This is a genomic window from Alphaproteobacteria bacterium, from assembly GCA_019746225.1.
In the GTDB taxonomy this organism is placed as follows: Bacteria; Pseudomonadota; Alphaproteobacteria; order Paracaedibacterales; family VGCI01; genus VGCI01.
In genome coordinates, this window is the sequence record JAIESE010000026.1 from 57,672 (window position 1) to 108,312 (window position 50,641).

Sequence of the window (50,641 nt, forward strand, 5' to 3'; positions counted from 1 at the left end):
ATACCAAAATGGTTTAATATAACCCGCCAACTGGCGATCTTTGAACTCAATTATTGGAATCACAGAGCGCCCCTCATGGAACAACTTATCAACGACCTCAATCTTGCAAAAGCAGCTCTAGAGAACGAAAATAATGGGAGATTTTACTCAGGCTTAAGCACAAGTTCTTTTTCAGTCTCTCTCACACGAACAACTGAGCAAAATGCTGTGGATCGAGCCACACTTCTCAGTTTTGTAGAGGAAGAAATCAAGGATCGCGACAAAGATATTCAAGAATATGCCCGAGCAAAACCAATTCTATCTGTCCTGAAAAAGACAGGTGCTTGGTTGGATTATATCTTTGACTGTATCGATAAAAAGGGCAATTTTTCTTAAAACGACCGCCTAATGCAACCAAGAAACAGAAGGGACTAAACCCCCTTCTGTTTTTTTATGGACCAGCGTAGAGTAGAATTGTTCAATGCCGTATCAGTCCCAAAGGGTGCCATGACTATTTTTAAGTCCCTCTTTTCCTTTGAATCTATCTTCGTCTTGTGGCTTTTCTCCTATCAATATAAAAACATCCCTGCTCTTTCCTCTTTTCCTCATGTGACTATTTTTCTGACCCTCATCCTCATTCCTTGGGGGCTTGTCCTCTATTTCAAAAACAAACCCGCGGAAAAGACAAGCATCCGAGACACCCTTCTTCTCGTCTTTCTCGGCATGAGTTTATGGTTCATCACCACAAGTTTTTGGTCCCCCTCCCATGACTACAAACTTCAGAAAACGCTATGTTATTTGATTTATACGATCCCTGGGTTTTTGGCAGGATACATGGTTATTTCGCAAGATAAGATGCGCTTGAGAAGGCTGCTGGGGGCATTCGTTGTTTTTTCGATGATCATTTTGGGCGAATGTTTTAGGGTATTTTGGATGAATGGCCTCACTACCATGTCAGACATCATGAACACCAATTACTTGGTCACCGGTCAAACGTTAGGGGTCGGCCTCCTCATTCTGATGGCCTATTCTTATTTTGACTATTCAACAAGAGTACCGAATGTTTCAGTCTTTCGAGGCTTATGGTTCTGGTCCCTTCTTTTGGGGAGCCTATTCTTTTATGCTTTGATCAATTTGGGCGGCAGAGGACCCGTTATTGCAACAGTCTTAGCCTTAACTGTGTTTTATGCCTTAAGGGGTTGGCAGGATAGCCCCTCCAAAACGGCCCTTCATCTGGGCATATTGTCGGTTTTTTGTATTGGGACAACCATCATCTTCAACGGGATTTTTGAGCATACAACCTCCCATTTCATGCAAAGAGCGGCCCCTCTTCTGACAGGTCAAATCGACGAAGCGGTCACTGAACGCTTCACCTTTTATCAATCTGCCTATCACACGTTCCTTCAGCACCCTATTGCAGGCGTTGGGTTGGGAGGATGGCCGATCTCCCATGGCTTGGGTGAAATCAATCTTCATCCCCACAATATTTTCTTGGAAATTTTAAGCGAAACAGGATTGATTGGATTATTCCTTTTCTTAGGTTTTTTATCGCTTATTTTGAAAAGCCATCCCCTTAAATCTATTTTCTCTTCACCCGACGCCACGTGTGTGACCCTCCTCACCCTATTTAGTTTTCTCAATGCCTTAAAAACAGGCGATTTGCATGATAATCTTCTATTCTTTATTGGGCTTTCCTTATATGCAGGCTTAACCCATTGGAAAAAGACAATTTCCTCCCCATTTAATCCGCAAAATGAATAGATTCTTTAAAATTGCCAACAGAGATGGAATCGTTGCGTCTAAGCTCTTCACAAGTAAATAAAACATGAATATTAATTTGACACATGAAGCTATTTTGCCTATTAATTTGAAAAGTTTATTTCCTGCTTTCGCCAGAATTTTATCTAGGGATTTATTATGAAGGCCTTTCTCCACACCCTCTTGTTCCTCTTCTTGGCCTGCTCTACTTTTTCAATGGAAAACAAGGAACCCGCCTTTTTTGCCAGATCCAACACGTCACATATTATAGTTGAAGAGGGCAATTGTCGCCAGCAACATTCCCCTTGTTCAAGTTTTAAACCTGTCATCGCCCTCATGGGGTTTGATCATGGTTTTTTGAAAGATGCTGATCACCCTGAAATTAAATTTGAACCAAGATTTCTTAAGCTGTATGATCCCGGCACAGATGCCCTTCGAGCATTTATCCAAGAAAAGGATAGCAAAGATTTAACGCCCAGAGAGTGGATGAAGATTAGCGCCGTTTGGTATTCTCAAGTCGTCACCCAAGTGATCGGATATGAACAATTTGCAAAGTATCTCTTTGATTTTAAATATGGTAATCAAGATTGTCGTGGAGACCCAGGGAAAGACAATGGACTAACAAATTGTTGGTTAATGAGTTCTTTAAGAGTTTCCGTTGTTGATCAAGTTGAATTCATGGAGATTTTATATAACCATAATCATTCTCAAATCGAGACCATTGTTTCACGACAAGCCATAGAAAAAACAAGAGAAATCTTGGCGTTAGAAGATTTACCCAATGGGTGGAAACTTTTTGGCAAAACAGGGGGCGGCACAGACCAAGGCTGGTTCTCTGGCTGGGTTGAAAGAGATAAACAATTTATTGCGTTTTCGCAGTATATTGTAAGAGGAGAAGAATTGGACTTGTCCTTAGGAAAAAGAGCAAAGGACATTGCCCTTGAAAAGGTAGCAAAGCTCATAAAAGAAATCTGAAGGGTATGGTACTCAACGAATGACCCTGACATCTCAAAATTTTGCGGCCCTCATGGCGGCATTTGCCCCATTTGAGCCAACCCCCGCCATCGCCATCGCCACCTCTGGGGGACCGGACAGCATGGCTTTGGCACTCCTAGCCCATGCGTGGGCGAAAGCGCAAGGCGGCAAAGCCATCGCTTTGACCGTTGATCATAAATTGCGAGAAGAATCTACAAGAGAAGCCGTCCAAGTTAAGTCATGGCTTGAAGCCCACGGAATGGAACATCATATTCTGACTTGGGATCGAGGTGAGAAAGATATGCCTGAAACAGCTCTCCAAGCTTCTGCGCGTGAGGCGCGGTATCACCTATTGGGACAATGGTGTCAAGCCCATGGGGTGAAGCACCTCTTGACCGCCCACCATGCACAAGATCAGTTGGAAACGTTCCTGATTCGCCTGGCCAAAGGGTCCGGTCTTAAAGGCTTAACGGGCATTCAAGGGGCAGTTGCGACAGCGTTTGGGCGAACTCTACGCCCCCTCCTCACCATTGATTCTGCGCACCTCAAAGTATATCTCGAGAAAATGAATCAGCCCTATATTATGGATCCCAGCAATGAGAATAAGGACTTTGCACGCATCCGATGGCGTCAATTGACTCCCAGCCTAGTCGCAGAAGGCCTCACACCTCAGTCCTTGCAAGAAACCCTCGAGCGGCTCACCCATTCTCAACGCCTTATTGATCAAAGTATCTCGAGGTACATTCAAGAGCATGTCACGCTCTCCCCTTATGGGTATGCATCGTTGGACAAAGAAGCGTTGGGTGAGTCTGCGGAAGTTCTTGAAGAAATTGTAAAGCGGGTTTTGGCGACCATTGGCACGCGCGATTATCCGGTGCGCCGCCAAGCTCTCCATCGCGCAATGGAGGCTATGCAATCTTCTCAATCCTTTACCCTTGGCGGGTGCCAGCTCATCCAGAAGGCAAAACAGTATTGGATTGTAAGAGAGCTTGCTGCCGTTGGAGACGATATCCCGATCAATCAGCAAGGCACCTACCTTTGGGACAATCGATTTACCGTTGAAGTGCCTCTTGATGGTCGGGGGCGCATTGCCGCATTGGGCGAGGAAGGCATCTCCCAACTCAGTGAGGAGCAAAAGTTGCCCCTAAAAGATGTCCCACATGTTGTGTTGCAAACCTTGCCGGCAATGTGGGAAGGAGATGAGGTCGTCGATCCCCTTCCCCCTCTTAAATTCACTCCTCATTTCCCTCTATAGTCTTGATCTTTTCAAAGTGAACAGCAACAAATCAATACATTAGTCGTCATTGCGAGGAGCGCATACGACGAAGCAATTCAGGGGCAACAAAATAGATCTAGAATTGCTATTTGTTTCAAGGTGCCCCTTTAAGTAGTTTATCCTTGGCCCCTGGATTGCTTCGCATTCCCTCGCAATGGCGATTATGATTATGAAGCTACAACAAAAAGAATGAAGATAGCTCCTGTTGAATAAAACTCAAAATAGCCTTCTACCAACCCCATAAATTGTAGGTTGAAGTCACCCATTTTCTTATTTATAAATAAATTATGAACTTAAAACGACCTGGCCCTTTAACTCTAAAGGTATCTCATGTTCGACAAACCTCTTTTCACAAAACTTTCCGAAAAAACCACTGACATCGCCCTTCTTCTCCTGGTCACGTTGATGTATATCGCCACATGTGCAGAAGCGGATATGTACGTCCCTGCTTTTCCCCAAATGATTCAATATTTTGGTGTGGAGGAAAATCAGATCCAACTGATTTTGAGCCTCAACTTTGCGGGTCTCTGTCTTGCCGGCATTGTCACGGGCCCCCTATCCGATAGTTATGGGCGTCGGAAAGTCCTGCTTGGCGGATTGTTTCTCTTTCTGGTAAGCAGTGTGGGATGTGTGTATACCAGCGATTTTAATATGATGCTCGGGATGCGGCTCATCCAAGGAGTCGCCGCCTCTGTCCCTACGGTGATTGGTGCCGCCACATTTCTTGATAAGTATTCTGCCCAAAAAGCGGGTCAAATACTCGGTTTAATGAATGGAGTCATTTCCGCTTCCATGGCAGGCGCTCCCATCGTGGGTGCTTGGTTAAGCCAGGTCTATAGCTGGCGCGCCAATTTCGTTGCCATCCTCGCTCTTGCCACCCTTTCGTTCATCGGAACATGGCTCTTTATTGAGGAAACGCTCCCTGTCGAGAAGCGCAAGCCCTTGAACATGATATCCGTCTTTAAGGATTATGCAAAACTCTCAAAGAGCCTTGAATTTATGGGATATTCTTTAATTGTTTGGTTCCCGTTTTCTGCCATCGTTGTCTATATCGCCAACATCTCCATCATCTTCGTTAATCATATGGACATGAGTCTCGAGTTGTTCAGCCTCTATCAAGCCTCCACCATGGGGACATTTATTGTGTTTTCGTTATTGTCGATGAAACTGATTGGGAAAATGGGGCTCGATTATACGAAAAACTTAGGCAGCTTTTTCACCCTCATCGGGGCTGCCGGTCTCTTTTGGACCTGCCAAGTGGATATGGACAATGCCAATATGATCTGCTTTTTCATGGCCTTCATTGCAGCGGGTGGCGCCATGATGGCGGGCACCTTCGGCATGAAAGTTGTCTCAATCTTCCCAGATATTTATGGCACCTCCATGGCCATGACGACGGCCATAAGGCAGTTCTTGGCGGGTGGACTCGTCATTCTATCTGAAGTCATGTTTGATGGAACAATCGTCCCCGTTGCCACAATCATCTTTGGGTATGCCATCGTTGCAGCTTTATGTTTCCTGATCTTGTGCTCGAAATCCTCAAACGCTTGGATCGCACAAGCTCCTCCGGCTTCATAAACCGCTCCCTCCTAACACTCAATTCCCCTCGAGTCCTTATGGTGTCATCCCCGCGAAGGCGGCGATCCAGTCACTCTAAGATTTCTAAGATACTATAACGTTAAATATTGGTAAAAACTGGATTCCCGCCTTCGCGGGGATGACACGGCGAGGGTATTGGGATGACACAGGCAAGAGCAAAGGATCTCAAGCCTGGCAAACCGACCGAGCCTTTGAAGGAAAAAGTATTCAAAAGTCAATAAAGGCCTTGTATTGGACCCCTTAATTCCGATATATAATATACAATCCTATTATTGAAAATTTCATTTACCACAACTTTAGAGATTACATGATGAGAAAAATTGGGACCCTATTCAGCATTTTTTTTATGGGTATAAGCGTCGCGGGACTTTGTGTGGATGGGCTGCCGAGGGCAAATGAAGGCGATGGAAAAAAACAGACCGCCTCTTCACCGAAAGACTATTTAACATTCTCAGCGCAACAAGTATGCACCGTTGCGGCGGTTTTTCCTCCTCAAACGGACGAACATGAGAAGAAAATAGTAGAGGATTTTAAAGGCGCTCAGGCCTGTTTGAGAGAAGCATCAGATGATCGTCAGAAATTAAGCGCCTATCAATTATTGCGCGACCTTGCCGTATCTGGACATATCCCGAGTGTGTTGGTGTTAGGCGATATTTGTAGCCGAAGGAAAGAGGACATAGATGCCTTAAAATGGTATGTTCATGCTTTCCATCTTCAGTGGTTTAGGACAGGAGAGTGGGAGGAAACAGCCCAAGATAAATTGACGAAGGTATGGTTGAGTAAATTTAAAAAGAAAGCATCTGTTCAAATAAGCAATTTTAAAGCTGTATTTCAAAAAAAACCACTTAGCCAGTTGAAAATGGACAGCTTAAGCCAGTTTTTTTCAATAATCTACAGTTCTTATGTCCAAAATGGTATTGTTATTGAACCCTTTTGCCAACCAGAGGAAACTCTCCATAAACAAAAGTGGATTTTAGATGTGCGTGATAAACATCGTCGAAATCTGGTTTGTGTTCAGTTAGGCAGCGATCTCATGGAAAAGGCAGATTACCCAGGGGCCATTAAAGCATTTATGCAAGCCAGTAGCCCGGTCGCTTTTTGTTGTCTTGGTATCTTGTATAACAAGAATTTGGGCGAGCACGAAAAAGCAGCTTATTATTTTGAAAAGTCAGGCATTCCTGCTGCGGTCCACGGGTTAGCGAGGCTCTATTTCGATGGACATATAGGTGCAACAGAGGGCGTCCCTGATTATAAGCGGGTAGCTGAATTATGTGAAAGCTCAATATCACGACACGCAGAATTTACATATCCCTCTACATACGATATTCTCGCCTTCCTCTACCTAAAGGGATTTTATGGCGCTGTTAAGCGCAAACCGAACTTCAAACGTGCCATCGAACTTTATTCTCACTCACGAACTGCTGAATCATTTGATAATCTTGGTTTACTTTATTCCCAGGGGCGTCATGACGTTAAACAGGGAAAGCCTGATTATGTCAGCGCGGCTAAGTATTTTGAAATAGCAGGGGTGAGGGGTGCTAATAATCTCGGTTGTCTTTATTACCGAGGACGAATAGGCCGTCTTGAAAATAGGCAGCCAGATTTTGTAAAGGCAGCTCAGTGCTTTGAACTATCAAATTGTTCAAAATCTTTTCTGAGTCTTGGAAATCTTTATTATTATGGCTTGTATGGTGCCATCCACGGAACCCCCGCCTACGATAAGGCCCTTGAATACTATAGGAAATCTGATGTCCCAGAGGCTCGGCTTTATGCGGGTATTATCCACCTGAACGACACTCATCTTTGTCAGGCATTGTATAATCAGCCCCATAATTTCGAGATAGCTTGGAAAGAGTTTGATTCTTGCACTCTTTTGATTGCAAAAGCCTATCAGCTTTATATGATGAAGGAGCATCAGGAGTCGTTAAGAGAATTTTTATCTCAAGATGTGCTTGATACAACTCAGAAAACGATCGTTGCATTGATTGAGGCAGAGATAAAGAAGTTCAAAGCAAAGTCAAGAGAGCAAGAATTCTATCGTGGTATGCTCGCCTATGGGAATGAAAATTATGATGATGCCTATATGTATCTCTCAAATGCAACGTTCCGTGATGTTTGGGGAGCTCATTTCTTCATGCAAATAGCGATGTACCATAAAAAGCGCATCGAACTTGAACTCGCACCCCTTGCAGGCTCTGATGTTGAGGAAGAAGAGGATGATGATTCACTCGAATTCCTTGAAAGTGTAATCGAGGCCTCTCTTAATAAGAGTTCACCCCCTTCAGCTGCTGTTGAAAAAATGAAGCTTGTGGAAGTAGTTCCAGTTTCACCTGTTAATATTAAGTCATCACTTGGCGATAAGCATAATGTGGAAAGGGCGCCCCTGGAACTCCTCCCAGAGCGCCTTCTGCAATACAAGCCCGAAATCAAGAAAAGAACACCTCTGGAAAAACTCCGGGCACAACTTCTCCGGATCAATAAAATGAGCCTTCGATCTTTTGAGACAGATATTGATCCTGATCGCGCAGAAACAGAAGAAGAACCCGCTCGCTTAGAAATCAAGTTTCTTTCCCCTGCAGTCGAAAAAGCTTTTGAAAGATTAAAAGAAAGCAAAAAAATGAGAGAGCTTCTGGACGACATTCAAATGAGGCCCTATGCTCTTGAAGGAGCCGGACAGCCGGAGATTTTAAAGGGTAAATTTTTGAAAAAATATAGAGGCTGTTATTCCCGACGGATTAATGATGAAGATCGCCTGGTCTACAGAGTCACAGGACGCGCTGAGATCTTCATTTTTTCTTGTGAAGGCCACTATGATGATTAATGGCCCCCTGTGGGAGAGGTAAAATACAACAATGACTTCATTTATTTAAGTTATTACCAATTTTTTAAACCCCTCGGCTGACACAACCGGGGATTTTTGATCATGATGACATTCTTAAAAAATATTTTTTCTATTGACACCTCACAAATTAATTAGTAAAAATGTTTACAATATATGTCTTTACTAATTGGAGGCGCTCATGTTTCAACACACTTACAGCAAAACTTTTAAGAAGATTACCCCTGAAATGGTCTGGAAAGTCTGGTCAGACATCAACACCTGGACCACCTGGAATCCGGGCACAGACCTTTGCAAGATGGACCAGCCCTTTGAGGTTGGCAATTATTTTACGCTCAAACCCTCAGGCGCACCCCCTGTTAAAATACAGTTGGTGGAGGTAGAGGAAAATTATCTCTTCACCGATTGCACACGCTTTCCTGGCGCCAAGATGTATGGTAAACATGAAGTAATTGAAACGCCTGAAGGTGTTCAACTCACCACAACATTAACCATTACGGGCCCTCTCGGATATTTGTGGCGTAAGATCGTTGGCGAGAAAATTGTCGCCAAGACGCCAGAACAAACGGAGGCGTTGGTTGCCAGAGCCAGAAAGCTTGGAAAATGAATACCTAAGGAATGATGAAGCAAGACTCCCCTTTTGGATTTGAGCATGCTGAAGACAGCCCCGGTTTTTTGCTGTGGCAAACGACAGTGACTTGGCAACGGTGCATCAAACACGCTCTAGAACCTTATAACATTTCTCATACCCACCATGTGATTATGGCGATTCTCCTCTGGTTTGAAGAACACGATTATGAGTCAACCCAAGTCCTTATATCCAAATGGTCAAAACTCGACAAAATGACCGTCTCAAGTTCATTAAAAAAGCTGAGCACTTTAGGATTGATAAAAAGAGTTGAACACGAAACCGATACGCGCGCCAAGACTGTATCCCTCACGTCAAAGGGAAAGAAACTCATCCAAAAACTTGTCCCTCTTGTAGAAGCCGTCGATGCCCAGTTTTTTAAGGTGCTTGAGGATAAGGATGAGAAAGCCCTCACCCGAATTTTGAACAAACTGACCCATGAATAGACCCGAAAAAACAAATATCCTTTGGTTGAGGTTTCTGATATAAATCGGGGAACCAATTTTGGAGGAAAAAATGAAGAAGACTTTATTTAAATTGATTCTCGTCCTTTCGTGGTTTTTCTATTGCCCCCATGGCCAAGCTATGCAAGAGGCTGTTCCAGATCAGCAAGAGTCAGCTCCCATTACAACGCGCCTCCTATCACCTAAAGAAGATCAAGAAACAGTTAAACTTGTCGTCGATAAAATGGTAGATTCCTTTCTCGAGGCCTATAGAGATATACCAATAGAAGACCTTAGGATTAGCTTACAATACCCCAACAAAAGAACATGGTTAGAAGATACCTTTATTGGAGAGTTGAAAAGCTTTTTACTGCAAAAGACCCCTATACACTGGATGATTGCAACAAGAGAGGGTCAGATCGTCGGGGCTGTAATTTTCGAACCCTATACACAACAAAGAATCCACTGCCGACAGATGGCCCAATTCACGCAAGAGGGGCGCCAGAAAATTGGGACCCATCTCGCAGCGGATTTGCGGAAATTTGTGGCGAAGCAGTACCCGCAATCAACATCGGCCATTGCCAACGTTCGACTCTTAAATAAGGTGGGCATTGCTTTCATCCAGAGCCTTGGTTTTAAAAGGGCGGAGGATCCTTTCGATGGATATCCGAAAGTGTCCTATGATGGTTGGATACTGGACTGACCTTAAAAAATAACTTCCTGGACCCTAACGCTTTTGCCTTGGGGAAAAGGGATCATCTGTAACGGAAATAAGCTCTGGATTCTCTTCAATCGTAATTTTGCGACGATCCTGACCAAAGGCGTGGATCTTTTTCATCACCGTATGATCAATGTACGTTACCCCCTTCAGACTCACCACAATATTTTTGCTTTCAAGCTTTTCAATGATGTTCTTTAGTTTTAAATATCCAACAAAAGTCAAAGCTCCATCAATATGGACCACTGTTCGATCTTTTTTTTCATCAAAGGTAATCATCGGTGAAAAGAGGCTCCGAAAGGGATGACCGCGCAGGCGGTGGATTAGAAGTTCCAAGAGAACTCCAACTGTCACACCAATGAGGAGATCTGTTGTAATGGTCAAAACAAAGGTTGTAACAAAGACGAAAAGCTGATCATGACCCACTTGATAAGCGTTCACAAATCCCTGAGGTGACGCCAACCTCAAACCCACAAAAATGAGAAGCGCTGCCAGGGCTGATAGGGGAATCAAATTGATAATTTTTGGAAAGAAAATCACCGCGAGAAGCATAAACAAGCCATGGAAGAAATTTGCTTTCACGGATGTTGCCCCATAGTCAATGTTGGCTTTGCTGCGCACAATCTCCGATATCATGGGCAAACCCCCAATCAATGCGCTGGCCAAATTTGCGATTCCCACCGACCGTAGATCCTTGTTCAGATCCGACGGCTCTCGGTCCTTCACCAGGGAATCAACACCACAAACCGTCAGCAATGACTCGATAGATCCAACAAGGGCAAACATCAGAATATATTTCAAACTAATCGGGCTAAAGACTTTTGAAAAATCCGGAAATTGAATAGCATCAAAGAAATTCAAGGGCAAATTGATGTGAAACTTCGTCCCCATCTCATAGCTGTTCCCCAAAAATGTGTAAGTGTGATCATCACTTAAATTAAAGTAAACAGACAAGGAAATGACACAGAGTAGAATAATGATGGAAGCAGGAATAAACGAAAGTGCCTTAATCTTCGGCCAAAGAGTGACAATCGCAAACGCAAGGGCGCCTATCCCAAAAACAATGGGATTGAGATTGATCATTTGCCCCGGTAATTGGAGAAGAAGATGAACAGGTTCGGACACGTTAGGACTTATCCCCGCCAAAACATAGGACTGCTTTGAGATGATAATAACGCCAATGGCCGCTAACATCCCGTGAATGACCGCAGGCGGCATAATTTCCGCAACAACGGCTTTCCTCGTTAAAGCAATAATAATTTGAATAATGGCAGCAACAACGCCAACCGCAAGGGTCAATTTATAGCCAACAACCATATCCCCTTGACCAAGTTCTTGAACGGCGCCCAGCACAATCACAATTAATCCCGCAGCAGGGCCTTTAATCGTCAAGCTTGCACTGCCTGTAAGGGAGGCAAGAAGTCCGCCGATAATGGCGGTGAAAATGCCTGCAATCGGGGGGAAATTGCTGGCCAGTGCAATGCCCAAACATAAGGGTAGCGCAAGAAGAAATACACTAAACCCTGCAATAATATCTGCTTTCAGCCCTTTCAACATATGACTTTCCTTTTCTTCAGTTCCATTCTTTGCCCCAAGAGTAGCGAAAATTCAAATTGATGGGTATCGCAAAATTACACTCCTCACAAAATATTAGCACATCCATCTCTTTAAAGTTGACTTGCCTTTAAAGTTGAGTTTATTTAAGAAAGAGCCTAAATTTAGCTAAAATAAAATGAGAGGAATGCCTTTCATGACACACTTTTTTCAAAGCCATTTTTCTTTTAGACAACTTTGTATTTTGGCTTGCTCCTTCTTTTTTCTCTCATCACTCGGATCCTTTGGTTCAGAAAAAGAAATGTGCAACGATGATGAAGTGGGCCCTTCGAAAAAAGCACTTAATACTAAGGAATTGGATGAAGAGATGCCCGTCAGCAAAGAGGTACCTTCTACAAGAGTTCGTGGTTTTTCTTTCCCTGGTGATTCCCAACTTAGAAAATCACCCAATCGCAAAACCTCTCTTCCAACACCCTCTGTTAGAAAAGTCATTCTGATTATCGAAGACGACCTTGTCATCCAAAGAGTATTTCAAAGTCTTTTTTTACGCATTCGACAGGACTCCAGTGAGTATGAACTTATGTTTACGGATACCGGTGAGTATGGACTCTTTCTCTATGCAGTGCACACGCCAGTTCTCACTTTTATTGATGGCGAGCTCCTTGGCTTAATATCTGGAGATGAAGTTGTCACGGAAATCTATAAATTAGAAAAGATAATTGCTAATATGAGAAAAGGGAAACCCGGTGTAGATCTTGACCCGCTCCTTATTACCCCAATTAACCCTTCCGTTCTCGTTGCTTTCTCAAATAAAGAGGAACTCAATGATCGTATGATGGAATTGGGAGCCCATTATAAAATAACGAAACCATTAAAATATAACGTACTTCAAGATACACTGACAAAAGTTCTGCCCCCCATTGAATCACCTACAGAGTAGGTGACTCTTGCTTGAGGCGGCCTAAAATGTACACTCGAATCGCACTGGAAAGGTTCCGATGGTCGGAAGGCCCAAGGCTCTGGTCAATTTGACGGATAAGGGCAGCGATGGACAACTGATCTCTGACCGCAATTTCTCGCAACGCTTCCCAAAATTCTGGCTCCAGAGAAACGCTTGTTGCGTGCCCTGCGATGACAACGGATCGTTTGATAATGTGAGCTTGGGACAAAATAAATTAATTCCTGTATTCAACATGAAAGAGTTTATAAGACTATAAAGAACGTCAGTGCGAGCGAAGTCTGTTGTTGCTCAGGAAAGAAACGCTCAACCTTAACCCCAGCCCTCTTAAGAAAACACCTCAACTTGATTTAAAACGGCTTTTACCTTAAAAGTGCCATAATCCAGAGTCATATCTCGAATGACCCCATGGTCAAGAACATGTTGGCAGATTTCATAATCCGCCTCAGGTCCATTACTATCAACGGCATAAATGGCCATCCGCATAGGCCATACTTTTCTGGATTGAAGTAAATCCTTATTCGTAAGAGCGAGCTTAGGCTCCGTGCCGGCCCCTAGAAATGTATCAACAAGGACGGGTTCATGCGTTTCGCTGGAACCATCAAACACGATATTGGAGACAACTTTCTGCCCTCTAAAGGCCGCTTCAAGCATATAGATTAAGTGTTGGGTGGGAAAGATCGTCCCAATAGGCAATTGGATGGAAGACTCGTCTGGCTCTTGGTAGGTCACAATCCCTGCGCCCCCCTTGCTGGCCAGAATGGCTTCTCCACTGATCGTATCTTCCTGGTCCCCTCTCACTGTTCGCGCATTAAAATTATATTTCAAACCATCAAGAGACTCGTAAGTCGCCAAAGTTGTGATAACCTGCTCGGCCGTTTCGTCTTTATAATAAATATGCAAAGTTGATTTTTGCTCAATCGACCATCCGTCCCCGACTTTGGCTAATTGAATCGTCATTTGACCCTTTGCCTCAGCTATATCTTGATCATAGTAATTTTTATCAAGGGTAATGCTATAGGTTGCTCGATGTGGCAGCAATTCAACAGTTGGCACGCATGGTTTTTGTAGGGGAGCAGACGCTGTTGCCAGAGGAGGATTAGGAACTTGTGGAGGCAATCCAGGCGCAGAAACTGGGGTAAGAACTGAAGGAGGAGCAGTGGGTGCCGTCTCAAGAGCAAGAGCTGCAGCTGGCGTTATCCCGGAAGTTAAGCTTGCAAGGGGGGACACTTTATTCTCTGGGGTATCCCCTGGGTTCTCCTTTGGGTTATCCAAAGATTTGACATCCCTCTCTTTTGGTCTTCCTGGCGCTAGAACATCGTTCTTCACGACAACAAAGTTATCAACTTCTGGTGTTTTTGAAAACTCAGATTCCTGTGATTGAGAGACATTAGGCCGACTTGAGGGAGGCAGCTGTTCTGCATTCCCAACACCATAGAGAAAAATAAAAAAAAGAACTGAGAGAGCTCTTTGAAACATAGACAATCAAGTCCTAAACAATTTAGTGTGACATCCTTGCTCTTTATAATGCCTAAAATAATAGAAATTGAAAGGTTTTTTTACACTCATCCGATTTAATATATCTCACCTGTTATCACAATATCACAATTATTTCTTGTTCCCTCCATCTTGCGAATCAGGATAGAATCAGATAGGTGTTGTATGATGGCTATTTTATCGATGAGGGAATAACATGAAATTTGATTTTCTAGACCGTGGCATTCCAGCTGAAGGAACCCTGATTCTTGGACTCTTTGAAGAAAAGAAATTGGAAGGCATTGCAGCGGAAGTTGACAAAAAGTCGGGTGGATCCATATCTCGTGCCATCGCCACCAAAGACTTTAAGGGGAAAAAGGATGACGCCTTTCGTCTGATCGCCCCTGCTGGAGTGAAGATCAGCGAAATTATCGTGTTCGGCCTTGGAAAAGAGAAAGACCTAACGCAACTCGGTCTTGAAGAATTGGGGGGCAGAATCATTCCTGTTCTTGAAAAATGTAAAGATAAAACGGCAACAATTCAATTACCCCCCCTCAAAATAAAAGGAATAGATGAGGACACAGCAACCGCTCATGTAGCCTATGGCGCTCTCCTTCGCACTTGGAAATTTGACAAATACCAAACGAAGAAGAAGGATGCCAATAAGGTTCATTTGAAGACGCTTGCCTTTATGACGAAGTCACCGAAGGCAGCAAAAAAGGCATTTGAGCCTCTGAACCAAGTTGCCGAAGGTGTTTTCTTGACACGACATGTGGTCTCTGAGCCACCGAATGTCATTTACCCAGAAAGCCTTGCAAAAATTGCCAAAGAACTCAAAACCCATGGCGTCGGCGTCGAGCTTTTAAACGAAGCTCAAATGAAGAAGCTTGGCATGGGTGCCATTCTTGGCGTCGGTCAGGGAAGTATCCGCGATTCCTATATGGTGCTATTGACTTGGAAAGGGGGGCCCAAAAGTCAGGCTCCGTTGGCCATCGTTGGTAAGGGCGTCACCTTTGACACAGGCGGGATCTCCATCAAACCAGCCCAAAATATGGATGAAATGAAATATGACATGGCAGGGTCCGGCGTTGTTCTCGGATTGATGCGCGCCCTTGCGGGACGTAAAGCCAAAGTCAACGTTGTCGGCGTTATGGGGTTGGTCGAAAATATGCCATCCGGTTCTGCTCAACGTCCGGGAGATGTTGTCACAACCATGTCAGGACAGACCATTGAGGTTTTAAACACCGATGCAGAAGGTCGCTTAGTTTTAGCGGATGCCTTATGGTACACCCAAAATCGTTTTAAACCCCAAGCAATGGTAGACCTTGCAACGTTAACGGGGGCCATAGTTATTTGCCTTGGGAACGAACACGCAGGCCTCTTTTCCAACAACGATAAATTGGCCAAAGGCCTTGAAGAAGCCGGAATCACGACCGGTGAAAAGCTCTGGCGCCTCCCGTTAACAGAGGCCTATGACAAGGACATTGATTCAACAGTAGCGGACGTCCAAAACATTGGCTCCGGCCGTGGGGCTGGTAGTATAACTGCAGCACAGTTTTTACAAAGGTTCGTCAACAACGTGCCCTGGGCGCATCTTGACATTGCCGGAACTGCTTGGGACAAAAAGGGCCGCCCTTTAAGCGTCAAAGGCGCAACAGCATTTGGTGTGAGGCTTCTCAACAACTGGATCCAAACGAATTATGAAAAATGAGAAAGCAGAGGTAACCCTCTATCAGTTGACCACGCATCCTTTAGAAAAGGTTCTCCCCCGGATATTGGAGAAAGTTTATGATGGGGGCTTGCACGCCCTCGTCCTCACAGACACGCAAGAGCGCATGCAGGCTTTAAATGCCTCTCTTTGGACGTATTCTTCCTTAGCGTTTCTTCCCCATGGCATGGATGGAAACAAGCTTCATGATCCGGCGGACAATCCAATATGGCTCAGCCTTGATGCCGACAATAAAAACAACGCTACCATTCTGGTTTTGACTGCTGGAAAATCTGTTGAAGACTTATCCCCTTTCACCCGCTGCGTCGATATCTTTGATGGTAACGATCCAACTTCCCTCGCCGCAGGCCTTGAACGGTGTGACCACTACCGCAAACAAGGGCACCCCGTTGTTTATTGGAAACAATCTTTGAGTGGAAATTGGGACCAGGTTTCTTAAGAAATAATTTACAACTTCCCCCTTCCATCCCCCCTTGCAATCTTCTCAAAAGCTTCCCAGAATATCTGTATGGTTAATAAATTTGGGCGCTCACAATGAATCTTGTTTTTGCATTTTCTCTTCTATTATCACTCTTATGCCCCCCCACTTTTGCAGAACCGGCCGACCCCAAGGCTTATTTACAAATGATTTATGAGAATAAGGGGGGGTACCTCATCACCCGAGAAGAAGCTGAATCTATCCAAAGCGCCGGTGGTCATGCTCAATATGGCGAAATTACCTATGATAGTGCCGCCCATATTTTGGAAGATTTAAATCTTTCTCGCCAAGATGTTTTTTATGATCTTGGGTCTGGCGTCGGCAAACTGGTCCTGCAAGCCTACATGACAACACCTGTGAAGCGCAGTGTTGGCATTGAACTCTCCCCAACCCGGCACAAAATTGCAGAAACCACCCGCGCCCAAGCCGCAACAGATGATCATATCTCGAATACGCGTGAGCTTACATTCTTGAATCAAAATATCAACATCGCCAACCTGTCAGATGCCACCGTTTGTTTTGTATCCGGACTCACATTTCCTCCCCAGCTCATTCAAGGGGTGATGGATCGTTTGAGTGCTCTCGACCATCCCGTGAAAGTGATCAGCGTTCTCCCCTTACCTGAACATAAGCAATTCACCCTCATCAAAACCTATAACCTCCCCATGTCTTGGGCGCCGGAAGGTGTCGATATCTGTTTGTATTCAGTCACGCCTGCCTCCCAACTCGAAACGCCCGAAAAGACAAGGAAGGGGAAAAAATGGAGAAAAAGAAAGGCACAAGAAGAGGAGGAGTAATTAGATTTTCCTCTTTATTCCCGCCCCCAAAACCCGCTATGATCCTTGGTAACAGAAGGATTATCGGTCATGTCAGAAAAAAATAGCCAACCCGTCCGCGGCACCCATGATTTGCTGGGCGATGAGTATCGTAAACATCAATGGATTCAAGATGTTTCTTACGCTGTTGCCCAAAAATATGGCTATGAGCCCATCGCGACCCCTATATTTGAATATACGTCTGTCTTCAAACGCACCATAGGGGAAACCTCTGACATTGTTGGCAAGGAAATGTATACTTTTGATGACCGTGGTGGCGACAGCATTACGTTGCGCCCCGAAGGAACGGCAGGCGTTGTGCGGGCGGTTATTTCCAATAGTCTCACCCAATCCATGCCCTTGAAGCTGATCTATGATGGTCCTATGATGCGCTATGAGCGCCCTCAAAAGGGCCGTACGCGGCAGTTTCATCAAGTCGGCGTTGAATGTATCGGCATCGCGGATCCTCTTGTAGATGTGGAAACCATTGCTTTAGGGGCAGAGATTTTGGAGAAGCTCGAGGTCTTACATCGCTCCGTCTTAGAGATAAACACCTTAGGAGATATCCCCAGCAGAACCTCTTATCGGCAAGCTTTGGTTGATTATTTCACCCCGCACCACAGCCGTCTTTCTGCCGATAGCCAAGTGCGCTTGACCAAAAATCCGTTGCGTATCTTGGATTCCAAAGACCCTCAAGATCGGGAATTCATCAAAGACGCACCTGCATTTGATGCCTACCTCAATGATTTGTCTAAAGATGCTTTTAAGAAGGTCTGTGAAGGTCTTGAGAATTTGGGCATTCCCTATAAGAGGAACCCGCATTTGGTTCGAGGTCTAGATTATTACTGCCATACTGCCTTTGAGTTTGTCACCACGGACCTAGGTTCTCAAGGGGCACTCCTCGCTGGGGGGCGCTATGATGGCCTCGTCGCACAATTGGGTGGCCCCGAAACACCAGGTGTCGGATGGGCCATGGGTATTGACCGCATTGCTTTGATGCTCGAGAAAGCCCCCTCTCAACCTCGCCCCATCGCTGTTATTGCGGTCGGCGACGACGTGATGGCGCAGTCCTTCCAACTCGCTATGAATTTGCGGAAAGACGGCATCATAGTTGAATTCGCCTATTCCGGCAATGTGGGAAAGCGATTAAAGCGCGCTGACAAGGTCAATGCCTGCGCCGCTATTTTAATTGGGACAGATGAAATTGCCTCTTCCCAAGCAACCGTCCGTAATTTAGATACAGGTGAGCAGAATCTGGTAGCGTTTTCGGCCCTGAAAGACTATCTTATGAGTACTTTTAAACAACGATAATTATTAGGGTTTAGCTTTGTGTCTTTTTCTCAAAAATTAGAACGTCTTCTCCAACACCACAATGAGCTCCGTGATGCTCTGGCCACAAGCACGGTCAGCGATCCCCAAGAATTTGCAAGGCTCTCAAAGGAATATTCAGACCTTACCCCTGTGGCTGAGGCCATATCCCTTCTGAAAGACACGGAGCAAGAAATTGCGAATCTCGAGGCACTTTTGAGCGATCCCTCAACGGACAAAGAGATGAAAGACTTTGCCTCACAAGAACTTCAAGAACTAAAAACAAAACTGCCAGAGCTGGAACTCTCCATTAAGATTCGACTGCTTCCAAAAGATGAAGATGATGAACGCAACGTCATTTTAGAAGTGAGAGCCGGTACTGGCGGTGAAGAAGCAGCGCTCTTTGCCAATGCTCTTTTACGTATGTATCAGCGCTATGCGGCCGTCAAAGGGTGGAAATATGAAATCCTCGATATGAGTGAAACCGGCATTGGCGGCATTCGAGAAGCCTCCGCCTCCATTACTGGAAAGGGCGTTTACGCCCGCCTGAAGTATGAGTCTGGGGTTCACCGCGTTCAGCGCGTCCCTGAAACCGAAGCCAGCGGGCGCATTCACACCTCTGCCGCAACAGTCGCTGTTCTTCCCGAAGTTGAAGACGTGGATATTCACATAGATGATAAAGACCTCGTGATTGATGTCTATCGCGCTTCTGGTGCCGGCGGACAACACGTCAATACAACCGATAGCGCCGTTCGCATCACCCATACCCCTTCTGGCATTGTCGTTTGCCAACAAGATGAACGGTCACAGCATAAGAATAAGGCAAAAGCCATGAAGATTTTGCGCGCGCGGCTCTATGAGTCTGAGCGCATGAAAAAGGCGGCGGAACGCGCTGCCAGCCGGAAAAGCCAAGTAGGTTCAGGTGATCGGTCAGAGCGCATTCGTACCTACAACTTCCCTCAAGGGCGGGTCAGCGATCATCGTATCAACCTCACTCTTTACAAAATTCAACAATTCATGGAAGGCGAAGCTTTGGATGAAATGATTGATGCTCTCACCACAGAAGATCAAGCTGTTAAACTGGCTGAAGCGACGGAAGCTTAAAAAGGCTAACGCCCAAATTCCACGGGCATATGGGGAGTACCAACGGTTAGAAGGTGAGGCGTAATAGGTTCTTGCATAAAATGTGAATGATCTTCCTTAGGGTGATGAGCGCAAGGAGGGAGTTTCTTTTTTGCATTTTCTCCAGTTACAGCCGTCTCATCTTGAATGCCTCTGGCTACGCTTTGGGGCATCGAAACCATCGCCAAATCTTTGCGGGGACCTTTTATTTCGTTTCGTTTCAACTCAGGAGCCTTTACATCGACAATAACAGCTGTTTCTTCAAGCGTTGGAGCCACTTCCTCACCAACGCCTTGTCCCTTTTGCATCGATTCTTCTGATTCAACTTCGAGGGAGCCTTCCCAATCCCGAAGAGATGTTGCAGATGCTTCTTGGAATGAAGCAATCAATACTAACACAGCTAATCCTTGCAAAACTTTATATAAATGCATAATCCTTGTCCCCTTAACGTAAACGACTTCAAGGGTAGAATAGCCTCAATTTGTTAACAATTCGTTGAGAGGGTAAGATTTTCAGTAAAAAAAGGCCCAAATGGGCCTTTTTTCATGTATACGATTTGATATTAGTACCGATATCCAGCGCCGATGAGAAATGTATTTGTTGGGGTTCGGAAATCAGCAACCAAACCATTGTTAAATATATATCGGGAAGAGGTTCCATAGTTGTGAGTGTACTCCGCCCTTACAAATACATTGTTGGTGAGGGCGTAGTCAATTCCGCCCCCAAGGATAAACCCATTGCGGCCTAAGGTAATGTCTTTTCCACCAAATGTCGCGTTGTTACCACTGCTATTCTTGAGTTTAACATCGGAGCGGCCCTCAAAACCAAACTTTAGATAGGGCAAAATACTCTCATAGGCATACCCTAAACGCCCAGCAATGCTCGACGTTATGTTGGATTTTGAGTGGAATCTCCAGGTATAAGCCGCGCCCGAACCAGCGCTTTTGCTGTTGAAACGGGAACCATCATAGCCAAATCCGACTTCAGCACCAAGGTACAAACCACCCCACAAGAGGGCACCATAGCCCAAAAGTCCATTAACACCAGGCCCTTTGGAGGAAGCCCGGAGAGTGCCATTAGTATAGGTGACCTTGTTATTGATATTCCCCTCAGAATAAGTGATGCCAAAACCAATATATAACCCGTTAAAAGCTGGGCTTGGGCCTGATGCCGAAGCAGAACTTGGGGCTGATGTTGGATCTGAAGCCGAAGTTGGACTTGAGGCTGATGCGATGGTGCCGCCAACCATTGCGGCTGAGCAGAATGCACTTATTAGAAATTTTTTCACGGTTTATCCCTGTTTATTTGTTTTAATACCACTGGAACTTTAAGCGCATTTTAGCCCAAACTCACCGGAACATCCATACACTTTAAATAAATTATCTGTAAATAAATTATTAGTAAAAATGATACCAAAGCTAATGTTGCTCCCTTGCCACAGAAGCTTTATAATCAGGCATCCGAACGACAATGAAAGCTCATTAAGTGCCTGATTCTATTTCTTATTTCCAAACAAGCGTCCCCTCCCATCAGTTAGCCTATCGCTATAACCCCCCTCTCCCCAATTTCCCGACCGTCGTTTACCTCTATGGGTTTCGCTCTGATATGAACGGCGACAAGGTCCTCTACTTAGAGGCTTTGTGCAAAAAAGAAGGATACGGTTTCTTAACCTTTGACTATTCTGGGCACGGCCAGTCTTCCGGACTCTTTGAGGAGGGCACCATCAGTCAATGGTTGGCCGACGCGTTGGCCATTATTGATGCCCTCACGGACGGTCCCCTGATTTTAGTCGGATCCAGCATGGGGGGATGGCTCGCCCTCCATTCCGCTATCCAGCGCCCTCAACGGGTTGTCGGATTGATCGGCATTGCCTCAGCACCGGACTTTACCCAAGAGCTCATGTGGGAAGAATTTACAGAAAATCAGCAAGATGAAATGATGAATCAGGGTTGGACCATTCTTCCAACGGAGCATAACAACCAAGGGTGGACGATTACCAAGGACCTCATTGAAGACGGACGCACCCATCTTCTTCTTGATAAACCCATCCCCCTCACCATCCCCATTCGTCTTCTTCATGGCATGCTGGATGTCACCGTACCCCCCAGTTACTCTCACAAAATCATGGACTTGGTCACCAGCCCTGATGTCACGCTCACCCTCATAAAATCCGGAAACCATCGTCTTTCTCGACCAGAAGACATGCGCATTTTAGGAGACCACCTCGAGGATTTGGTAACCGGTTATCTCTTGACAAGGGAAGGTTAAGCCTTTTATCAAAAGATATACGATGTTTTTGAAAAACGTATGAGCCCAGATGGCGGAATTGGTAGACGCGCTAGCTTCAGGTGCTAGTGGGCGAAAGCTCGTGGAAGTTCGAGTCTTCTTCTGGGCACCATCCGTTTGATACGCGATGGACCTCTGTTTGAATGATCCAATATGGAAAGGACTTTAGCCGATGAAAATTCACTTGCACCAAAACGACTTGCCAGGAGACGTTGATTTAGGCAACTTGGTTGCGATTGATACAGAAGCCATGGGCTTACGTCCCCATCGGGATCGTCTATGCTTGGTTCAACTGTCTTCTGGAGATGGGGTTTGCCATTTAGTGCAGTTTCCGGACAGACACTATGAAAGCGCCCATAATTTAAAGAAGTTGCTGGCAGACCCGAAGGTCACCAAGCTTTTTCACTTCGCCCGCTTTGACGTGATGATCTTGTCTTATTATATAGGGGTTGTTTCAACGCCTATATACTGCACCAAGATTGCCTCCAAACTGATTCGAACCTTCACAGAACGACATAGCTTGAAAGATTTGTGTAAAGACCTTCTCAAAATCGAAATCTCCAAACAAGAACAAACCTCCGACTGGGGTGTCAAAGAGCTTTCTCAAGACCAGCTGCGCTATGCCGCAACGGACGTTTTGCATCTTCATGCCCTCAAAACGCAATTGGATGCTCTTTTGATGCGTGAAAACCAAATGGACCTGGCACAAGCTTGCTTTTCGTTTCTCCCCTATCGCACGCAGCTGGACCTCACGGCGGGCGAAGAGTTTGATATATTCCATCATTAAGATGGCATAGCTTATAGGGTTTTTACCTTACTATATGCTTTTAATCGCCTGTCAATCACAAGCCCCCTACTTTGGACGCCCACACAATCTAATCTTACCAAAATGAAAACTCTGCTTTACGTGTTCAAACTAGAGTATTTTTACGGGATTGCATCTGAGTGTAAGGCATGTACAATACCTTTCACCTTAAATTCTAGAACCTTAATAATAGGTTCTATCATTAAATATTGTTGCAAAGGAGTCTAATGATGAAATGGATCAATTTCTTGTTCTTATTTTTAACGCTGCACACAGTTGGGTATTCAGCTGATATGGATCCTCGAGAACTCGAGGATCGTAATAGATCCTTAATTCTAAAGCAAGGCAGGGCTCCTATTTCAATAAACCCATTAGAGACACAGGCAGTCCCGTCTCTTGCTTCATCAGGCTTTTTCAAGATATTAAATTTCGAACACATCCTTCATATCACTTCGTTTCTTTCAACCCCTGAAATAGGGGTGTTAACCCAAACTTGTAAATCCTTAGCTTCAGATTCTAAGATTGCGGTTCTATGGCGATTAGCTGCACAAGTTCATGTATCCACAGACGATTTGTACAGAATTTCTCACCCTGTATTGTTCCGAATGTCTTGTCTATTACAAAGCCCATCGGCACTTGGAGTGGCTGCCCAGAAGGTTTTCCAAGAACCAGTCCCTAACATCGCTCCCCTCTTACAGTTGTCCATAATAATGTATTTCAACAATCCTGAATCCCTCATGACATTTTATTCTACTAAATTTCCTAATTCATTAACTGCTTTTACAAAACAATTACCGCCCTTACAACCCCATGTCTATTTTTTGATATCAAAGTTTCCAGTTATCGCATATAAAATGTTAAATTTTGGTTATTTCAGAGATATCGTAGATTTAAGCGAAAGTGAGTGTGAATGGGTTGTTGATCATCTTAAGTCCCAAGACAATCTCGAAAAATCCCACATGGATCCACCGGAAACTGGATACGCCACCGAAGAAGTTTTTGACTACATCCTTTCCAAAAGAATTAAGGACCATAGGCTTAAAGCCCTAAATGACTTGATGAACCTTATTCCCGCTTCTTTATGCGATCTTAAAACAGCTATATTCTGTGAATTTTGTGATATTCTAATCTCCATAGACCTTGAGGACCAAAACTTGTATCTTCGAGTCGTAACAAAATTGCTGGCCGATCCCTCTATTAATGAGCCCCTCATTTTGAAAATATTTCCGGCCTTTCGGACTTTAGGAAAGATTACATCATGTAATTACTTGAATAGAGGTTTTTTATTAGGTGTGCAAAATATACTAGCAACCAGTCCCCTTACCAAAGATATCGTATCTGTAATAGAAGAACTAAGCTCAACAACTCACAAAGATAAAGAAGAAGCAATTAAGATCAAAAAAAAAGAAGCAATAATGGGGGGAGAATTATTGAATTTTTAATGGTGAAGCAATACCCCGTCAATCAGCAAAATAGGTTAGGGTTATTACAAACATATTCTCTCCCTCAAGGTAAGACTCTTAACCTTGTTATTCTTGATTTTTCTGTTAAATTAGTGCACTATACATTAATGACTATGTTCAAATCAGAATGGAGCCCTTTATATGGCGGAAGCTGTTGCTCTCAAGGTTAGCCAAGTATCGTCGATATTAGAAACAGGCAGAACCGCTCTCTTGACGGAAACCGCTGGGTTACAAGCCCTGGCTGACTCTTTAAATGAGAATTTTGAGACCGCCGTTGAGCTTATTAAGAACCTCTCTGGTCGCGTCATCATCAGCGGCATGGGAAAAAGCGCCCATGTTGCCCGGAAGATCGCCGCAACGCTAGCATCTACCGGACAGCCTGCCTATTTCGTCCATCCAGCTGAGGCCAGCCATGGTGACCTTGGCATGATCACAGCGGATGATTTGGTCATCGCCCTTTCCTATTCTGGGGAAACGCAAGAGCTGGGCAGCCTTATCACCTATACCCGTCGTTTTAACATTCCTCTTATTGCCATTACAGGCAAAGAAAAGGGCACCCTTGGTCAGGTGGCAACGATTGTGTTGGCCTTACCAAAAGTGGCCGAAGCTTGCCCGATGGGGCTCGCCCCTACAACCTCTACGACCATGATGATGGCTTTGGGAGATGCGCTGGCCGTTTCTCTCCTGTCTTTGCGGGGATTTTCCCCCAACGAATTTCAAATCTTTCACCCCGGGGGAAATTTGGGCAATAGCTTAGCGCGCGTGGGAGATCGTATGCACAAAGGCGAGAAACTTCCCATCGTTGATGAAAATACCCTCATGGGGGAAGTGCTACTCGAGATGTCCGCCAAGGGATTTGGGTGCATTGGCGTAACGAATCCGCAAGGGTTATTGACGGGCGTGATTACGGACGGTGACTTGCGTCGTCATATGAGTCCGCACTTACTGACCCAAAAGGCGATCGACGTCATGACCCCCAACCCCGCCGTTGTTGCCCCCGATACGCTCATGGCTCAAGCGTTGTCCTTGTTAAACCAAAAGTCAATCACCAGTCTTTTTGTGGTGGAATCCTTAAATCAACCTGCCAAACCTTGTGGCATTGTTCACATTCATGACTTCTTGCGTATGGGAATTGTTTAGAAAATGAAAGTATGGTTGACGAAATGACCACGCACCCCCCCCGCTTGCGCAATTTTAAGCCTCGAATGAAATTGAGCGACATCCCGTCTCTAAAAGGCCGGAGTCGGATGATCGAGCGGCTGAAATATAGCCTGCCCGGAATAGCTCTTGTTGCCCTAGTGGTGTTGATTGGCTGGCCTCAGTTCCAAAAATGGACCTATGGACAAAAACCAACCCTTGCCCAAACACGACTGGTTCCAAAAACAAATAATACAGCGACGCTCCCAGAATATAAGAGCATCGATAATAAGAATCAGCCCTATACAATTACAGCTGATCACGGCGTAGAGACCTCCCCTGAAGAAATTGATTTGACCCAGCCCAAGATGGACTTGAATTTACATTCAGGTGAAAGGGTGACTTTAACATCAGATTCAGGCAAGCTAAATAAAGCGACCAACCAAATACACTTAGTAGGCAACGTGACCCTAACCCATTCCCTCGGGTATCATTTACATACCGCTCAAGCCTGGATTGACTACAATCAAGGAACGGCTCATAGCAATGATGCTGTTTGGGGAAATGGTCCTGCAGGCACAATTGAAGCCCGCGGCTTCCGTATGACGGAGCGCGGTGCTAAAGTAAGCTTTATTGGAGGAGCACAACTGCTCTTGATGAAGGGAGAAAAGCCTGAATGACATACGGGATTATACGCATCATGAGCAGTCTTTGTTTTTTGAGTCCTGCGTTTGCAACGCCCCAAACTCCCTCCTCTCCCCCCGTATCCACCAATCAAGCAAACATCAAAATCATATCCGATGAAATGGACTGCAACCAAACCACAAACGTTTGTATTGCCAAGGGAAATGCCATTGCTGAAAAGCTTGGCGATTCAAAGGTAAAGATTTTAAAGGCAGACCAAATCACTGCTTATTTTGCCAAAGACGGGGAAAATGGCCCTATGAAAGTGGTTCGCTTAGAAGCAGATGGAAATGTATTTTTTATCATTGGGGACATTATTGTCCAAGGAAAGCGGGGCCATTATGCAACCGAAGAAGAAACAGCAGAAGTCTTTGAGGATGTAAAAATTACCAACGGTGAAAACCAATTAGAAGGTGGATATGGAAAAGTTCACATGAAGACCGGTCAGTACACCATTCGAAACACGGACAATCGTGTTCAAGCTCTCATTTTTACCAAAGATAAAAATAGAGAACCCATGGGAAATACAAAAATTAACGACAATCAAGGGGGCACCCCATGTCCAAAGCCATAATCCCTACGGGTCTCGTCGCTGAGAATTTAGGGAAAACCTACAGCAAGCGTCCTATTTTAATGGGAGCCAGCTTTCACCTTCAGCGGGGGGAAGCCATTGGACTTTTAGGGCCAAACGGTGCCGGAAAAACGACCTGCTTCTCCATCATCACGGGGCTTATTTCTCCCGATATGGGAAGAATATGGCTCGATGGTCATGACATTACCCATTTACCAATGTATCGTCGTGCCCGCCTTGGCATCGGGTACTTGCCTCAGGAGGCCTCTATTTTTAGAGGCATGAGCGTTGAACAAAATATTCGAGCGGTCTTGGAACTCGTTGAACCTTCCAAAGACCTTCGCGAACAAATCATAGATGCTCTGCTAGATGAATTTGCGATTAGCCATTTGCGTCAATCCCCTGCTGTTTCGTTATCCGGTGGCGAACGTCGACGGGTCGAAATTGCCCGAGCGCTTGCTACATCTCCTCATTTTCTCTTGCTCGATGAGCCTTTGGCTGGAATTGACCCTATTGCCATGAATGAAATTCGTGAATTAATTTTCCATCTCAAAGTTCGCGGAATTGGTGTCTTAATCACGGACCATAACGTTCGGGAAACCCTTGATATTGTTGATAGAGCTTATATTTTGCACAACGGACAAGTCCTGATGGAAGGAACCCCTGAAGAAATCATTTCACATAAAGATGTGCGCCGTGTTTACTTAGGAGAAAGGTTTAGTCTTTAATCTATAAAGGTAGATACGCAGTTGTCATTCATAAAGACGTTTGGTAGTCTCATATAATAACATAAGGGAATTGAAACATGAAAATATCGACATCTGGAAAGCATATTGAAGTTGGAGAAAGCTTAAGAACGCATATTGAGTCAGCCCTCAAAGCACTCGTTACACGCCAATTAGGGGATGTTCTCGAAGCCAACGTTGTCATTTCTAAAGGCAGATATGAATTTAAAACAGATATATCTGTTCACGTCAGTCGCCACTTCACTGTGCGCGCTCATGCAGATGATGATGATCCTTACCGCAGTTGTGATTTGGCTCTTGAGAAAATGGAAGCCCGAATCCACCGGTACAAAACACGCCTCCGGGATCAAAAGCGCGTTCGGGATGAAGATACTTTTCCGGCTCAACAATACGTCATTAATGCAAAAGATGAAGATACTGGCGCCGATACACCTTTGATTATTGCCGAGATGAGTCATGAGATCCCAACAATTTCTGTTGGTGAGGCTGTAATGCTCATGGACTTAAGTGACTCTACAGTCATGATGTTTAAAAATACAAAGTCCGGTCACTTCAATGTGGTTTATCGACGTGATGATGGGCACATTGGATGGATTGATCCATCGATTGTTAAAAAATAGCACGCGGGTGCTGCCGATTCTAAAGAAAAGGCAGCACTTTTTTCTCCCCACCTAACCCTCTCAAGATCCACGTTTTTCCAAGTTCCTAATATCATGAGTTGTATAGAGGCTCACAAGACGTGCAATAACAATGGCCATATAGAGTTGCCCACAAATAGCCTCTCCCGATGAAAAAGCGCTCGCAATAACCGATTTGGGGGCAATACTCCCATAGCCGGTCGTCGTCAACGTCACATAACTATAATAGAATAAATGGTTAAACACCTGGGAGATGCTTTTAGCATCCACATGGTCACTTGAATATATCCCATTAAAAGAACCCGGTTGAATGAGCTCGATGATCATATAGATAAAACTCCAGGCTAAGCCAATCAGCAAATAAATACTCACCGCCCCAGATATTATATGATGATCAACTTGTGTGTGACTTTTTATATGGCCCACAATGGCATAGATAACAAAGGCGAATAGTCCCAAATTCGAAAACAAACCCATAACCTCTCTTAATGAATATTCAAAAGAGTCTGTGGATAGTGTCATGAATATTCCTGGAAGAGAAAGGAGGAGGACAATGATCACTTGAGATCTCTTTATGGAAACCAAATAAACACATGTCATAATAAGGGCACAAAAGACCACTTTAAAGAAAAGGCCACCCACGCCAAACTCCCTTGCAATGGGGAGAAGAAAGAATAGCGCGCTCATTCCTACTAGGAAAAATGTAAGACTTTTAGAGGGCATGTTTTGGGGGGAATTTGTTGATGTACGACTCATGCTTTATGTCCAATCTTTAACCATTTTGGCTTAAAACTTTTCGGAATGATGTTCGAAAAACTAAAATTACCCTTAAAGAAAATGTAATAGAGAATGGGAATAATTCCTAAAGTCAAAGCCGTTCCAAAGCTGAGCCCACAGATCATAACAACCGCCATCCCAAACCACAAATCCCCACCGGATATGACCATCGGGATCAACCCTAATACGGTCGTAACGGTTGTCATTAAAATCGGTCGGAGTCTGACCACACACGCAGAAATCACCGCGTCTTCTAGGGATCTTCCCAGTGCCCGTTGACTATCCATGCGGTCGATCAAAACAATTCCATTGTTGACAATAATCCCAGCCAAACTGAACATGCCCAACATGGCGTTAAAGCTTAAGAAAGTACCCGTCGCAAGCAGCCCAAATACGGCTCCTATCAATACAAGAGGTATCGTCAGCATAATAATGGCTGCCCGTCGAATCGAATTAAACTGCCACACGAGAATGAGGGCGATGATCGCAAGCGCGTGGGGCAAGAATTTAAACAAGGCAAGATTCGCTTTTTGCGCTCCCTCGATCTCTCCCCCATACTCGATTCTATACCCTGGAGGGAAGGGAAATTTGGCTATGACAGGGAGCATCATTTTATGCAGTTCAGACGCTTGAAGCCTCTGGTGCTTGGCTGATACTGTAATGGTTCTCTCTTGATTGAAGCGCATGATTTTCTCAGGAACGATGGTTCCAACCGTGTTTGAAAACTGGATCAACGGGACAACTTGTTTGTTTTGGGACAAAACCGGTAGGGTCATCAAACGATCCAAGGTATTAACGTCTTCTTCCCCGCGCACGATCACAGGAATAATTTTATCTCCCTCCCGATAATCAGTTATTTGAGTGCCGTCAAAATAAGCCCGCAAGGCATTGGAGAGCATTTCCGTCGTCACCCCAACTCGCCTTGCACCGGCTTGATCTACCTTCATCAAAATTCTAATGACTGGGTTCTGCCAGTCGTCCGTCACGGTCAACATTCCTGGGATGTTACGAAGTTCCCTTTCAAAATCATCAGCCAACTTAAAGAGAGTTCCAGCATCAGGTCCGCTAATGCGATATTCCATCATGCCAATTTCTGTTGGCCCCAACCACATTTGCTTTGCCCGCCCCGTCACCTCCGGAATAGCTTCAGCAATTTTGCGATTGGTTCGATCGACGAGTGGTTTCGTGTCTTTTTCGGACCGGGTATTGACCACCACGAAGGCTGTGTTAGTGTCTGGGTTAACAGGTGACAGAGACAAGAAAAATCGTGGCCCGCCAGACCCAACATAGGCAACCGTACTCGTCACTTCTGGATTTAACTTCTTATCTTCCAACCATTCGGTAAGAATCCGCGTGGCCTTAACGGTTTCTGTGATATCGGATCCAGCTGCCAAATCCAAATACACCAGAAACTGGTTGCGATCTGATGGTGGCATGATTTGCGTGACGAGAGAGCCAAATCCCGAAATAGCGAATCCTAAAAGGGTAACCATTATCCCAAGAAAAATGATTTTTTGATTCATGATGATTTTCAATATATTCGTGTAAGAAAGATACCAACCTTTATTGTATATATCTTCATGAGATTGCTTCGGAGCGTCTCTTTCTGACAAGAACCAATAACACAACGTCGGAGTAACATAGATCGCCAAGAACCAAGATGATAAGAGCGAAACGATAATAACCGTTCCAAGAGAGCGCACAAACTCACCAGTGACGTTGTCAGCCCACATGAGGGGCATAAAGGCAAAAATGGTCGTCAATGTAGAAGACAGAAGCGGAATACCAAGGGAGGAGGCGGCGGCAAGCGCAGCTTCTCGTTTGGGTGTCCCCTGATCCATGCGTCGCCGCATATCCTCCGCAATCACAATGGCATTATCAATCAATAACCCGAGGGAAATGATAATGGCCGCAATCGACATACGTTGCAGATCAACATGAATAAAGGACATGACAACAATCGACATCAGAATCGTTAACGGTACAAGAGTCCCAACGATCAACCCGGTTCTTAATCCAAGGAATAGAATAACCACACATAATACAATGGCAATGGCTTGCTTTAAATTACTCACAGCCCCTGCAACAGCCGCTTTAACAAGAGTGGGTTGGTAGGTAGCATAATCGACATTCATGCCAAGGGGTAAAGTGGGTTTCATCCCCTTCACAAAGCGGGTGACATCCTGCTCAAAAGTGTCGATATTCATCCCATCCATCATGGATAAGGCCAAGATCACAGCGGGTTTGTTGTTAAAATAAACAGGATTTCTTGGGGGATCAATGTACGCTCGACTCACCTCGACAATGTCCCTCAAGAATAAACTCTGACTGGTCCCAGGTACATGAATTTGGACATTACGGATTTCTTCCAGGCTTTGGAAATCCCCACTGGGTTGAATTGTGATCCGTTGACCATCCGCAACAACTGTACCACTGGGAAGCACCACATTCTGAGATCGAATAGTATTCATAATTTGATTAGGGGAAATGCCGTAATGGGCCAAACGGGCCCCATTAAAATCTAAGAAAACCGTCTCATCTTGAATGCCATAAACATCCACGCGGCTTACGCTATCCAGCTGTCCCATCGCATCTTGGAGATCTTTTGCAACTTCTCTCAGCTCTGCCAAATTAAAACCGTCACCGGATAGAGCGATGGTGATCTCAGAAACACGACCATAATCATCATTGACGTAAGGGCCGATTGTTTCCTTGGGAAGCTTATCTTTCAGATCCGTCATTTTATTGCGCAGATCCTGCCAAATAGGTTCTAAATTAAAATAACGATCATAAACCTTCGGTTGTACAAGTACATACCCCGTTTTAACCGTGGTCGTAATTTCATCAACCTCAGGAACTTGTTTGACGGCCCGTTCAATGGGTATGGCAACAAGGTCTTCCATTTGCTGCGCAGATAATCCTGGATAATAAGCGGTTACTTGCGCATCGCGGATCACGATCGCTGGATCTTCTCGACTGGGAATTGTAAAAAATGAAAAGAGCCCGCCGACAATCAAAAAAAGAATCAAAAGAATCGTCAGGCGCGAATTTTTGATGGCAAATTCGGTAATACGGTCCATCTTAAAGCATCCTCATCATCGATCCGTTTCAGGACTGCGATACTTTTGTTTCCATTGGGTAACTGTTTGTCCATCTTCTAAGAAAGGAACCCCCGCGGTGACAAGGATATCCCCTTCTTTCAGTCCCTTGATGACTTCTATCAAATTGCCTTGAATATTACGGATTGTGACATCCTGGCGTTTAACCTTTGATCCGTCATTATTAAACAAGAAAACAGAAACAACCTTATCAGCAGCATCGGGTAAGTTTTCACGCTTTTGAGCTAATTGAGGACGTGTATCAACGGCAGAAATTGGTATGAGATATATATTTTCTTTTCCTTCGATGTGTGAATCAAAAATAATTTGAGCAGACATTCCTGCCCGCAAATCTGCTGTTGTTTCCATCAAGTCAAAGGTCACGGGAAACGCATTTCCCACATTGCTCTGAGCCCCAATTTCACGAACAACCGCTTTGACTTGCAAATTCTTCATCGTCGGGAACTCAACTTTTACTACTTGTTTTGGTTTGAGATCACGAATGAGAGATTCTGGTACCAGAACTTCAATCTTAAGCCCCACTTCGCTTTGAAGTTTAAAAACAACGCGCCCGGCTTGCGTTTCTTGGTGGGGTTCTATGAGACGCTGAGAGATTTTCCCATCAAACGGAGCCAACAACTTCGTGCGATCCAAGTCGCGCAGTCGCTCTTCCTCAATTGAAGTCTCTATTTTCTCCTTGCTGACAGCCATCTCATATAGAGATTTTGCTTTTTCATAAGCCGCTTTGCTGGCGAAATCATGTTCTTGAAGTGTCTTTTTTCGGGTAAATTCTTCAAAAGCATTCGTAACATTTGTCTTTGCACTCACCCGAGCGGCTTGAGCAGACAGGAGTTTTAACTCAAAATCTCGAGGGTCTATTGCCGCCAAGAGTTGCCCCTTCTTGACTGAATCACCCAGTTTAACTTCAACCGTCTCAACCGTACCACCAACTTGAAAACTCAAATCCGATTCATCCGTAGGCCTTACCACACCCGACAATTGACGCGTTCCAGAGGATGACGCTGGGGTAACGAGAAGCGTTTTCACGGATCGAATGATTTCTTTGTCTTTAATTTTTTTCTCCTTACAGCCTACCAAAGATAAAGCCAAAAGAAGCAAGGGAATGATTATAAAATGGAAAAAGGAGTGGCGATTCACCAAAAGCATAGTCAACACCTCAATAATTCAATAGTCGTCCACGTCCTACTTAAAAATTATCATCCTTGAGGATTTCGCACAACCTTCTTTTGGACAATTTTATTAAAATTCAATGCATTTGAGGCCTAAATGATGATTTGGGTCTCCATGAATGGGGGGAGTGATGGAATCACATTTAACTTTCATTTGTATACATCTGTATATTTGGATTGGCGTATACATTTAAAATATTTGTCAGTCATTGCAAGCCCCCCGTACGACCTGGAAGAGTCGGGGATGCGTGGCAATTCAAAGGCAGCAGGAGTGATTCAGATGTGGTATGCGGTTAGAAAAGGGGCAATGAACCCATGCTTAGCCCCTGAATTGCTTCGTCGCATGCGCTCCTCGCAATGACAAATTAATTCTGAAACATAACCTTGTGAAATGGCTTTCAGGTGATATGAAACAATATTCTTACCCCCCTCACCCCCAAAGGTCGCGCATCTTGGCAAAGAAGCCAGCGGATTGGGGGCTAGTGGATTCTTGTTTGCTGTCAGTTTCAAATTCGCGCAAGAGCTCTTGCTGACGTTTCGTCAAGTTCATTGGCGTCTCAACAAGCACTTCTACATACATATCTCCGCGAGCGCCGGACCTTCTGAAAATATTCATGCCCTTGCCCCGAAGGCGGAATTGATGACCCCCTTGCGTGCCAGCTGGAATTTTCAATTTGGTTCGTGTACCGTCGATAGTGGGCACTTCGAGTTCACCCCCCAAGGCGGCCGTTGTCATCACGATCGGAATCCGACAATGGATATCTGGGCCGTTTCTTTGGAAGAATCGGTGAGGCTTGATGCTCACAAAAACATACAGGTCTCCAGGTTCTCCACCTCGAACACCCGCTTCCCCAGCAGCTGCGACCCGAATGCGGGTGCCATCTTCAACACCTGCTGGTATTTTGACATCCAACTCTTTCTCACGGCGAACGCGTCCCGTTCCTTGGCAAGTTTTGCATGGTTTTTCTATTGTTTGACCAATTCCTTGGCATGTATGACAAGGGCGCTCGATGGTAAAGAACCCTTGTTGAGTTCGGATCTTCCCGCGCCCCTGACAACTGGTACAAACTATGGGCGTTGCGCCCCCTTCTCCCCCAGACCCTTTGCATGAGTCACAAGATGCAGCTGTCATATATTTAACGTGAGGATTGGTGCCATTAAAGGCTTCTTCTAAGGTAATTTCGGCATTATAACGAATGTCGGATCCGCGCAAGTTTGCCTCGGCAGTGCGGCGTCCACCCCCCATGCCAGCAAACATTTCATCAATAATATCAGAAAAGTCGAAGCCAAAACCGCCCGCGCCGGCACCAGGATGAAAACCACCCCCGCCGCCTGCGCCATCAAAGGCTTGATGACCAAACCGGTCGTATGCAGCGCGCTTTTGATCGTCACTTAAGACCTCATAAGCTTCTGATATTTCCTTGAATTTTGTCTCAGCTTCTTTGTTGTCAGGATTTCGGTCGGGGTGAAACTGCATGGCCAGTTTGCGGTAGGCTTTTTTCATCTCGTCCGCACTCGCGCTTCTAGAAACGCCGAGCAGTTCGTAATAATCTTGTTTAGGTTTTGCCATTAGGTATCTTTACTAAAGTTTATAAATTTTCAACTCTGCCCAAATTTACAGCTTGCACAACTCGGCCAAAAAATGTTTGTCGTCATTGCGAGACGTTGCGCCGAAGCGCATAGCTAAGGAGAGCGAAGGAGCAACCCATGTATTTTCAACACCTTGCAGCACCAAAAACTTCGAAAAATCAAATGCATGGATTGCCACGTCGCTTCGCTCCTCGCAATGACCAAATTTTGAGGACTGTAATATTAATTCCTACTATTTCTTTACCACACTCTGAAACGTTGGTCACGCCCCCTACTTTGCTTTTTTCTTTGATTCCTCTTCAACATCCTCAAACTCAGCGTCCACGACCGTGGCGCCGTCCGTTTCGGGAGCACTTTCCGCTCCCGCTGCTGCATCTTTCTCTTGCATTTCCTTGTACATGGCTTCGCCCATTTTCATGGCCGAAGTTGCAAGGCTTTGCGTTTTGGCTTGAATATCCGCCACATCTTCACCCTCGAGAGCAGTCTTAAGGGCAGCAAGATCTGCCTCAATTGCAGCTTTTTCTTCCGCATTGACCTTATCACCGTGTTCGGTCAAAGATTTTTCTGTAGAATGAACAAGAGCCTCCCCATGATTTTTGGCTTCCACCATCTCGCGGCGTTGTTTGTCAAGTTCAGCATTCGCTTCCGCTTCTTGAACCATCTTTTCAATGTCAGCTTCAGACAATCCCCCAGAGGCTTGAATCCGAATTTGCTGTTCTTTCCCGGTTGCCTTATCTTTTGCAGATACTTGCACAATGCCGTTCGCATCAATGTCAAAAGTCACTTCAATTTGAGGCACACCTCGAGGAGCCGAAGGGAGCCCCACCAGATCAAATTGACCTAAGATTTTGTTATCGGCAGCCATCTCACGTTCCCCTTGGAACACACGGATCGTCACAGCCGTTTGGTTGTCGTCTGCCGTGGAAAAGGTTTGGCTCTTTCGGGTTGGAATGGTCGTATTGCGCTCAATCAATCGGGTAAACACGCCACCCAACGTTTCAATTCCTAAAGACAGGGGAGTTACATCGAGAAGGAGAACATCTTTCACATCCCCTTGCAAAACAGCACCTTGAATCGCCGCACCAATTGCGACAACCTCATCTGGATTGACCCCGCGATGCGGCTCTTTACCAAAAATTGATTTTACAGTCTCCATGACCTTGGGCATGCGGGTCATACCGCCAACAAGAATCACTTCTTCAATTTTATCTGCGGTCAAACCTGCATCTTTCAATGCAGCCTTACAAGGAGCAATTGTACGCTCAATCAACTTGGCGACGAGAGACTCTAATTTTGCACGGGTCAATTTCACATTCAAATGCTTTGGACCTGCAGCATCTGCAGAAATGAAAGGCAAATTGATCTCTGTTTGCATCGCTGAAGAAAGTTCAATCTTGGCTTTCTCTGAAGCTTCTTTTAACCGTTGCAACGCCAGTTTGTCCTGGCGCAAATCAATTCCTTGCTCATTCTTAAACTCATCAGCAACAAAGTCCATAATGCATGCATCAAAGTCTTCACCGCCAAGGAATGTGTCGCCATTGGTTGCCTTAACTTCAAATACACCATCCCCAATTTCTAGAATGGAAATGTCGAAGGTACCGCCGCCTAGGTCATAAACCGCAACGATCCCACTGCCTTTCTTTTCAAGGCCATAAGCCAGCGCAGCTGCCGTCGGCTCGTTAATGATGCGTAATACTTCCAGACCGGCGATTCGCCCAGCATCTTTTGTTGCTTGACGTTGAGAATCATTAAAATAAGCAGGGACAGTGATCACAGCTTGCGTTACTGTTTCTCCCAAAAACGCCTCTGCTGTTTCTTTCATCTTTTGAAGAATAAAAGCACTGATCTGGCTCGGGCTAAATTTTTCACCCCGTCCATCAACCCAAGCATCTCCGTTTTCACCCTTAATAATTTTATAAGGTACAAGATCCATGTCCTTCTTTGTGATTGGGTCATCAAAACGACGACCAATCAGACGTTTAATCGCGAACAGTGTATTCTCTGGATTTGTAACAGCCTGACGTTTCGCTGCTTGGCCAACAAGGCGTTCCCCATTCTCTCCAAATGCAACCATTGAAGGAGTAGTGCGTGCTCCTTCTGCATTTTCTATAACACGAGCATTTTTGCCCTCCATGACAGCTACACAAGAGTTTGTCGTACCTAAGTCAATCCCAATTACTTTTGCCATTTAATATTCTCCTAAAAAATTTCCACCAAAAATTAGCAGCATCTTAACTTAACTGCTAACAATATATATCAATTGGGCTATAAAATCAAGTTTTGCATCATTTTTTTGGTCTCGCAGGAAATTGCAGTAGATCATCTAATAATGGCATAAACTTTAGTTAGTCACGCCTAATTCCCTGTAACCTTAGACACACCAACCATTGCCGGACGTAAGAGCCTCTCGTGCATGCTATAACCAACTTGCAATACTTGAACCACCGTTCCTGCAGCGACACTGGCATCCTCAACTTCAAACATGGCTTGGTGCAAATTCGCATCAAACTTCTCATTTAAAGGTTCTATCTTTTTTATGCCGTGCCGCTCAAATGTTGATAACAAAGCACTTTCTGTCAATTCAATCCCTTGAATCAATGCTTTTACAGATTCAGGCAATGCCTCCACATCACCACAACTCTCCAGCGCACGGCGTAAATTGTCAGCAATCGCGAGCATATCTCGCCCAAAATTGGCGCTTGCATATTTCAAAGCTTCTTCACGATCTTTTGTCGCCCGACGACGTAAATTTTCCGTCTCAGCCATAGCCCGCAGCCATTGGTCTTTAAGATTTGCAACTTCCCCTTCCAAGCTTGTCAATTCTTGCGTCTCGGTTTCAGCTTTCTTTTCTAACTCTTCAGCCATTTTTTCTAAGTCTTCGGCTGTGCCCGTCTCAAGAGGGGGAACATTATTATTATCCATAAAATACTCCTTCATTAACATTGTTACATTATATATGTATTGTACCTAAGATGAAATGAGATAAATTTCAAGCCCCTGTTTTCTTCAGAGTTTTCCTACATATTTGACCATATAGAGTCAAAAAAACCACACTCTTAAAAATAAATTTATTAGATAATTTTACTCACTTGCTAGACAAATTGTCGCACCCTATAGTGTATGAATAATTAACTTATAATTAGTAAGTGAAGGTTAAGATATATGAATTATCACAATCCGAAAGGAGAAGAGAATCTATGTCCGTAGAAGTACCTGAAACCTACCAACCATCTGATGATGAGCCATTTATGAGCTCACAACAAATAGAGTATTTCCGCAGACGTCTGACAACTTGGCGGGCCCAACTCGTTCAAGAATGCAACGAAGCTATAAACCTTCTCCAAGAAGAACCTCAAGTCGAAGCTGATCTGGTTGATTGTGCTGCCAATGAAACAGATCGTAATATTGAACTTCGTGCCCGGGATAGAGAACGAAAACTGATTAATAAAATAGAAGAGGCCCTTCGCCGTATTGAAGAAGGCTCTTATGGTTACTGCGACGAAACAGGCGAACCCATTGGGGTCAGACGCCTTGAAGCCCGCCCCATTGCCACCTTAAGCTTGGAAGCTCAAGAACGTCATGAACGCCGCGAGCGCCTCCAGCGAAACGATTAACTAGATTCTCTTAATTTTGCCGGACTGCTCCACGCATGGAGCATCCTGCAAAACCCCACAATTCATAAATTTCCAAATCCAATATATTCTACAGCCGTTTCGAAAAAATTCACCTTTCGTAGTCTATAAAATCACTCCCTGCTTGTATAACTCATTATTAGAGTGAATATCATGCCAAATTCTAAATTTTACACCTTCTAAAATTGGATCATGTAAGAGCATATATTGTGAAATACCATTTTTAATTAGGTATTTTACCCCCATTTTATGCCCATTTACACTAAGGATACCTTAGGATTATGAAATTATTTAAAATTTTAGGAGATTTATCGTAAAAATGTGTATAAGCTTTTAAGTGTAGTAAGTGTGTAACCCTTTTGGAGGATATAATGTATAATACTTTTTCTAAATATTTTGCGGAAATGATAGGAACATTGATATTGGTTTTAGTAGGCGCTGGAAGCGCAGTCCTTGCCGGCAATGAAATTGGCGTCTTAGGCGTTGCACTTTCATTCGGATTAACCCTAATGGCCTTAACGTATGCTCTTGGACCCGTCTCTGGTTGCCACATCAACCCAGCTGTCACTATCGGCTTGGCCTTGCGCAAGCGTTTTGATACCAAATTGATTGTACCTTACGTCTTCTTTCAACTCGTCGGCGGCATTATTGGGGGATACATTCTCTTCACCATCGCGTCCGGTCATGCTGGATTCATCGCTGACACGTTTGCTGCTAACGGCTGGGGCGAGCATTCCCCAAATCATTATAGTTTGCTTGCTTGCGGCATAGCAGAAGCAACGCTAACAGCTCTTCTTGTTTTTGTAACATTGAGCACCATCAGCCATGGATTTGCAAAAGGATTTGGTGGCATCACCATTGGCGTTACCTTTGTCATCATTTATCTATTGTCCATCCCCATCACCAACGGTGCATCTAACTTTGCCCGCAGCCTTGGTGCTGCCGCATTTGCTGACGGCTGGGCCCTTCAACAACTTGGGCTTTTTGCACTAACCAGCATTCTTGGCGCCATCTTAGGTGCATTCCTTCACTACCTTGTTTATGCTAACGAAAAATAATTCGTTACCTTAATTATAATAACTCTCACACACAAAATTGGGGGGTACTTTTGTACCCCCTCTTTTTTTGACTAAGTTAGCCGCAGAAAATCAGTTTATTTCTTGTTTTCAATAACCCGAGCAATGAAAAATTTTGTATATGAAATGTCAGCGGGTGAAAAGTCCTTGCCCCCTTTGGGGTGAGGATGCACATTTCAACCTCACCTATTCAACTAATGTAGTGATTATTGCTTATAAGAACCTACATCTGTATAACTACTTAAACCCGTTAAAAGACCTAAGTTTGTAATATCAATTCCATTTGAACCACACTCTAGCTCCAAAAGTCTTAAGGCGCAACTGCTTGAAAGTGGGTCCAATGCCTTATACAAATAGGCAGCACCAGAAGAGCCAATTTTGTTATTTTTAATGAATAAGCGTTTTAGGTTTTTAAATTTAGGGAAGGCCTCAGCCAAATATTTTGCTCCTTCAGCACCAATTGTATTGTTATTTAAATTTAAAAAAACTACGTTTTCCAAGACTTTATCAGAACACATTTTCAATAGAATTCCTAATCGACGATCGTTAATTTCAGATGAATCTAGGATCAAACTCGTTGGAGCCGTTGCGATGATATCACTAATTCTTGCTATAAATGCAGAATCATCAGCTTCCTCAACAGATATATCTGGATTATCACTAAGCAGTGGTGCGGTCGGTCTGGCTAAGTAAGCCGGATCAATTTCTGGCTCCATTGTATTTGCTGATAAGGAAATAGAAACGGCTGCTAAAAATAATAACAGCAAGTTTTTATTAGAAAGAATTTTGTGAATTGATATGTTCATAGTGCATCACTCCATTTGTTATTATAATTTGCAGTAATATATCTCCTAAGATTTTACGTATATACCAAAATATGTCAAAAGATGGAACAAAAATCTCTCACTACGCTTCATTTTCTAGTTTCCGCCAGTTCTGAACATCCTTTAAAGACTCAAGCATTACATTTTATTGGGAGAATACACTTTGCCTAATACATGGGGTATTTGGTCAAGAAGATCAGACGCCATCAACGTATGTCCACCGAATGTATTTTGGTGAGCTTCCGATGCCATGCCACTCAAATACATCCCGACCACAGCCGCATGGATAGGGGTAAGACCTTGAGCCAACAGCCCTGCACAAATACCAGCCAGCACATCACCGCACCCCGCGGTTGTAGCAGCTGTAGATCCGGTTGGATTTTCATAAAATTCCCCATCGGGCCCAGCGATCAAACTGGGAAAGCCCTTCAGCAAAATGACACAATTCCAAGCTTTTGCATGGTCCCTCAAAATGTCTGCCCGGTTTTCCAGTGTCAGATGAACGTCTCCAATCAACCTTTGAAACTCCCCTTCATGGGGGGTTAAGATCCATTGTCCCTTCGCATGATTGTTTATAAAAGTGGGATCAACAGCCATGAGAGCGTCTGCATCCAAAACCATAGGGACTTGAATGAGCTTTAAGGATTCGCGAATTAGGGCAAGGGTTTCTGGGTTGCGATCAATGCCGCATCCCACCCAACCCGCTTTGCATCGTTCTGTGAATGAAGGAATTTCAGACAAAGCCTCAAGGGCCAACCCCCCATCGTCAGTCTCAACCGTACTTTTGAGCATAACTTCGATCGTGTGCGCGGCCATAACAGGCCACACAGATTCAGGAACAAGGCAACGAACACCCCCTGCCCCAATTCTAGCGGCTGCCAAGGCTGACAGTACCGCCGCCCCGGGGAAGGAGCGTGACCCTATGAGACCAAAGACATATCCATTTTCGTATTTATGAGGATTTGTCCCTCTCCTTGGAAGCCACTCTTGTACTAGCGAAAGCGTTGTTTTTGTCATTTTTATTTCCCGATTTTGCATACCGTTGTGTCACCCACGTTGTCCATGAATTATTTCGATACCCATCCTGCGCATGAAGATAGTCATAAAAGAGATGAATAAACTCAAGCCGCATTCTTTCTACGGGATGCTTGCGTGCCTTCAATGGGCCAGAAAGCCGCCGAATATCAAGGGAACCAAGCTTTACCTGTCGGTCAATAATGGCATCTCTGGATAATTTCAAGTTACGAAGCATGTCATACATTACCATAAAGGTCGATGTTCTCCCCTGACCCGCGTGACAATGAAAATGGACCCAAGCCTTGGGTGGTAGATTTTTAACAAGCTCTAAAAATTGTTCCACATCCTTATCTTCCGGTCGCATGTGATCTGTGACCGGCAATCGTACATAATGAGCCCCGTTTCCTGTGACAACATCCTTTTCCGTCATCATAGATGTAATAACAAAAGAATGATCAGTAAGACTGCGCACATAGCCAGCCGCATCCTTATTGGCAATTTTCTTCAAATCAATGCGTTGCCCCATGGTAAGTTTAGCAAGATTTTCTTTTTCATTTTCAAGGACCACAACGACAGGATCCCCTTGAGTCCACCAAGCACCCCTTGCATACCACAAAACCGCATCGCCATTAATAAAGGCATGTGGCTCCTCCCTCAAATCCACAACAACGACTTGGTTAGGTGAAACACCATATTTTCCCAAGAATTCTAGGATGGATTTAAATTGCAAAGCCGCAAATTGGGCGCTTCCAGACATCCTGAGATCAGCCAACCCATTCTCTTCTATTGCCATTGGAAGGGTACCTCGGGTACTGCGAAAGCGACGTGGTAATTTATGAGAATCCTCAACGTCTAACAGTAATGTCCACAAAGGAATTGAAATTTTAGGGAGTGGAACTTCTGAGGCTTGAGCCGCACAAATACATAAGAGCAAGCATAAAGTCGTCCTCAAGAATTTCAACAGTTTACTCTCCATCAGCTTCTTGGAATAAGCGATCCATATCATCCAGTTGACCTCGGGTATATCCTTTATCTTCCTTTGACGGTGAAGACTTGGGATTCAAGCGGGACAAATTATCTACGGTTAGTTGAGTATCCTGAGGCATCGATGAGGCTCCAAGACCTCCAGGCGTATTTCCTTGGCCTCTCACTTGTTCTCGTGATTGACTCACTGTATTTTGGGGTGGTGCTTGCATGATTTGAGGCAATTGACTGGCTTGTGGGGGTCGAATAACCAACATTTGAGACTGCACTGGTACGCCTTGAGCTTGTGGACCATAGTGTTGACCCCCTTGCGGTTGCATTTGCGGGCTCATTTGTTGAGGCATAGGCGGCTGCCCATATGGTGGGTTATTCGCCATCGGCGCCCCCACTGCATAACCAGGGCCACCCTGACTCATACCTCCATCTGGAGTTGCTCCAGAAGCCTCTCCTGGACCTCCTGAAACACCACTCGAAAAGACATGGGGTGCCGTGTTGGTTAAATGATCTTGGACTTTTGCATTGACTTGACTCTCTACTTTTAATGCCTGCTCCAAGATTGTTGCTCGCAAGGATGCCGGTAAAATCCCAAGAAGGGTATCTCCCCCATTACGGACCATGGGAATAAAACGAGCCGACTGAACTGTCAGTGATTGGGCATGACGGGGCGAAAATGTACTAAAAATGAGTTCTGCTGCGCTAATAAATACAACGCCCCGCAAGATCCCAAATCCAAAACCGAGAGAATGATCTACCCCCCTGAAAGAGCTTTCGTGAATATATCCCGCAATCATGTTGGCTATAATGCTTAACATAATCAATAGAATGATAAACAAAGAGAAGAGAGCGACCCCATCGGCCATCATCGGATTGGCAACATAGGGCTGAACAAATCCCCGAGCTATAGGTAATAACAGGTAAGATAGAGCTATGGCTCCTCCCCAGCTAAATAAACTTAATATTTCTTTCGTAAAACCACGTAATGCGCCAATCAGGGCCGATAGAAACAAAGCCCCTAGAATGACAATATCTAACCCGTTCATTGCTTAACTTAGCTCCAAAGGTACCGTTAATGTGCTATAAATTTTGTCTTATTATGGGGGACTTTGGGCAAAATGTCCAACAGTTCAATCAAATATTTCATAACATGAATGGACTCAATTCCTTCTTTAACAATATTCCCCTTTTGTTGAGAGGGTAAAGCACAATAAGCCCGCGTAAATCCTAGTTTAGCAGCTTCTTTGAGTCGATTTTCTGCCTGGGCTACAGCCCGAACCTCCCCTGCTAAACCAATCTCTCCAAAGAAAACACTTTGTTGAGGAATGGGAACATTGACCAAAGCGGAAACGAGAGCGGCTGCAACAGCTAAATCTGCTGCAGGTTCCGTAATTTTTAAACCTCCCGCCACATTCAGATATACATCCTTGTTCCCAAAAGTCAGCCCACAACGAGATTCCAAAACCGCTAAGATCATGGATAAACGCCCCGCATCCCATCCTACAGCTGTCCGTCGGGGGGAAGCCAAATACGTCGGTGCCACCAAGGCTTGAATTTCTGACAAAATCGGTCGTGTCCCTTCAATGCCCGCAAAAATGGCAGACCCGCTTACATCTTGGTTATGATCATTTAAAAATAAGGCGGACGGATTGGGAACTTCACTGAGCCCCTGATCGGTCATCTCAAAAACCCCAATTTCATCCGTGGCCCCATAGCGATTTTTGACGGACCGTAAAATGCGGTAGTGATAATTGCGCTCACCCTCAAAGTATAAAACCGTATCAACCATATGTTCCAACACGCGAGGACCAGCCAACACACCTTCTTTGGTAACATGCCCCACCAAAACAACAATAATGTTGCGCTTCTTGGCCGCAACGATCAGTTCATGAGCGCATGCCCTGACTTGCGAAACCGTTCCGGGAGCAGATTCAATCGCATCAATCGCCATGGTTTGGATGGAATCTATGACGACAAGCTCTATATTTCCCAATTCATCTAAGGCGCTTAATATATCCGTTACATTGGTCGCAGACGCCAGATGCAACTGAGATCCGCCTTCCACGCCCAATCGCTGTGCTCTCAAACGGACTTGTGCAACAGCCTCTTCTCCAGAAATGTATGCGCAAGGCACCTGACGCGCCAGAGCCGCTACCACCTGGAGCAACAGGGTCGATTTTCCAATGCCCGGATCCCCTCCGACCAAAAGAACAGAGCCTGGCACAACTCCGCCGCCACAAACGCGATCAAATTCACTAATATTTGTTAATTTTCGAGGCTCCGATGCCGATTCTCCCACGATCCCAACAAATTCTACGCTTGATGGTCGGCCGGCACTCTTCTTGCGTTCCACTTGCTCTTCCACAAGGCGGTTCCAAACGCCACATCCTTCGCACTTTCCACCCCATTTTGAATGCCAGGTGCCGCAATCTTGGCATACAAATCGCACCGTTGTTTTGGCCATGTACCACTCCTTATTGAACTGAACTTTTGTGTAGAGTATATCGAATTTGACAAAAAGCGAAGGGGGGGAATTTTATAAAATGGGTGAACCCGTGAACCTTACTCTGTACTGCCAGGAGTAAAAAATACATCGTACAACTTAAGTCAAGCTTAACTATTTTCATCTAAAATATGAACATTGAGTTTAGGTTTAATATATGGGAACGACAATGAATAAGACACAAGCTATTTTATTATCGTGTTTACTATCTACATCATCAGAGGTGTTAGCCGGACTAGGGAGCGTAAGCAAAAGTGCCACAGTCTCTGGTCCATTGGATGTTAAGACCCTTACGCCTGGTTATATCCGCCCAGAGGAGGAAGTCAAAAGTATCAATGCCTACAAAAAACTCCTGGAATTAAAAGCTAACCCAGAAGCAGCCCATGATGCACTAGCTGAGGAAAACCTTACTCAACGGGAATCTAAATTAATGGAAACCATAGAGTTACAACACAATGAAGATGAAAGAATTAAAGCCAATTTAAAGACAATTGAAGACGGCATGCCTGGTATTTTTGGAAAAGCCCTCAATGCCGTTACGTTCGGGTATTCGGCAACAGGAGTCCCTGCGGATTCAAAGGAAGATTTAACAAAAATTAAAGGTGCGATTGCGGATATAAAAGCCAATATAACAAAGCAAGAAGCCGAATTAGAAGAGGTCAGCAAAGACCTCAATATGATGAGTAGCGAGAAAGAAAAGCTCGCAACAGCTCTGCCAACTCTTGTGAAATCGGATGTCGCCGAAGCACGTACAAAAGCTTTTAAAACGAAAGAAACGCAATTAAAGGGTGCCGATCCCATGCGGGAGAGGCTGAAGGCAATTAAACTTGGAGATACGTCAGATACAGCAGCTATGGCGATTCTGGCAGAAAGATTCCTTATTAAGCTCGATGCCCTTGATAAGCTTTATCATACCTTATCTAAGAAGATCGCAAAATTCCGAGCCATCATAGCAGACGATCAAGCTATTCTTAAATTGATGAAAGAAGATCCTGATTTGAAACAAGGTGCTGCAGGGTGGGGATCAAAGATTATTGATAAAATAGTGATTGTTGTCGCCTATAAAAAAGAAGCCCATAAGACACAAACAGAAGCCAATGATGAATCCTACAAACTTCGCAGAGGGTTAGAGGATATTCGAAAAGTTTTGAACGATGAAGTCAAACAATATGGAGAAGTCATAAAATCTTTTGAAGAATATACCCTTGCACTACCAGTGAAAATCAATGAGTTCAAGAAAAGCAAAATAACTTTCTTTAAGACCCACTATGTTACACTCTCGATAGCGATTTCTGTTGCCAACAAAAATATTGTTGAAAAATTGGTCGCGAGTTTAAATAAAGAAACTGAGCTCAAAAAGACGGGGAGCAAGCCAAATGACAGCCTTCTAAAAGAAATACATAGTTTAAGAAATCAGTCAGCGTCTTATGATCGTCAGCGCCATTACCTGGATACCGTTTCTGAAATGACTCCTGCATCCCCAAAGGAGCTCGAGGAAGCGCATAAAAGAAGCCAGGAGGCCCTTGCTGCAAAAGAAGAAGTGAGCACCCCTCAAAAAGAAAAGAATGTGGATGAATTGCTCGAAGCCCTCGTGAGCCTGACAGCCATTGCAAAGGGTGGATCCGAAGATATCCTGAATCCATTGATCGAAAAATATTGTAAAGGCTTTTTCGGGGCGGCTGTCCTTACAACACTCGCAAAAAGCAATGCGCCTGCCCTTTTGGATCAGCTTACCGGCCTCTTTCTCAGTAAGCTTGCAGATTCCATGGATGAGGGAGCAAAGTTAAATAAGAACTCTCCACAGCTCCGCCTCTTAACTGTCATTCAAAAAATAAATGAAATAGATGGAAGACTTGCTTCTATAAATGAAAAAATGGGGGGACCCGCTCTTAATGAAAAAAGCCTCACCATGTCTAAAAAGGAGTTGGTCAAAGAAGGAAAAATGTTAAAAGACGTGACGGACTGTATGAGTCAGACGCTCGAAGGAGCCGTACGCAAAAAGAGTTGTGAGAAAGCCATTTCAGGAATAACCAAAAAGGCATCTGCTAAACCGTCAGAATTGACTGAAGACGATAAGGCCCTCATTGCTTATAAGCAAGAACTTGAAAGGGAATTTGCAGCCGTTCAAAAAGCAGTTGCTTCAAAAATTCCCTCAAAAGCAACAAATAAAGTCCAGCGGTCACAAGAAGCCCAAAGCGCCATTATGGAAGCCATGGTGAGCATTTTGGATGATAGCACAAAAGTTAGTAACGAATTGGCTCTAAAAGCTCTCACGCCGTTGACGGAAATGGATGATGACTATCGAGATTTCATAAAGGGTGCCCCAGCAAAGGTTGCCAAAAGAGCCATTCCAATTATCAATGGTCTATTAGTCAGAGCGATAAAATCTGGCCTACATGGTGCAGAAACAGACCCCACAAAACTAAAATATGACAATAAAAGAATCCCTGAGCTTCTGATTGCCCGAATCACTGAACCAGAGGGAAGCCCAGAATATGTAAAGCTCTCAAATGAAATTAATCAAGCCTATAAAGATGTTATGGCGGTCAGAGAAGAATATAAGAAGAAGTTGATGGATGTTGGAAAACAAGAGCGCAGACAGAAAGGTATGTTGGGTAAGGTTGGTTTGGGAGCTGAGACCGAAGCCAGCAAACGACAGCATAAACTCTCCATTGATGAAGCAAGGAAAGCTGCTAGCAACCTCGTCCAAGAAAGCGAAAAGTATAAGGCTGGCATAAAGAGTCAGTCAGGGAGTGGTCAAAGCCATCCCTAAAGAAGAAGAGATAGGAAAAATATCATGTTCTCTCATATACCGAAAACGATTCAAGAGTGTTTAGTAACCTGTGTGAGATCCCCAAACCTCTTTATCAGACCACTCCTAATGCTAACAGGGCTCTCTTTCTGCTTAGTTGCAGCAGAGTCTAGTGAATCAAAGGTTCTGACAAGGCAACAAGATGCGCCTCCCCATGTCAGGATGCGGGACAATACATCCTCATCCGAACTTGGTGAAAGACCAAAGAGCGACAATTCAACGGGTACTAAGGACCAACTTCCTGGCAGAGGAGATACCTCTGTAGAAGAAAAAGTTAAGCTCGGAAAATACGAATCGCTAAATCGTGTATATCTTGAAGCGAGAGAAAGACAAAAAGTCCTAAAAAGCAAAAGCAACCCCACAAGTCCAAGAGATCGAGATGATTCGGCAAAAGATACCCTCAACTCAGCACCACCTAAAGCAGAGGGCCCCAAACCGAAAGCCAGTGAACCTGCAGCTCCAAGCTTTTTAGAGAAACTGTTCAGTAACCTGCGAAAATCGGGCCCAGATCCAAAGAAAGCACCAGGTCCAAATCCCGAGATTCGGCGAAAATCTTATCAACCCTCGACGTCAGATGATATTTTGAAATAGATATGGGCCTAAGGTGCATTCATTTTCTGAAACCCCAAAAAGTCACATTTTTTCGTTCTTAAACTCCAAAAAGTCGCAATCTGAGTGTTATTTATGCCCCTATTTCTTACCCAACACTTGAATATTTTCCCTGTTTTCGTTATTGATAAATGACAGTCCCTTAACAACTTGAACGACAGGATGAAAGCTATGCACGCCATTAAACTCAAAGACGGAACTTCTCGCCAATATGATGCGGTCGTCACCGGCCTCGAGATTGCGGCATCTATTTCTCCTCGCCTGGCCAAGGAAGCCGTGGCTGTTCGTATTGATGGCGTCTTAAAAGATTTGACCTTGCCTGTCCCTGCAGAATCCACTGTTGAGATTGTCACACGCAGTGAAGAAGATGGTCTTGAATTGCTCCGTCACGACGCGGCTCACGTTATGGCGGAAGCGGTGAAAGAGCTCTATCCGGAGACTCAAATCACCATTGGGCCTGCTATAACTAACGGATTTTATTATGATTTTCATCGAGAAAAGCCCTTTACGCCCGATGATCTCTTGATTATTGAAAAACGCATGGGCGAAATTGTGGATCGCAATGAAACCATCACCAGGGAAGTCTGGGATCGCCCAAAGGCCATCCAGTTTTTCAAAGATCAGGGTGAAACATTTAAGGCCGAACTCATTGAAAGCATCCCTGGAGAAGAGCCTTTGAGCTTTTATCGCCAAGGGAATTTTGTGGATTTATGTCGAGGTCCTCACCTTCCCTCCACAGGGAAACTAGGAAAAGCGTTTAAGCTGATGAAGCTTGCGGGCGCTTACTGGCGCGGCGACCACAATAACCCAATGCTGCAACGCATCTATGGAACCGCTTGGGCAACAGAGCAAGAGTTGAAGGATTATCTTCATATGTTGGAAGAAGCCGAAAAGCGCGACCACCGCCGTCTCGGCACAGAACTCGACCTGTTTCACCTTCAGGAAGAAGCCATAGGAAGCGTCTTTTGGCATCCCAAAGGCTGGACCCTGTATCGGGGACTTGAATCATTTATCCGGAACCGCTTAGAGGCCAAAGACTATGTAGAGGTCAAGACACCTCAACTCTTAGATCGGTCTTTGTGGGAAAAATCAGGTCACTGGGAAAAGTTCCGAGAGAATATGTTCACAGTCGACTCAGAAGATAAGGTATTGGCCATAAAGCCAATGAGTTGCCCGTGCCACGTTGAGATTTTTAAACAAGGCATCAAGAGCTATCGGGATCTACCGTTGCGCATGGCAGAGTTCGGATCTTGTCATCGTAATGAGCCGTCCGGTGCCTTACACGGTTTGATGCGCGTGCGGGCCTTCGTCCAGGATGACGGCCATATTTTCTGTACTCCTGAGCAAATTGTTTCTGAGACCAAAGATTTTTGCGATTTATTGAAAGCTGTCTATAAAGATCTTGGCTTTACGGATATTAAGGTGCGCTTCTCAGACCGTCCTGAAAAGCGTGCGGGGTCCGATGAAGTCTGGGATATAGCTGAAAAAGCCTTGGTTGAGGCTTCCACAGCCGCAGGATTAGAGTATACATTAAATCCGGGCGAAGGCGCTTTTTATGGCCCAAAGCTTGAATTTGTGTTACGCGATGCCATCGGTCGTGATTGGCAGTGTGGCACCCTTCAAGTGGACTATGTTTTGCCAGAACGCCTTGATGCGTCTTATGTAGCTGAAGATGGCAAAAAACATCGCCCTGTCATGCTTCATCGTGCTATTTTTGGCACCTTTGAGCGCTTCTTAGGCGTCTTCATCGAACATTGCGGGGGCAAATTCCCTTTCTGGCTCACCCCCATCCAAGTCACCATCGCAACAATTACAGGGGATGCGGATGCTTATGCAACTGAGCTCTGCAAGACGTTGAAAGAGCATGGTATTCGAGCAGAAGTTGATTTGCGTAATGAAAAAATCAGCTATAAGATTCGAGAGTTGTCTTTGCAAAAGATTCCCGTGATCCTAGTTGTTGGTAACCGCGAGGCTGAAAATGCAACCGTTGCCGTGCGTCGCCTCGATGGAGAGGCTCAAGAAGTCTTACCATTTAAGGATGTTCTTCACCAATTGGTGAGGGATGCTAAGGCCCCAGAGTGATGGGTGTAACTCCCTTTTAATTCATTGAATTTATTGCCTTATTGCCATTTAAAATGGTTCTAGCAGTAGACTCGGTGGATAAGAACATTTCAAGTCACGGCGAGGAGTGATGCCGCGCGCTTTGCGGAGGCGAACAACGCGGCAATCTATGTATTTGATTCCTCGTGAGAATATTATATAGATGGTGGTTAGAATACATGGATTGCCGCGTCGCTTACGCACTTGCGTGCGAATGCTCCTCGCAATGACAAGTTATTTCTTAAAACATAACATCTTAGGAAAGATTTTTGGCAGCTGTAATTACTCAACTAAGCCCCCGCAAAGGGAAAATAAGAAAAGTGGTCCTTGACTTGTTGGGAAGAAATTGCTTAAAGTTCGCAAGTGTTTTCGAAGTCCCCTTCGTCTAGAGGCCTAGGACACCGCCCTCTCACGGCGGCAACACGGGTTCGAATCCCGTAGGGGACGCCA

The 50,641-nt window shown here is 44.7% G+C and carries 46 protein-coding genes and 2 tRNA genes (1 of these 48 running past the window's edge); 31 read left to right on the top strand and 17 right to left on the bottom strand.

Features of this window, described 5'->3' with window-relative positions; all coding sequences use genetic code 11:
* From K2Y18_05000 to K2Y18_05040, 9 genes are all read left to right on the top strand, one after another.
* A protein-coding gene (locus K2Y18_05000) for a hypothetical protein (protein MBX9805097.1) crosses the window boundary here: on the top strand, window positions 1-375 show its final stretch. It extends 981 nt beyond the left edge of the window; only the last 375 of its 1,356 coding nucleotides appear in the window; the start codon falls outside the window, past its left edge; the stop codon is at window positions 373-375.
* A gap of 111 nt (window positions 376-486) precedes the next feature.
* Window positions 487-1,740, top strand: a complete 1,254-nt coding sequence (locus tag K2Y18_05005) for an O-antigen ligase family protein (GenBank protein ID MBX9805098.1) — start codon at window positions 487-489, stop codon at window positions 1,738-1,740.
* Between the two features lie 156 nt (window positions 1,741-1,896).
* A complete protein-coding gene (locus K2Y18_05010) occupies window positions 1,897-2,712 on the top strand; it encodes a hypothetical protein (protein MBX9805099.1) in 816 nt (271 codons plus the stop codon).
* A gap of 19 nt (window positions 2,713-2,731) precedes the next feature.
* On the top strand, window positions 2,732-3,967 hold the full coding sequence (gene tilS / locus K2Y18_05015) for a tRNA lysidine(34) synthetase TilS (protein ID MBX9805100.1): 1,236 nt from the start codon (window positions 2,732-2,734) through the stop codon (window positions 3,965-3,967).
* Window positions 3,968-4,318: 351 nt separating this feature from the next.
* The gene (locus K2Y18_05020; GenBank protein MBX9805101.1) at window positions 4,319-5,566 is read left to right on the top strand and encodes an MFS transporter; all 1,248 of its coding nucleotides are present in this window, start codon (window positions 4,319-4,321) and stop codon (window positions 5,564-5,566) included.
* Window positions 5,567-5,894: 328 nt separating this feature from the next.
* The gene (locus tag K2Y18_05025; protein MBX9805102.1) at window positions 5,895-8,408 is read left to right on the top strand and encodes a type II toxin-antitoxin system YoeB family toxin; all 2,514 of its coding nucleotides are present in this window, start codon (window positions 5,895-5,897) and stop codon (window positions 8,406-8,408) included.
* 199 nt (window positions 8,409-8,607) lie between these two features.
* Window positions 8,608-9,033: an SRPBCC family protein gene (locus K2Y18_05030; protein ID MBX9805103.1), complete on the top strand. Its 426-nt coding sequence runs from the start codon at window positions 8,608-8,610 to the stop codon at window positions 9,031-9,033.
* A gap of 11 nt (window positions 9,034-9,044) precedes the next feature.
* Window positions 9,045-9,500 carry a MarR family winged helix-turn-helix transcriptional regulator gene (locus tag K2Y18_05035; GenBank protein MBX9805104.1) on the top strand — a complete coding sequence of 152 codons (456 nt, stop codon included), beginning with the start codon at window positions 9,045-9,047 and terminating at the stop codon, window positions 9,498-9,500.
* 70 nt (window positions 9,501-9,570) lie between these two features.
* Entirely contained in the window at window positions 9,571-10,200 is a 630-nt protein-coding gene (locus tag K2Y18_05040) for a hypothetical protein (protein MBX9805105.1), read from the top strand.
* A 24-nt stretch (window positions 10,201-10,224) separates the two neighbouring features.
* Here K2Y18_05040 and K2Y18_05045 read toward each other — a convergent pair whose 3' ends face one another.
* Window positions 10,225-11,772 carry a SulP family inorganic anion transporter gene (locus K2Y18_05045; protein MBX9805106.1) on the bottom strand — a complete coding sequence of 516 codons (1,548 nt, stop codon included), beginning with the start codon at window positions 11,770-11,772 and terminating at the stop codon, window positions 10,225-10,227.
* A 193-nt stretch (window positions 11,773-11,965) separates the two neighbouring features.
* Between K2Y18_05045 and K2Y18_05050 the strand changes: the two genes are divergently transcribed.
* Window positions 11,966-12,709, top strand: coding sequence for a hypothetical protein (locus K2Y18_05050; GenBank protein ID MBX9805107.1), 744 nt, complete (start codon window positions 11,966-11,968; stop codon window positions 12,707-12,709).
* Here the strand turns inward: K2Y18_05050 and K2Y18_05055 are convergent.
* Window positions 12,699-12,938 (bottom strand): ribbon-helix-helix domain-containing protein, encoded by a 240-nt coding sequence (locus tag K2Y18_05055; GenBank protein ID MBX9805108.1) that lies wholly within the window; start codon window positions 12,936-12,938, stop codon window positions 12,699-12,701. The two genes, K2Y18_05050 and K2Y18_05055, sit on opposite strands and share 11 nt — an antisense overlap.
* A 116-nt stretch (window positions 12,939-13,054) precedes the next feature.
* Window positions 13,055-14,206 carry a DUF1849 family protein gene (locus K2Y18_05060; GenBank protein ID MBX9805109.1) on the bottom strand — a complete coding sequence of 384 codons (1,152 nt, stop codon included), beginning with the start codon at window positions 14,204-14,206 and terminating at the stop codon, window positions 13,055-13,057.
* 214 nt (window positions 14,207-14,420) lie between these two features.
* Here K2Y18_05060 and K2Y18_05065 point away from each other — a divergent pair, with 214 nt between their 5' ends.
* From K2Y18_05065 to prfA, 5 genes are all read left to right on the top strand, one after another.
* Window positions 14,421-15,914 carry a leucyl aminopeptidase gene (locus K2Y18_05065; GenBank protein MBX9805110.1) on the top strand — a complete coding sequence of 498 codons (1,494 nt, stop codon included), beginning with the start codon at window positions 14,421-14,423 and terminating at the stop codon, window positions 15,912-15,914.
* On the top strand, window positions 15,904-16,371 hold the full coding sequence (locus K2Y18_05070) for a DNA polymerase III subunit chi (protein ID MBX9805111.1): 468 nt from the start codon (window positions 15,904-15,906) through the stop codon (window positions 16,369-16,371). The genes K2Y18_05065 and K2Y18_05070 overlap by 11 nt, the downstream gene beginning before the upstream one ends.
* 95 nt (window positions 16,372-16,466) lie before the next feature.
* Complete coding sequence (locus tag K2Y18_05075; protein ID MBX9805112.1) at window positions 16,467-17,207, top strand: hypothetical protein; 741 nt, start codon at window positions 16,467-16,469, stop codon at window positions 17,205-17,207.
* A 69-nt stretch (window positions 17,208-17,276) separates the two neighbouring features.
* Complete coding sequence (hisS, locus tag K2Y18_05080) at window positions 17,277-18,536, top strand: histidine--tRNA ligase (GenBank protein MBX9805113.1); 1,260 nt, start codon at window positions 17,277-17,279, stop codon at window positions 18,534-18,536.
* An 18-nt stretch (window positions 18,537-18,554) separates the two neighbouring features.
* Complete coding sequence (gene prfA, locus K2Y18_05085) at window positions 18,555-19,637, top strand: peptide chain release factor 1 (GenBank protein ID MBX9805114.1); 1,083 nt, start codon at window positions 18,555-18,557, stop codon at window positions 19,635-19,637.
* A 5-nt stretch (window positions 19,638-19,642) separates the two neighbouring features.
* On the opposite strand, the gene K2Y18_05090 is transcribed toward prfA, so the two are convergent.
* Together K2Y18_05090 and K2Y18_05095 are read right to left on the bottom strand one after the other, a co-directional pair.
* Window positions 19,643-20,086 carry a hypothetical protein gene (locus K2Y18_05090; GenBank protein ID MBX9805115.1) on the bottom strand — a complete coding sequence of 148 codons (444 nt, stop codon included), beginning with the start codon at window positions 20,084-20,086 and terminating at the stop codon, window positions 19,643-19,645.
* A gap of 131 nt (window positions 20,087-20,217) precedes the next feature.
* Window positions 20,218-20,943, bottom strand: a complete 726-nt coding sequence (locus K2Y18_05095) for an outer membrane beta-barrel protein (protein MBX9805116.1) — start codon at window positions 20,941-20,943, stop codon at window positions 20,218-20,220.
* Between the two features lie 317 nt (window positions 20,944-21,260).
* Between K2Y18_05095 and K2Y18_05100 the strand changes: the two genes are divergently transcribed.
* From K2Y18_05100 to raiA, 9 genes are all read left to right on the top strand, one after another.
* Window positions 21,261-21,923, top strand: a complete 663-nt coding sequence (locus K2Y18_05100; protein MBX9805117.1) for a lysophospholipase — start codon at window positions 21,261-21,263, stop codon at window positions 21,921-21,923.
* Between the two features lie 43 nt (window positions 21,924-21,966).
* Window positions 21,967-22,053: transfer RNA gene (locus K2Y18_05105), tRNA-Leu, on the top strand.
* Between the two features lie 60 nt (window positions 22,054-22,113).
* The gene (locus K2Y18_05110) at window positions 22,114-22,728 is read left to right on the top strand and encodes a ribonuclease H-like domain-containing protein (GenBank protein MBX9805118.1); all 615 of its coding nucleotides are present in this window, start codon (window positions 22,114-22,116) and stop codon (window positions 22,726-22,728) included.
* Between the two features lie 755 nt (window positions 22,729-23,483).
* Entirely contained in the window at window positions 23,484-24,188 is a 705-nt protein-coding gene (locus tag K2Y18_05115; protein ID MBX9805119.1) for a hypothetical protein, read from the top strand.
* A 162-nt stretch (window positions 24,189-24,350) separates the two neighbouring features.
* Entirely contained in the window at window positions 24,351-25,349 is a 999-nt protein-coding gene (locus K2Y18_05120; GenBank protein ID MBX9805120.1) for a KpsF/GutQ family sugar-phosphate isomerase, read from the top strand.
* Window positions 25,350-25,372: 23 nt separating this feature from the next.
* On the top strand, window positions 25,373-26,026 hold the full coding sequence (gene lptC, locus K2Y18_05125) for an LPS export ABC transporter periplasmic protein LptC (GenBank protein MBX9805121.1): 654 nt from the start codon (window positions 25,373-25,375) through the stop codon (window positions 26,024-26,026).
* A complete protein-coding gene (locus K2Y18_05130) occupies window positions 26,023-26,604 on the top strand; it encodes an LptA/OstA family protein (protein MBX9805122.1) in 582 nt (193 codons plus the stop codon). The genes lptC and K2Y18_05130 overlap by 4 nt, the downstream gene beginning before the upstream one ends.
* On the top strand, window positions 26,589-27,329 hold the full coding sequence (lptB, locus tag K2Y18_05135) for an LPS export ABC transporter ATP-binding protein (GenBank protein MBX9805123.1): 741 nt from the start codon (window positions 26,589-26,591) through the stop codon (window positions 27,327-27,329). The genes K2Y18_05130 and lptB overlap by 16 nt, the downstream gene beginning before the upstream one ends.
* A 77-nt stretch (window positions 27,330-27,406) precedes the next feature.
* Complete coding sequence (gene raiA / locus K2Y18_05140; protein ID MBX9805124.1) at window positions 27,407-27,967, top strand: ribosome-associated translation inhibitor RaiA; 561 nt, start codon at window positions 27,407-27,409, stop codon at window positions 27,965-27,967.
* A 60-nt stretch (window positions 27,968-28,027) separates the two neighbouring features.
* Here raiA and K2Y18_05145 read toward each other — a convergent pair whose 3' ends face one another.
* Genes K2Y18_05145 through K2Y18_05155 form a run of 3 tightly spaced genes read right to left on the bottom strand, consistent with a single transcriptional unit; the run spans window position 28,028 to window position 33,027 of the window.
* Window positions 28,028-28,741 (bottom strand): potassium channel family protein, encoded by a 714-nt coding sequence (locus tag K2Y18_05145; protein ID MBX9805125.1) that lies wholly within the window; start codon window positions 28,739-28,741, stop codon window positions 28,028-28,030.
* Complete coding sequence (locus K2Y18_05150; GenBank protein ID MBX9805126.1) at window positions 28,738-31,842, bottom strand: efflux RND transporter permease subunit; 3,105 nt, start codon at window positions 31,840-31,842, stop codon at window positions 28,738-28,740. Before K2Y18_05150 ends, K2Y18_05145 begins: the two co-directional genes overlap by 4 nt.
* Before the next feature lie 15 nt (window positions 31,843-31,857).
* Complete coding sequence (locus tag K2Y18_05155) at window positions 31,858-33,027, bottom strand: efflux RND transporter periplasmic adaptor subunit (GenBank protein ID MBX9805127.1); 1,170 nt, start codon at window positions 33,025-33,027, stop codon at window positions 31,858-31,860.
* 120 nt (window positions 33,028-33,147) lie between these two features.
* On the opposite strand from K2Y18_05155, the gene K2Y18_05160 reads away from it, so the two are divergent.
* Window positions 33,148-33,411 (top strand): hypothetical protein, encoded by a 264-nt coding sequence (locus K2Y18_05160; GenBank protein MBX9805128.1) that lies wholly within the window; start codon window positions 33,148-33,150, stop codon window positions 33,409-33,411.
* Between the two features lie 69 nt (window positions 33,412-33,480).
* Here the strand turns inward: K2Y18_05160 and dnaJ are convergent, their stop codons facing one another.
* The 4 genes from dnaJ to grpE form a co-directional block, all read right to left on the bottom strand.
* Entirely contained in the window at window positions 33,481-34,620 is a 1,140-nt protein-coding gene (gene dnaJ, locus K2Y18_05165; GenBank protein MBX9805129.1) for a molecular chaperone DnaJ, read from the bottom strand.
* A 45-nt stretch (window positions 34,621-34,665) separates the two neighbouring features.
* Window positions 34,666-34,818, bottom strand: a complete 153-nt coding sequence (locus K2Y18_05170) for a hypothetical protein (protein MBX9805130.1) — start codon at window positions 34,816-34,818, stop codon at window positions 34,666-34,668.
* A gap of 93 nt (window positions 34,819-34,911) precedes the next feature.
* Entirely contained in the window at window positions 34,912-36,828 is a 1,917-nt protein-coding gene (dnaK, locus tag K2Y18_05175; GenBank protein MBX9805131.1) for a molecular chaperone DnaK, read from the bottom strand.
* 167 nt (window positions 36,829-36,995) lie between these two features.
* A complete protein-coding gene (gene grpE, locus K2Y18_05180) occupies window positions 36,996-37,562 on the bottom strand; it encodes a nucleotide exchange factor GrpE (GenBank protein ID MBX9805132.1) in 567 nt (188 codons plus the stop codon).
* A gap of 275 nt (window positions 37,563-37,837) precedes the next feature.
* Here grpE and dksA point away from each other — a divergent pair, with 275 nt between their 5' ends.
* Window positions 37,838-38,254, top strand: coding sequence for an RNA polymerase-binding protein DksA (gene dksA, locus K2Y18_05185; GenBank protein MBX9805133.1), 417 nt, complete (start codon window positions 37,838-37,840; stop codon window positions 38,252-38,254).
* Window positions 38,255-38,643: 389 nt separating this feature from the next.
* Window positions 38,644-39,330: an aquaporin gene (locus tag K2Y18_05190; GenBank protein ID MBX9805134.1), complete on the top strand. Its 687-nt coding sequence runs from the start codon at window positions 38,644-38,646 to the stop codon at window positions 39,328-39,330.
* A 224-nt stretch (window positions 39,331-39,554) separates the two neighbouring features.
* Here K2Y18_05190 and K2Y18_05195 read toward each other — a convergent pair whose 3' ends face one another.
* The 5 genes from K2Y18_05195 to radA all read right to left on the bottom strand — a co-directional run bounded on the left by K2Y18_05195 (window position 39,555) and on the right by radA (window position 44,631).
* A complete protein-coding gene (locus tag K2Y18_05195; protein MBX9805135.1) occupies window positions 39,555-40,154 on the bottom strand; it encodes a hypothetical protein in 600 nt (199 codons plus the stop codon).
* 156 nt (window positions 40,155-40,310) lie between these two features.
* Complete coding sequence (locus K2Y18_05200) at window positions 40,311-41,189, bottom strand: NAD(P)H-hydrate dehydratase (GenBank protein MBX9805136.1); 879 nt, start codon at window positions 41,187-41,189, stop codon at window positions 40,311-40,313.
* Entirely contained in the window at window positions 41,125-42,150 is a 1,026-nt protein-coding gene (locus tag K2Y18_05205) for a hypothetical protein (GenBank protein MBX9805137.1), read from the bottom strand. The genes K2Y18_05200 and K2Y18_05205 overlap by 65 nt, the downstream gene beginning before the upstream one ends.
* Window positions 42,151-42,154: 4 nt before the next feature.
* Window positions 42,155-43,213, bottom strand: coding sequence for a CvpA family protein (locus K2Y18_05210; GenBank protein ID MBX9805138.1), 1,059 nt, complete (start codon window positions 43,211-43,213; stop codon window positions 42,155-42,157).
* Between the two features lie 26 nt (window positions 43,214-43,239).
* A complete protein-coding gene (gene radA / locus K2Y18_05215) occupies window positions 43,240-44,631 on the bottom strand; it encodes a DNA repair protein RadA (protein ID MBX9805139.1) in 1,392 nt (463 codons plus the stop codon).
* 208 nt (window positions 44,632-44,839) lie between these two features.
* Here radA and K2Y18_05220 point away from each other — a divergent pair, with 208 nt between their 5' ends.
* The 4 genes from K2Y18_05220 to K2Y18_05235 all read left to right on the top strand — a co-directional run bounded on the left by K2Y18_05220 (window position 44,840) and on the right by K2Y18_05235 (window position 50,641).
* On the top strand, window positions 44,840-47,443 hold the full coding sequence (locus K2Y18_05220; GenBank protein MBX9805140.1) for a hypothetical protein: 2,604 nt from the start codon (window positions 44,840-44,842) through the stop codon (window positions 47,441-47,443).
* 24 nt (window positions 47,444-47,467) lie between these two features.
* A complete protein-coding gene (locus tag K2Y18_05225; protein ID MBX9805141.1) occupies window positions 47,468-48,073 on the top strand; it encodes a hypothetical protein in 606 nt (201 codons plus the stop codon).
* Between the two features lie 189 nt (window positions 48,074-48,262).
* Complete coding sequence (gene thrS, locus K2Y18_05230) at window positions 48,263-50,173, top strand: threonine--tRNA ligase (GenBank protein ID MBX9805142.1); 1,911 nt, start codon at window positions 48,263-48,265, stop codon at window positions 50,171-50,173.
* A 392-nt stretch (window positions 50,174-50,565) separates the two neighbouring features.
* A tRNA-Glu gene (locus K2Y18_05235) sits at window positions 50,566-50,641 on the top strand.

Bases quoted from the DNA above. Each gene is read 5' to 3' on its own strand.
- K2Y18_05005 (MBX9805098.1), top strand. From the start codon at position 487: ATGACTATTTTTAAGTCCCTCTTTTCCTTTGAATCTATCTTCGTCTTG.
- K2Y18_05010 (MBX9805099.1), top strand. From the start codon at position 1,897: ATGAAGGCCTTTCTCCACACCCTCTTGTTCCTCTTCTTGGCCTGCTCT.
- tilS (MBX9805100.1), top strand. From the start codon at position 2,732: ATGACCCTGACATCTCAAAATTTTGCGGCCCTCATGGCGGCATTTGCC.
- K2Y18_05020 (MBX9805101.1), top strand. From the start codon at position 4,319: ATGTTCGACAAACCTCTTTTCACAAAACTTTCCGAAAAAACCACTGAC.
- K2Y18_05025 (MBX9805102.1), top strand. From the start codon at position 5,895: ATGATGAGAAAAATTGGGACCCTATTCAGCATTTTTTTTATGGGTATA.
- K2Y18_05030 (MBX9805103.1), top strand. From the start codon at position 8,608: ATGTTTCAACACACTTACAGCAAAACTTTTAAGAAGATTACCCCTGAA.
- K2Y18_05035 (MBX9805104.1), top strand. From the start codon at position 9,045: ATGATGAAGCAAGACTCCCCTTTTGGATTTGAGCATGCTGAAGACAGC.
- K2Y18_05040 (MBX9805105.1), top strand. From the start codon at position 9,571: ATGAAGAAGACTTTATTTAAATTGATTCTCGTCCTTTCGTGGTTTTTC.
- K2Y18_05045 (MBX9805106.1), bottom strand. From the start codon at position 11,772: ATGTTGAAAGGGCTGAAAGCAGATATTATTGCAGGGTTTAGTGTATTT.
- K2Y18_05050 (MBX9805107.1), top strand. From the start codon at position 11,966: ATGACACACTTTTTTCAAAGCCATTTTTCTTTTAGACAACTTTGTATT.
- K2Y18_05060 (MBX9805109.1), bottom strand. From the start codon at position 14,206: ATGTTTCAAAGAGCTCTCTCAGTTCTTTTTTTTATTTTTCTCTATGGT.
- K2Y18_05065 (MBX9805110.1), top strand. From the start codon at position 14,421: ATGAAATTTGATTTTCTAGACCGTGGCATTCCAGCTGAAGGAACCCTG.
- K2Y18_05070 (MBX9805111.1), top strand. From the start codon at position 15,904: ATGAAAAATGAGAAAGCAGAGGTAACCCTCTATCAGTTGACCACGCAT.
- K2Y18_05075 (MBX9805112.1), top strand. From the start codon at position 16,467: ATGAATCTTGTTTTTGCATTTTCTCTTCTATTATCACTCTTATGCCCC.
- hisS (MBX9805113.1), top strand. From the start codon at position 17,277: ATGTCAGAAAAAAATAGCCAACCCGTCCGCGGCACCCATGATTTGCTG.
- K2Y18_05090 (MBX9805115.1), bottom strand. From the start codon at position 20,086: ATGCATTTATATAAAGTTTTGCAAGGATTAGCTGTGTTAGTATTGATT.
- K2Y18_05100 (MBX9805117.1), top strand. From the start codon at position 21,261: ATGAACGGCGACAAGGTCCTCTACTTAGAGGCTTTGTGCAAAAAAGAA.
- K2Y18_05110 (MBX9805118.1), top strand. From the start codon at position 22,114: ATGAAAATTCACTTGCACCAAAACGACTTGCCAGGAGACGTTGATTTA.
- K2Y18_05115 (MBX9805119.1), top strand. From the start codon at position 23,484: ATGACATTTTATTCTACTAAATTTCCTAATTCATTAACTGCTTTTACA.
- K2Y18_05120 (MBX9805120.1), top strand. From the start codon at position 24,351: ATGGCGGAAGCTGTTGCTCTCAAGGTTAGCCAAGTATCGTCGATATTA.
- lptC (MBX9805121.1), top strand. From the start codon at position 25,373: ATGACCACGCACCCCCCCCGCTTGCGCAATTTTAAGCCTCGAATGAAA.
- K2Y18_05130 (MBX9805122.1), top strand. From the start codon at position 26,023: ATGACATACGGGATTATACGCATCATGAGCAGTCTTTGTTTTTTGAGT.
- lptB (MBX9805123.1), top strand. From the start codon at position 26,589: ATGTCCAAAGCCATAATCCCTACGGGTCTCGTCGCTGAGAATTTAGGG.
- raiA (MBX9805124.1), top strand. From the start codon at position 27,407: ATGAAAATATCGACATCTGGAAAGCATATTGAAGTTGGAGAAAGCTTA.
- K2Y18_05145 (MBX9805125.1), bottom strand. From the start codon at position 28,741: ATGAGTCGTACATCAACAAATTCCCCCCAAAACATGCCCTCTAAAAGT.
- K2Y18_05150 (MBX9805126.1), bottom strand. From the start codon at position 31,842: ATGGACCGTATTACCGAATTTGCCATCAAAAATTCGCGCCTGACGATT.
- K2Y18_05155 (MBX9805127.1), bottom strand. From the start codon at position 33,027: ATGCTTTTGGTGAATCGCCACTCCTTTTTCCATTTTATAATCATTCCC.
- K2Y18_05160 (MBX9805128.1), top strand. From the start codon at position 33,148: ATGATGATTTGGGTCTCCATGAATGGGGGGAGTGATGGAATCACATTT.
- dnaJ (MBX9805129.1), bottom strand. From the start codon at position 34,620: ATGGCAAAACCTAAACAAGATTATTACGAACTGCTCGGCGTTTCTAGA.
- dnaK (MBX9805131.1), bottom strand. From the start codon at position 36,828: ATGGCAAAAGTAATTGGGATTGACTTAGGTACGACAAACTCTTGTGTA.
- grpE (MBX9805132.1), bottom strand. From the start codon at position 37,562: ATGGATAATAATAATGTTCCCCCTCTTGAGACGGGCACAGCCGAAGAC.
- dksA (MBX9805133.1), top strand. From the start codon at position 37,838: ATGTCCGTAGAAGTACCTGAAACCTACCAACCATCTGATGATGAGCCA.
- K2Y18_05190 (MBX9805134.1), top strand. From the start codon at position 38,644: ATGTATAATACTTTTTCTAAATATTTTGCGGAAATGATAGGAACATTG.
- K2Y18_05195 (MBX9805135.1), bottom strand. From the start codon at position 40,154: ATGAACATATCAATTCACAAAATTCTTTCTAATAAAAACTTGCTGTTA.
- K2Y18_05200 (MBX9805136.1), bottom strand. From the start codon at position 41,189: ATGACAAAAACAACGCTTTCGCTAGTACAAGAGTGGCTTCCAAGGAGA.
- K2Y18_05210 (MBX9805138.1), bottom strand. From the start codon at position 43,213: ATGAACGGGTTAGATATTGTCATTCTAGGGGCTTTGTTTCTATCGGCC.
- radA (MBX9805139.1), bottom strand. From the start codon at position 44,631: ATGGCCAAAACAACGGTGCGATTTGTATGCCAAGATTGCGGCACCTGG.
- K2Y18_05220 (MBX9805140.1), top strand. From the start codon at position 44,840: ATGAATAAGACACAAGCTATTTTATTATCGTGTTTACTATCTACATCA.
- K2Y18_05225 (MBX9805141.1), top strand. From the start codon at position 47,468: ATGTTCTCTCATATACCGAAAACGATTCAAGAGTGTTTAGTAACCTGT.
- thrS (MBX9805142.1), top strand. From the start codon at position 48,263: ATGCACGCCATTAAACTCAAAGACGGAACTTCTCGCCAATATGATGCG.